General features: G+C 35.4%; 59 protein-coding genes and 1 other RNA gene (1 of these 60 running past the window's edge). 18 read left to right on the plus strand and 42 right to left on the minus strand.

From position 1 onward, the window contains the following. Positions 1 to 142: T9SS type B sorting domain-containing protein (locus tag VK161_RS05220; protein ID WP_324213805.1), on the plus strand; the 142-nt coding region annotated here is incomplete at its 5' end. A 73-nt stretch (positions 143 to 215) separates the two neighbouring features. Here VK161_RS05220 and VK161_RS05225 read toward each other — a convergent pair. Further along, positions 216 to 1,415, minus strand: a complete 1,200-nt coding sequence (locus tag VK161_RS05225; protein WP_324213707.1) for a pyridoxal phosphate-dependent aminotransferase — start codon at positions 1,413 to 1,415, stop codon at positions 216 to 218. 125 nt (positions 1,416 to 1,540) lie between these two features. On the opposite strand from VK161_RS05225, the gene VK161_RS05230 reads away from it, so the two are divergent. Further along, entirely contained in the window at positions 1,541 to 2,872 is a 1,332-nt protein-coding gene (locus tag VK161_RS05230; protein WP_324213708.1) for a PDZ domain-containing protein, read from the plus strand. Positions 2,873 to 2,902: 30 nt separating this feature from the next. Here the strand turns inward: VK161_RS05230 and VK161_RS05235 are convergent, their stop codons facing one another. Further along, positions 2,903 to 3,328, minus strand: coding sequence for a DUF1573 domain-containing protein (locus VK161_RS05235; protein WP_324213709.1), 426 nt, complete (start codon positions 3,326 to 3,328; stop codon positions 2,903 to 2,905). A gap of 383 nt (positions 3,329 to 3,711) precedes the next feature. Here VK161_RS05235 and VK161_RS05240 point away from each other — a divergent pair, with 383 nt between their 5' ends. After that, positions 3,712 to 6,342: a valine--tRNA ligase gene (locus VK161_RS05240; protein ID WP_324213806.1), complete on the plus strand. Its 2,631-nt coding sequence runs from the start codon at positions 3,712 to 3,714 to the stop codon at positions 6,340 to 6,342. 54 nt (positions 6,343 to 6,396) lie between these two features. On the opposite strand, the gene VK161_RS05245 is transcribed toward VK161_RS05240, so the two are convergent. Beyond that, positions 6,397 to 7,863, minus strand: coding sequence for a hypothetical protein (locus VK161_RS05245; protein WP_324213710.1), 1,467 nt, complete (start codon positions 7,861 to 7,863; stop codon positions 6,397 to 6,399). 272 nt (positions 7,864 to 8,135) lie between these two features. Here VK161_RS05245 and VK161_RS05250 point away from each other — a divergent pair, with 272 nt between their 5' ends. The 4 genes from VK161_RS05250 to yaaA all read left to right on the plus strand — a co-directional run bounded on the left by VK161_RS05250 (position 8,136) and on the right by yaaA (position 12,008). Next, positions 8,136 to 9,227: an efflux RND transporter periplasmic adaptor subunit gene (locus VK161_RS05250; protein ID WP_324213711.1), complete on the plus strand. Its 1,092-nt coding sequence runs from the start codon at positions 8,136 to 8,138 to the stop codon at positions 9,225 to 9,227. After that, positions 9,227 to 10,483 carry an ABC transporter permease gene (locus VK161_RS05255; protein ID WP_324213712.1) on the plus strand — a complete coding sequence of 419 codons (1,257 nt, stop codon included), beginning with the start codon at positions 9,227 to 9,229 and terminating at the stop codon, positions 10,481 to 10,483. Before VK161_RS05250 ends, VK161_RS05255 begins: the two co-directional genes overlap by 1 nt. A gap of 2 nt (positions 10,484 to 10,485) precedes the next feature. Then, the gene (locus VK161_RS05260; protein WP_324213713.1) at positions 10,486 to 11,160 is read left to right on the plus strand and encodes an ABC transporter ATP-binding protein; all 675 of its coding nucleotides are present in this window, start codon (positions 10,486 to 10,488) and stop codon (positions 11,158 to 11,160) included. An 89-nt stretch (positions 11,161 to 11,249) separates the two neighbouring features. Then, entirely contained in the window at positions 11,250 to 12,008 is a 759-nt protein-coding gene (yaaA, locus tag VK161_RS05265) for a peroxide stress protein YaaA (protein ID WP_324213714.1), read from the plus strand. Here the strand turns inward: yaaA and VK161_RS05270 are convergent. From VK161_RS05270 to VK161_RS05290, 5 genes are all read right to left on the minus strand, one after another. Continuing rightward, entirely contained in the window at positions 12,005 to 12,352 is a 348-nt protein-coding gene (locus tag VK161_RS05270; RefSeq protein WP_324213715.1) for a hypothetical protein, read from the minus strand. The two genes, yaaA and VK161_RS05270, sit on opposite strands and share 4 nt — an antisense overlap. Positions 12,353 to 12,566: 214 nt before the next feature. Beyond that, on the minus strand, positions 12,567 to 13,139 hold the full coding sequence (locus VK161_RS05275) for an aminodeoxychorismate/anthranilate synthase component II (protein WP_324213716.1): 573 nt from the start codon (positions 13,137 to 13,139) through the stop codon (positions 12,567 to 12,569). Between the two features lie 306 nt (positions 13,140 to 13,445). Further along, positions 13,446 to 14,021, minus strand: a complete 576-nt coding sequence (locus tag VK161_RS05280; RefSeq protein WP_324213717.1) for a YceI family protein — start codon at positions 14,019 to 14,021, stop codon at positions 13,446 to 13,448. A 22-nt stretch (positions 14,022 to 14,043) separates the two neighbouring features. Further along, a complete protein-coding gene (locus VK161_RS05285) occupies positions 14,044 to 14,676 on the minus strand; it encodes an NAD(P)H-dependent oxidoreductase (protein WP_324213718.1) in 633 nt (210 codons plus the stop codon). 8 nt (positions 14,677 to 14,684) lie between these two features. Further along, positions 14,685 to 15,143 carry a MarR family winged helix-turn-helix transcriptional regulator gene (locus tag VK161_RS05290; protein ID WP_324213719.1) on the minus strand — a complete coding sequence of 153 codons (459 nt, stop codon included), beginning with the start codon at positions 15,141 to 15,143 and terminating at the stop codon, positions 14,685 to 14,687. A gap of 286 nt (positions 15,144 to 15,429) precedes the next feature. Between VK161_RS05290 and VK161_RS05295 the strand changes: the two genes are divergently transcribed. Beyond that, entirely contained in the window at positions 15,430 to 15,750 is a 321-nt protein-coding gene (locus VK161_RS05295) for a rhodanese-like domain-containing protein (protein WP_324213720.1), read from the plus strand. Here VK161_RS05295 and VK161_RS05300 read toward each other — a convergent pair. The 10 genes from VK161_RS05300 to VK161_RS05345 form a co-directional block, all read right to left on the minus strand. Next, on the minus strand, positions 15,747 to 16,175 hold the full coding sequence (locus VK161_RS05300; protein ID WP_324213721.1) for a hypothetical protein: 429 nt from the start codon (positions 16,173 to 16,175) through the stop codon (positions 15,747 to 15,749). The genes VK161_RS05295 and VK161_RS05300 overlap by 4 nt on opposite strands. Positions 16,176 to 16,263: 88 nt before the next feature. Continuing rightward, positions 16,264 to 16,413, minus strand: coding sequence for a hypothetical protein (locus VK161_RS05305; protein ID WP_324213722.1), 150 nt, complete (start codon positions 16,411 to 16,413; stop codon positions 16,264 to 16,266). A 4-nt stretch (positions 16,414 to 16,417) separates the two neighbouring features. Next, a complete protein-coding gene (locus VK161_RS05310) occupies positions 16,418 to 16,738 on the minus strand; it encodes a hypothetical protein (RefSeq protein ID WP_324213723.1) in 321 nt (106 codons plus the stop codon). A gap of 220 nt (positions 16,739 to 16,958) precedes the next feature. Further along, complete coding sequence (locus VK161_RS05315; RefSeq protein ID WP_324213724.1) at positions 16,959 to 18,416, minus strand: OmpA family protein; 1,458 nt, start codon at positions 18,414 to 18,416, stop codon at positions 16,959 to 16,961. A gap of 274 nt (positions 18,417 to 18,690) precedes the next feature. Beyond that, positions 18,691 to 19,125, minus strand: a complete 435-nt coding sequence (locus VK161_RS05320; RefSeq protein WP_324213725.1) for a response regulator — start codon at positions 19,123 to 19,125, stop codon at positions 18,691 to 18,693. Next, positions 19,122 to 21,383 (minus strand): hybrid sensor histidine kinase/response regulator, encoded by a 2,262-nt coding sequence (locus tag VK161_RS05325; RefSeq protein WP_324213726.1) that lies wholly within the window; start codon positions 21,381 to 21,383, stop codon positions 19,122 to 19,124. Before VK161_RS05325 ends, VK161_RS05320 begins: the two co-directional genes overlap by 4 nt. Continuing rightward, positions 21,373 to 21,570 carry a hypothetical protein gene (locus tag VK161_RS05330; protein ID WP_324213727.1) on the minus strand — a complete coding sequence of 66 codons (198 nt, stop codon included), beginning with the start codon at positions 21,568 to 21,570 and terminating at the stop codon, positions 21,373 to 21,375. Before VK161_RS05330 ends, VK161_RS05325 begins: the two co-directional genes overlap by 11 nt. A gap of 11 nt (positions 21,571 to 21,581) precedes the next feature. Continuing rightward, positions 21,582 to 22,121 carry an AraC family transcriptional regulator gene (locus tag VK161_RS05335; protein WP_324213807.1) on the minus strand — a complete coding sequence of 180 codons (540 nt, stop codon included), beginning with the start codon at positions 22,119 to 22,121 and terminating at the stop codon, positions 21,582 to 21,584. 307 nt (positions 22,122 to 22,428) lie between these two features. Further along, positions 22,429 to 22,826: a transfer-messenger RNA gene (gene ssrA, locus VK161_RS05340) on the minus strand. Positions 22,827 to 23,218: 392 nt separating this feature from the next. Continuing rightward, positions 23,219 to 24,565, minus strand: coding sequence for a DEAD/DEAH box helicase (locus VK161_RS05345; protein WP_324213728.1), 1,347 nt, complete (start codon positions 24,563 to 24,565; stop codon positions 23,219 to 23,221). A gap of 142 nt (positions 24,566 to 24,707) precedes the next feature. Between VK161_RS05345 and VK161_RS05350 the strand changes: the two genes are divergently transcribed. Next, a complete protein-coding gene (locus VK161_RS05350; protein WP_324213729.1) occupies positions 24,708 to 26,837 on the plus strand; it encodes an elongation factor G in 2,130 nt (709 codons plus the stop codon). Positions 26,838 to 26,914: 77 nt separating this feature from the next. Here the strand turns inward: VK161_RS05350 and VK161_RS05355 are convergent, their stop codons facing one another. Both VK161_RS05355 and pyrE read right to left on the minus strand, forming a co-directional pair. Then, positions 26,915 to 27,307: an SRPBCC family protein gene (locus tag VK161_RS05355; protein ID WP_324213730.1), complete on the minus strand. Its 393-nt coding sequence runs from the start codon at positions 27,305 to 27,307 to the stop codon at positions 26,915 to 26,917. Positions 27,308 to 27,310: 3 nt separating this feature from the next. Then, positions 27,311 to 27,964 (minus strand): orotate phosphoribosyltransferase, encoded by a 654-nt coding sequence (pyrE, locus tag VK161_RS05360; protein WP_324213731.1) that lies wholly within the window; start codon positions 27,962 to 27,964, stop codon positions 27,311 to 27,313. Positions 27,965 to 27,971: 7 nt separating this feature from the next. On the opposite strand from pyrE, the gene VK161_RS05365 reads away from it, so the two are divergent. Next, positions 27,972 to 28,556 carry an NUDIX hydrolase gene (locus tag VK161_RS05365; RefSeq protein ID WP_324213732.1) on the plus strand — a complete coding sequence of 195 codons (585 nt, stop codon included), beginning with the start codon at positions 27,972 to 27,974 and terminating at the stop codon, positions 28,554 to 28,556. 342 nt (positions 28,557 to 28,898) lie between these two features. Here the strand turns inward: VK161_RS05365 and VK161_RS05370 are convergent, their stop codons facing one another. From VK161_RS05370 to VK161_RS05380, 3 genes are all read right to left on the minus strand, one after another. Further along, entirely contained in the window at positions 28,899 to 30,626 is a 1,728-nt protein-coding gene (locus tag VK161_RS05370) for a M14 family metallopeptidase (protein WP_324213733.1), read from the minus strand. Between the two features lie 63 nt (positions 30,627 to 30,689). After that, the gene (coaD, locus tag VK161_RS05375) at positions 30,690 to 31,145 is read right to left on the minus strand and encodes a pantetheine-phosphate adenylyltransferase (protein WP_324213734.1); all 456 of its coding nucleotides are present in this window, start codon (positions 31,143 to 31,145) and stop codon (positions 30,690 to 30,692) included. Between the two features lie 84 nt (positions 31,146 to 31,229). Next, the gene (locus VK161_RS05380) at positions 31,230 to 32,216 is read right to left on the minus strand and encodes a D-alanine--D-alanine ligase (RefSeq protein ID WP_324213735.1); all 987 of its coding nucleotides are present in this window, start codon (positions 32,214 to 32,216) and stop codon (positions 31,230 to 31,232) included. An 80-nt stretch (positions 32,217 to 32,296) separates the two neighbouring features. Here VK161_RS05380 and VK161_RS05385 point away from each other — a divergent pair, with 80 nt between their 5' ends. Together VK161_RS05385 and VK161_RS05390 are read left to right on the plus strand one after the other, a co-directional pair. Beyond that, positions 32,297 to 32,944 (plus strand): PASTA domain-containing protein, encoded by a 648-nt coding sequence (locus tag VK161_RS05385; RefSeq protein ID WP_324213736.1) that lies wholly within the window; start codon positions 32,297 to 32,299, stop codon positions 32,942 to 32,944. Beyond that, on the plus strand, positions 32,934 to 33,974 hold the full coding sequence (locus tag VK161_RS05390) for an RluA family pseudouridine synthase (RefSeq protein ID WP_324213737.1): 1,041 nt from the start codon (positions 32,934 to 32,936) through the stop codon (positions 33,972 to 33,974). The genes VK161_RS05385 and VK161_RS05390 overlap by 11 nt, the downstream gene beginning before the upstream one ends. Here VK161_RS05390 and VK161_RS05395 read toward each other — a convergent pair. From VK161_RS05395 to rsfS, 7 genes are all read right to left on the minus strand, one after another. After that, a complete protein-coding gene (locus tag VK161_RS05395; protein ID WP_324213738.1) occupies positions 33,971 to 34,735 on the minus strand; it encodes a superoxide dismutase in 765 nt (254 codons plus the stop codon). The genes VK161_RS05390 and VK161_RS05395 overlap by 4 nt on opposite strands. A gap of 9 nt (positions 34,736 to 34,744) precedes the next feature. After that, positions 34,745 to 35,017 carry an acyl-CoA-binding protein gene (locus VK161_RS05400; protein ID WP_324213739.1) on the minus strand — a complete coding sequence of 91 codons (273 nt, stop codon included), beginning with the start codon at positions 35,015 to 35,017 and terminating at the stop codon, positions 34,745 to 34,747. Then, a complete protein-coding gene (locus tag VK161_RS05405) occupies positions 35,010 to 35,669 on the minus strand; it encodes a phosphatidylserine decarboxylase family protein (protein WP_324213740.1) in 660 nt (219 codons plus the stop codon). The genes VK161_RS05400 and VK161_RS05405 overlap by 8 nt, the downstream gene beginning before the upstream one ends. Continuing rightward, entirely contained in the window at positions 35,659 to 36,483 is an 825-nt protein-coding gene (locus tag VK161_RS05410; protein WP_324213741.1) for a phosphatidate cytidylyltransferase, read from the minus strand. The genes VK161_RS05405 and VK161_RS05410 overlap by 11 nt, the downstream gene beginning before the upstream one ends. Position 36,484: 1 nt before the next feature. Beyond that, complete coding sequence (locus tag VK161_RS05415; RefSeq protein ID WP_324213742.1) at positions 36,485 to 37,084, minus strand: lactate utilization protein B/C; 600 nt, start codon at positions 37,082 to 37,084, stop codon at positions 36,485 to 36,487. A 115-nt stretch (positions 37,085 to 37,199) separates the two neighbouring features. Next, positions 37,200 to 39,116: an ATP-dependent zinc metalloprotease FtsH gene (gene ftsH, locus VK161_RS05420; protein ID WP_324213743.1), complete on the minus strand. Its 1,917-nt coding sequence runs from the start codon at positions 39,114 to 39,116 to the stop codon at positions 37,200 to 37,202. A 16-nt stretch (positions 39,117 to 39,132) separates the two neighbouring features. After that, a complete protein-coding gene (gene rsfS / locus VK161_RS05425; RefSeq protein ID WP_324213744.1) occupies positions 39,133 to 39,504 on the minus strand; it encodes a ribosome silencing factor in 372 nt (123 codons plus the stop codon). Between the two features lie 86 nt (positions 39,505 to 39,590). On the opposite strand from rsfS, the gene VK161_RS05430 reads away from it, so the two are divergent. After that, the gene (locus tag VK161_RS05430; protein ID WP_324213745.1) at positions 39,591 to 40,322 is read left to right on the plus strand and encodes a biotin--[acetyl-CoA-carboxylase] ligase; all 732 of its coding nucleotides are present in this window, start codon (positions 39,591 to 39,593) and stop codon (positions 40,320 to 40,322) included. A gap of 32 nt (positions 40,323 to 40,354) precedes the next feature. Here the strand turns inward: VK161_RS05430 and VK161_RS05435 are convergent, their stop codons facing one another. From VK161_RS05435 to VK161_RS05450, 4 genes are all read right to left on the minus strand, one after another. Further along, the gene (locus VK161_RS05435; protein WP_324213746.1) at positions 40,355 to 41,431 is read right to left on the minus strand and encodes an endonuclease; all 1,077 of its coding nucleotides are present in this window, start codon (positions 41,429 to 41,431) and stop codon (positions 40,355 to 40,357) included. 6 nt (positions 41,432 to 41,437) lie between these two features. Next, entirely contained in the window at positions 41,438 to 42,652 is a 1,215-nt protein-coding gene (locus VK161_RS05440; RefSeq protein ID WP_324213747.1) for an RsmB/NOP family class I SAM-dependent RNA methyltransferase, read from the minus strand. A 240-nt stretch (positions 42,653 to 42,892) separates the two neighbouring features. Continuing rightward, positions 42,893 to 44,875, minus strand: a complete 1,983-nt coding sequence (locus tag VK161_RS05445; RefSeq protein WP_324213748.1) for a KUP/HAK/KT family potassium transporter — start codon at positions 44,873 to 44,875, stop codon at positions 42,893 to 42,895. Between the two features lie 98 nt (positions 44,876 to 44,973). Further along, complete coding sequence (locus VK161_RS05450; RefSeq protein ID WP_324213749.1) at positions 44,974 to 46,431, minus strand: hypothetical protein; 1,458 nt, start codon at positions 46,429 to 46,431, stop codon at positions 44,974 to 44,976. A gap of 125 nt (positions 46,432 to 46,556) precedes the next feature. Between VK161_RS05450 and VK161_RS05455 the strand changes: the two genes are divergently transcribed. Next, entirely contained in the window at positions 46,557 to 47,609 is a 1,053-nt protein-coding gene (locus tag VK161_RS05455) for an oxidoreductase (RefSeq protein ID WP_324213750.1), read from the plus strand. Between the two features lies 1 nt (position 47,610). Here VK161_RS05455 and VK161_RS05460 read toward each other — a convergent pair whose 3' ends face one another. From VK161_RS05460 to VK161_RS05475, 4 genes are all read right to left on the minus strand, one after another. Next, positions 47,611 to 48,066, minus strand: a complete 456-nt coding sequence (locus VK161_RS05460) for a sensor of ECF-type sigma factor (protein WP_324213751.1) — start codon at positions 48,064 to 48,066, stop codon at positions 47,611 to 47,613. A 6-nt stretch (positions 48,067 to 48,072) separates the two neighbouring features. Next, entirely contained in the window at positions 48,073 to 48,486 is a 414-nt protein-coding gene (locus VK161_RS05465) for a hypothetical protein (protein WP_324213752.1), read from the minus strand. 30 nt (positions 48,487 to 48,516) lie between these two features. Beyond that, entirely contained in the window at positions 48,517 to 49,059 is a 543-nt protein-coding gene (locus VK161_RS05470; protein ID WP_324213753.1) for a sigma-70 family RNA polymerase sigma factor, read from the minus strand. A gap of 61 nt (positions 49,060 to 49,120) precedes the next feature. Further along, positions 49,121 to 50,185: an SRPBCC family protein gene (locus tag VK161_RS05475; protein ID WP_324213754.1), complete on the minus strand. Its 1,065-nt coding sequence runs from the start codon at positions 50,183 to 50,185 to the stop codon at positions 49,121 to 49,123. A gap of 439 nt (positions 50,186 to 50,624) precedes the next feature. Here VK161_RS05475 and VK161_RS05480 point away from each other — a divergent pair, with 439 nt between their 5' ends. Beyond that, positions 50,625 to 51,008 carry a nucleoside triphosphate pyrophosphohydrolase family protein gene (locus VK161_RS05480; protein WP_324213755.1) on the plus strand — a complete coding sequence of 128 codons (384 nt, stop codon included), beginning with the start codon at positions 50,625 to 50,627 and terminating at the stop codon, positions 51,006 to 51,008. 61 nt (positions 51,009 to 51,069) lie between these two features. Here VK161_RS05480 and VK161_RS05485 read toward each other — a convergent pair whose 3' ends face one another. Further along, entirely contained in the window at positions 51,070 to 52,137 is a 1,068-nt protein-coding gene (locus VK161_RS05485) for a branched-chain amino acid aminotransferase (RefSeq protein WP_324213756.1), read from the minus strand. Positions 52,138 to 52,408: 271 nt separating this feature from the next. On the opposite strand from VK161_RS05485, the gene VK161_RS05490 reads away from it, so the two are divergent. The 3 genes from VK161_RS05490 to VK161_RS05500 are packed head-to-tail and all read left to right on the plus strand — an operon-like array spanning position 52,409 to position 53,879. Next, positions 52,409 to 52,900 (plus strand): DUF4920 domain-containing protein, encoded by a 492-nt coding sequence (locus VK161_RS05490; protein ID WP_324213757.1) that lies wholly within the window; start codon positions 52,409 to 52,411, stop codon positions 52,898 to 52,900. A gap of 13 nt (positions 52,901 to 52,913) precedes the next feature. After that, positions 52,914 to 53,417 carry a DUF4920 domain-containing protein gene (locus tag VK161_RS05495; RefSeq protein ID WP_324213758.1) on the plus strand — a complete coding sequence of 168 codons (504 nt, stop codon included), beginning with the start codon at positions 52,914 to 52,916 and terminating at the stop codon, positions 53,415 to 53,417. A 6-nt stretch (positions 53,418 to 53,423) separates the two neighbouring features. After that, on the plus strand, positions 53,424 to 53,879 hold the full coding sequence (locus tag VK161_RS05500) for a hypothetical protein (protein ID WP_324213759.1): 456 nt from the start codon (positions 53,424 to 53,426) through the stop codon (positions 53,877 to 53,879). Between the two features lie 197 nt (positions 53,880 to 54,076). On the opposite strand, the gene VK161_RS05505 is transcribed toward VK161_RS05500, so the two are convergent. The 3 genes from VK161_RS05505 to secA all read right to left on the minus strand — a co-directional run. Continuing rightward, positions 54,077 to 55,690 carry an XAC2610-related protein gene (locus VK161_RS05505; protein WP_324213760.1) on the minus strand — a complete coding sequence of 538 codons (1,614 nt, stop codon included), beginning with the start codon at positions 55,688 to 55,690 and terminating at the stop codon, positions 54,077 to 54,079. A 92-nt stretch (positions 55,691 to 55,782) separates the two neighbouring features. Continuing rightward, positions 55,783 to 56,364 (minus strand): hypothetical protein, encoded by a 582-nt coding sequence (locus VK161_RS05510; protein ID WP_324213761.1) that lies wholly within the window; start codon positions 56,362 to 56,364, stop codon positions 55,783 to 55,785. A 52-nt stretch (positions 56,365 to 56,416) separates the two neighbouring features. Further along, on the minus strand, positions 56,417 to 57,671 hold the 3' portion of the coding sequence (gene secA / locus VK161_RS05515) for a preprotein translocase subunit SecA (RefSeq protein WP_324213762.1). 2,090 nt of this gene lie beyond the right edge of the window; the window shows 1,255 of its 3,345 coding nt (coding positions 2,091–3,345); its start codon lies beyond the right edge, outside the window; the stop codon is at positions 56,417 to 56,419.

Consider the following 57,671-nt stretch of genomic DNA (forward strand, 5'->3'; position numbering starts at 1 on the left):
ACAACTCAGTTCACAAAGTGAGGGTTGGAACGGTACCTACAATGGTCAACAGATGCCAGCGACCGATTACTGGTTTACGGTAGACTATACAGAACAGAATGCAGAGAAACAATTTAGAGCCCATTTTTCATTAAAACGATAGGTTCAAAAAGTACTTAAAATATAAAAGCTTCCTAAAATTTTAGGAAGCTTTTTTAATGTATAAAATAATAAGATTAATTAATCTTTGAATAAGTATCTAATGCAGCTTTCAATATTTGAACCGATTTAATTAAATCTTCTTTCTTTAAAACATAGGCAATTCTAACTTCGTCCAAACCAACATTGGGAGAAGAATAAAACCCAGCAGCTGGAGCAACCATTACTGTTTCACCATTGTAGTCGTAGGATTCTAAAAGCCATTGAGCAAAATCATCTGCATTCTTAACAGGTAATCGGGCTATACAATAAAAAGCTCCTTTTGGTGTGGCGACTTTAACACCATCAATTTTATTAAGTTCCAAAATAAGTGTATCTCTTCGATCTTTGTATTCATCAATAACTTCATCAAAATAGCTTTGAGGAGTATCTAAAGCTGCTTCACTGGCAATTTGAGCGAAAGTTGGCGGACTTAAACGGGCTTGAGCAAACTTCATGGCTGTAGCCATTACTTCTTTGTTTTTGGAAACTATACAACCAATTCGTGCTCCACACATACTATATCGTTTGGATACAGAATCAATCATTATTGCATGCTCTTCCAGTCCAGGAACATTCATCACTGAAAAGTGTTTGTCATTTTCATCATAAACAAATTCTCTATATACTTCGTCAGCAATCAAAAATAAATCATGTTTTTTAACAATTTCCGCTAATTGTAGAATTTCAGATTCAGAATACAAATATCCGGTTGGATTTCCTGGGTTACAAATCAAAATAGCTTTAGTCTTTGAAGTAATCAATTTTTCAAAAGCAGAAATTGGTGGTAAAGCAAATCCCTCGTCAATAGTAGATATCACAGGAACAACTGTTACTCCTGATGCTGTAGAAAATCCATTGTAATTGGCATAAAAAGGTTCCGGGATAATAATTTCGTCTCCCGAATCCATTGTGCTTCCCATGGCAAATAGCAATGCCTCTGAACCACCTGTAGTTATTATTATATCAGCCGTTTCAATTGGTAATCCATGATTTTTATAATAATTAGATAATTTTGTTCTGTAGCTCTCAAAACCAGCTGAGTGACTGTATTCAAGGACTTTGATATCTACATTCTTAACGGCATTTAATGCTACCTCTGGAGTTTTAATGTCGGGTTGACCAATGTTTAAATGGTATACTTTTACTCCTTTTTTCTTTGCTTTTTCAGCATAAGGAACTAATTTACGTATTGGAGATTCAGGCATTTGCTTGCCTTTATTAGAAATTGATGGCATATGGAAAAATTTAGTAGTGCAAATTTGCAATTTTTATTTTGATTTCGATTTTATTTTGATTTATAAATTGTTAAATTAAATATAAATGAAATTTTTTTTGATAATTTTATAAAAAAAATACTCCAATGCTAAACAAAGTTGTTCAGCTGCTTTTGTTGTTTTTTTTATCGACGAGTTGGTCCCAAAACGGGTTTGACATTGTAAACAAAAAAACAAAAGTATCTATACCTTTTAAATTTATAAATAATCTTATCATAATTCCAGTTGAAGTAAATGGAACCAAACTGAATTTTTTATTGGATACTGGTGTTAGTGAAACACTACTTTTTAGTTTAGACGAAACAGAACAAGTAAAGTTTGAAAATATTGAAAAGGTTTTTTTTACCGGTTTTGGCAACAAAGAACCGTTTGAAGGCCTCAAATCTTCTAATAATAAATTGGTAGTTAAAGAATATGTTGATAGTAATCATACTATATATATAGTTTTAGATCAAGAAATTAATATATCTTCTCAAGTGGGCTTTCCAATAAATGGTATTATTGGAAGTCATTTTTTTAAAAATCATCCCATCGAGATAGTATACAAGAAAAACAAAATTATTGTTTATGATTCACTATCAAGTGTTCTAAAAAAGCAAAGAAGTAAATACACTAAATTGCCAATTTCAATCGAAGAAGGCAAACCCTATATTTATGCTAAAGTAGCCTTAGAGAGTAAAAGTGAAGAGTTAGATGCTAAACTTTTGATTGACACGGGGAATAGTGATGCGATTTGGTTGTTTAAAGAAAAAAATACTTCAATAGTAATCCCTGAAAATAATTATTTGGATTTTTTAGGCAAAGGATTTAGTGGAAATATTTATGGTAAAAGAGCAAGACTCGAATTGTTTAGATTAGGTGATTTCAAGTTTAAAAAGCCATTAATATCATTTCCTGATTCTACTGCTTCTGGAGGAATTCAAATGGTTAAAGATAGGATAGGCTCGATTGGTTCTGAGGTAATGAAACGATTTAATGCTATCTATGATTATTCCAATAACACAATTTACCTAAAAAAGAACAGTAATTTCATATTGCCTTTTAATTTTAATATGAGCGGATTAGACGTTCAGCATGAAGGATTACAATGGGTTAAAGAAAATTATGAGGAAAACGCCGCAAGTGCTCAAGTCTCTTTTGAATCCGAGGGAAACACCATCACTAGAAGTTTAAAATACCGTTTTGAGTTAAAACCTAGTTATTCAATATTGAGCATTCAAAAAGGTTCTCCCGCTGATCTGGCCGGTTTGAAAGAAGGTGATATTATTGTCAAATTAAACTCAAATTACGTATATAATTATACACTTCAAGAAATAAAAGATATTTTACGCTCCGAGGAAGGACGAACCATTACAATAGAAGTAGAGCGTAAAGGAGTAATCATCAAAACCAAGTTTCAACTCAAAAGCATCATATAAAAAAAGCCCCGAATAATCAGGGCTTTTTTTTTATTGCATCGGTCCGGTTTTCTTTTTTTCCAGTGGATTAACCTCTTTCGGTACAATCACTTCACCTTTTATTTTTAACGAAATCCTTCCACCTTCATAATTAGAAGCATTACTTTCTACTGTAATGGTTTTTCTAATCGGTCCTGGATTCATATTGTATTTCACTTCAATTTTACCCGTTTTACCTGGCATAATTGGTTCAGTAGGCTTAGTTGGTACTGTACAGCCACAAGTCGATTGAACGTTTTTAATAACCAAAGGTTCATTACCCGTATTAGTAAACTCAAAAGCCCTCACTCCACTATCCGTATCTTTCGAAACAGTTCCGTAGTCAATTGTATTATCAGTAGCTTTAAACTCAATTTTCGCTTGAGAAAAACCTACAGCACTCATCAAAACAGCCGTAAATAGTATTATTTTTTTCATTTCTTTTAAATTTGGTTAGCGTAAAAATAGCTACTTTAAATTAATACACAAAAATTTAATTCTTAATTTTTTATAAAAGCAGTTATTACTTACTTTTGCATCAAGTAGTACAAAAAACATACCAATTTTTGGTTTTGCGAGTTTCGAAGCAATCAGGAGCAAATAGCTTGGTTTGTGTCAGCAATCCATTTTCCTGCTTTCGCCTTTATCTTTTTTAGGATAGCCTTCGTAACTCTTCAGACAATCCTAAAAAAAAGGATGTAGGCTCATACTAGCAAAGCGAACTGGCGAAGCATTAGGGCTGAATGAGAAACTATTGGGTTTTTTGTAACCTAGTTCGTAACAACTTTAAACTAAAGTAAACGATAAACAATTTAAACTATATAATGATTCCAGCTCAATTCAACGCACAAGAAGTAGAACAGAAATGGTACGACTACTGGATGAAAAACAATTATTTTTCTTCCAAACCCGACCATAGAACGCCGTATACCATCGTAATTCCTCCACCTAATGTCACAGGAGTATTGCACATGGGACACATGCTGAATAATACAATTCAAGACGTATTGATTCGACGTGCGCGTTTAAAAGGTTTCAACGCTTGTTGGGTGCCAGGAACCGATCATGCTTCTATTGCAACTGAAGCAAAAGTTGTGGCTAAATTAAAAAGTGAAGGAATCAATAAAAACGATTTAACTCGCGAAGAATTCCTAAAACACGCTTGGGATTGGACCGACAAATACGGCGGAACCATACTTGAACAGCTCAAACAATTGGGGTGCTCGTGCGATTGGAATCGCACTAAATTCACCATGGACGACGACATGTCTGCGTCTGTAATTCACTCATTTGTTGATTTGTACAACAAAGGATTGATTTACCGTGGCTATCGTATGGTAAATTGGGATCCAGAAGCCAAAACGACTTTGTCGGATGAAGAAGTTAATTTTGAAGAGCGTCAAGGGAAACTGTATTTTATTAAATACAAAATTGAAGGTTCTGAAGAGTTCTTAACAGTTGCAACCACACGTCCGGAAACTATTTTTGGTGATACTGCAATTTGTATCAACCCTAATGATGAGCGATTCACTCATTTGAAAGGGAAAAAAGCCATTATTCCCATTGCAGGAAGAGTCATTCCAATCATCGAAGACGATTACGTTGATGTTGAATTCGGAACGGGTTGTCTTAAGGTAACTCCAGCACACGACGTAAACGATAAAACGTTAGGCGATAAACACAATCTAGAAATCATTGATATTTTCAATGATGATGCTTCGTTGAATTCGTATGGTTTGCATTATCAAGGGAAAGATCGTTTTGTAGTTCGTACCGAAATTGAAGCCGAATTGCAACAAATCGGTGCCTTACTAAAAACAGAAAATTACACCAATAATGTCGGAACTTCTGAAAGAACCAAAGCAGTAATCGAACCTCGTTTGTCCGATCAATGGTTTTTGAAAATGGACGACTTGGTAAAACCTGCCATTAAAGCCGTTTTGGAAAGTGATGAAGTAAAACTATATCCTTCGCGTTTCAACAATACTTACCGTCACTGGTTGGAAAACATTCGCGATTGGAACATTTCCCGTCAATTGTGGTGGGGACAACAAATTCCGGCGTACTATTATGGCGATGGAAAAGAAGATTTTGTAGTTGCTGAGAATAAAGAAAAAGCGCTTGAGTTAGCAAAAGTTAAAATGGGTAACACAGCATTAACCTTTGATCAGTTAACTCAAGATGCGGATGCATTGGATACTTGGTTTTCGTCATGGTTATGGCCAATGGCCGTTTTTGGCGGAATTTTAGATCCAGAAAACGAAGATTATAAATATTATTATCCAACGAATGATTTAGTAACTGGTCCGGATATTTTGTTCTTCTGGGTAGCACGTATGATCATTGCAGGTTATGAATATGCTCATGAAAAACCATTTACCAATGTTTATTTAACTGGTTTAGTTCGAGACAATCAAGGGCGAAAAATGTCAAAACAACTTGGTAATTCTCCAGATCCGCTTGGTTTAATTCATAAATATGGTGCCGATGGTGTCCGTGTGGGATTGCTCTTGAGTGCTTCCGCTGGAAATGATATTTTATTTGATGAAGAATTATGCAACCAAGGCAAATCGTTCAGTACCAAAATATGGAACGCTTTCAAACTCATTAAAGGTTGGGAAGTAGCCGATATTGCTCAACCCGAATCATCTAAAGTAGCCATTGAATGGTACGAAGCGAAGTTGCAACAAACGCTAATCGAAATTGAAGATAGTTTTGATAAATACCGAATTTCAGATGCTTTAATGTCGATTTATAAATTGGTTTGGGACGATTTCTGTTCTTGGTTTTTAGAAATGATTAAACCCGCTTATCAACAACCAATTGATAAAGTTACTTTCGAAAAAGCCATCGAAATGTTGGAAAATAACTTGAAGTTATTGCATCCGTTCATGCCTTTTTTAACAGAAGAAATTTGGCAACGCATTACAGATCGATCTCCAGAACAAGCGTTAATCATTGCTGAATGGCCAAAATCAAAAGTATTCGATGCCAAACTAATCGCTGATTTTGATTTTACAACTGAAGTTATTTCAGGCATCAGAACCATTCGCAAAGACAAAAACATACCGTTTAAAGATACCATCGAACTAAAAGTAGTAAATACAGAAAAAGCTTCTACTTATTTTGATAGTGTAATTACTAAATTAGGTAACATTTCGGCATTAGAATATGTTACTGATAAAGTAAACGGCGCATTATCGTATCGTATAAAATCCAACGAATATTTTATTCCAATTACCGGAAACGTTGATGTTGACGCAGAGATAGCCAAATTGACTGAAGAATTAAATTATACCAAAGGCTTTTTAAAATCAGTGCAAGGCAAATTATCCAATGAGAAGTTCGTGGCTGGTGCGCCCGAGCAAGTCATCGCGAATGAACGCAAAAAAGAAGCCGATGCTTTGGCTAAAATTGCTACAATTGAACAAAGTTTGGCTGGTTTGAAATAAAGTTGCAATCCATTTATAATGCAAAATCCCGAGCTACAACTCGGGATTTTTTATTTAATCTTTTATTTTTTTCTTCAATTTTTTTAGTTCTTCTTCTGTAAAACCTATTTCTTTTGCATAGGTTATTATTTTTTGCTGATTCATTTTTTTCAAAGGAGAGTAGAAAATGAAATTACCAAAACTAAACATTGAATTCGAATTAGTATCTTCTTCGCTTAATAATTGTTTAATTACTTTAAGAACTTCTTTAGTGCCTCTTTCTTCATCAAATTTAATTATTTTTTCTGGGACATTAGGAGGAATTAGTGTGGATGGCATAGAGGTCATGTATCCTAAAAAATTAACCAATAATTCCCATGAACTTTCATCTTTAATAGTCGACATTATTTGTGCTAAATTTGACATAGTGCATGTCGAAATATTCGTTTGTAGTAGTTGATGGGTCTTTTCTAGAGAAGGCTTCCCGATTTTTTCTAAGATATCTGTGGCTTCATCTTCTAAACCATTTCCATGATTTGCATGCATTTTCAAAATGCTCAAGCAAATATCAATTACATAATTTTCGTTCTCTGTGTTTTTAATTTCCTTTAAACGAGTGAACTTTTCGGAGGAACTATTTTCACCAGAACTAAAGAAAACTATATTCTCGAAATTTTTTTCATTATAATCAAAATCAAAGCTATTAATCGCCATTTCATAGAAAAGTACTTTTTTTTGGTACTCTTTTTCTTTGACTTCGTTTCCAATTGTTTTGTATAATTCTTGAAGCTTGCCCAATAAATTAGGTTCTTTAGGATACATTGACGATAATGCCAATAGCCTTTTTTCGCCTTCTGAATAATTTTTATCTTGTATGTAGTTTTCTGCAATATTGAATAAACTATTGTCTCTGTATTCATCTATTGATGTCAATCGTTCAAAGTTAGTTGTTGATAGTTTAAAATTACCTTGAATCTGCTGAATTTTAGCAAGAATAAAAACATCCTCATAGCGTTCAGGGAATTTTGTAGTTAGGTATTCTAAGTCCAATAATGCCGATTTTAAATTTTCTTCTTTAAAATGTTCATCATCATAAGGAAGTTGATTGGCTCCAGATGTAAAAATTGAATTTCCATCTACATTGCGTTGCCCAACTCCAACCTGATACAGTTCCAAACTCATTTCTACTCTAGATTTTATTAATTCAGGAACACTTCCAAATTTTTCGATTGCTTCATCAATAGTATTAATTCCTTCAATTAATTTTCCATTACGAAATAAACTCATTGCATAAACATTATGAGCTTCATAACAATCGGGATTTGCTACTACTATTTTTTTGGAAGAAGCTACAGCAGCATCACTATTATTCATTTTAATAAAATTAACTGAATTCTCTAATTCTGAGACTGTTTTTTCATCACATAAAGTAATCTCTTTTTCGATTTGATTGTAATTGAAAGTTTTTCGAATGAAATTTTGTGATTGTATATTCAGAGAAAAAGAAAAAAATAAAACAATTGTATAGAGTACTGTTTTCATAGTTTAATCGGAATTAATGATGCTAATATCTAGTAAACGAATATAAGTTATTTTCAGTATCAATTTTCAAAAAATATAATAGCAATGACTAAAATTGCCACTATTGAACAAAGTTTGGCTGGTTTGAAATAAAGTTACAATCCATTTGTAATTAAAAATCCCGAGCGACAACTCGGGATTTTTAGTTGCAATTTATTAGCCAAAAATTAAGAATCATTCGTATTTTTTTTGTAAATTTAGGTGTTGTTTTCATCGTTTTAAAATACAATCTAATGCGGTATTCTTTTCCCATCCTTGTTCTCACTTTTTCTTTGTTGATGTCGTGTTCTAAAAAAGAAACTGACGAAATTCGACCTAAAGTAGGTACTATTACCGAGAGTGTTTATGCTTCGGGTGTAGTCAAAGCCGAAAATCAATACACTGTTTTTTCTACTGTAAATGGCGTGCTTCAAAAAATCAACGTTACCGTTGGGCAATCCATAACTCAAGGTCAGTCGTTGTTTCAAATCGAAAGTGAGAAAGCCGCACTCAACACCGAAAATGCACGATTGGCCTATCAGCTAAGTCAAGAAGACAACCGCTATATTCAAGACAAAATTTCGGATATGGAAACCAAAGTCCAAATGGCTAAAGATCGATTGGAATTGGATCAATCGGTATACAATCGTAATAAAAAAATAAAAGAATACAAAGTCATTTCGGAAGTCGAATACGAACGTGTAGAATTAGCCTATAAGAACTCTAAATCCAATTACGAGTCGGCTGTAAAGCAATTATCGCAATTGCGTTCCCAACTCAAAAACGAGCAAAGCCGCAACAACATCAATCTTAAAATCAGTGAAAAATCGCAAAGTGATTTCACTATTAAAAGCGCTTTTTCGGGCGAACTATTTGATGTCTTAGTAAAAGAAGGAACAGTAATTACCTCACAAACTCCTTTGGCAATAATTGGTAAGAAAAACGCATATGTTCTCGAATTGGATGTCGATGAAAACGATATGGTGCGCGTTACAGTCGGGCAAAAGTTAGTTGTAACCTTAGACAGTTACAAAGGAAAAGTGTTTGACGCAACCGTCGATAAAATTTATCCCATTATGGACGAACGCTCACGTACGTTTAAAATTGAAGCGCATTTTGATGTTCCGCCAGCCAAATTGTATCCGAATCTTACCGCAGAGGCCAATATTATCATAACTACTAAGAAAAATGTAATTACTATTCCTAAAAGTTATTTGATTGACGATGAATACGTTTTGGTCAATGAAGACGAGAAACGAAAAGTAAAAATTGGGTTGAGCGATTACCAAAATGTTGAAATCATAGAAGGATTATCGGCTACCGAAACCATTTACAAACCCCAATAATGAACTTCAAACTCATATTCAATATTGCAATTCATTTGCTTCGCGCACGACTCAAACAAACCGTTGTTGCTGCTGTTGGAGTGACTTTCGGTATTGCAATGTTCATTTCACTGGTGAGTTTTATGAACGGGTTAAACGATTTACTCGATGGATTGATGCTCAACAGAACGCCACACGTTCGATTGTACAACGAAATTAAACCTTCCGAAAATCAACCTATCAATTTATCTGAGAAGTATAAAAATGATGTCAATTTTGTCAACTCTGTTAAACCGAAAGATAGGGGAAAAGCCATTTACAACAGCAAAGCGATTATTCATAATTTAAAGAATGATGAACGCATCATTGATGTGGCGCCGAAAATAACAACGCCTGTTTTTTTTAATTCGGGAACTATCGAAATATCAGGTGTGGTAAACGGAATTGACGTTCAAGCCGAAGAAAAACTATTTACTCTTAGTGATTACATCATCGAAGGTAAAATAGCTGATTTAGCACAAAACAACAGTATAATTATCGGAAAAGGCTTGGCCGATAAAATGCTTTTAACCAAAGGCGATATTATTAAAATTACTACAGCCAAAGGTAATTTGTCTTCGATGAAGGTAGTTGGGATTTCACAGATAGGTATAGCCGAATTAGACGACACCATGAGTTATACTTCACTCGATATGGCTCAGAAATTGTTGGGCGAATCGACCAATTACATCACTGATATTCAAGTGAAATTGTACGATATTACTACTGCTCCTGAAGTGGCAAAAGAATTCAAAGCTAAGTTTGATTTGGACACGATTGATTATCAAACTTCCAATTCACAATTCGAAACCGGAAGTACCATACGAAGCATCATCTCGTATGCAGTGGGAATCGTATTGCTTATTGTGGCTGGATTCGGAATTTACAATATCTTGAACATGATGATTTTTGAAAAAATGGACAGCATTGCAATCCTCAAAGCTACCGGATTTTCTGGTAATGATGTAAAATGGATTTTTATTGCACTATCAATGATTATTGGTTTTACTGGTGGGATTTTCGGACTATTGTTTGGATTTGTTTTTACCAACATTATTGATAATATTCCGTTCAATACGGCTGCTTTACCCACAGTAACCACGTATCCAATTAATTTTAATCCGATGTTTTATGTAATTGGAATTTCATTTGCATTGATCACAACATTGATTGCAGGTTTATTTCCAGCGATAAAAGCCAGTAAAGTTGATCCGGTAGAAATAATTAGAGGAAAATAGTAATGAGCAACAAAGTATTAGAAACCAAAAAGTTAACCAAGTATTTCTACGACCCAATTAAGTTTCAGGTCTTAAAAGAAATTGATATGAGTATTGATCATGGTGAATTTGTTTCCATTGTAGGGAAATCGGGTTGCGGAAAATCGACTCTCTTGTACTTGCTTTCTACTATGGATACTGATTATGAAGGCGAATTGTATATTCACGAAGAATTGGTTACCGGAAAACCCGACAAGGATTTGGCTCAAATTAGAAATGAAAACATTGGCTTTGTATTTCAGTTTCATTATTTGCTTTCAGAATACAATGTTTTGAAAAATGTAATGTTACCAGGAATGAAACTCGGACAACTTTCGGAACAAGAAATCGAACACAATGCAATGGAACATTTACGCACATTAGACATGCAAGAACAGGCGTTAAAAATGCCCAATCAATTGAGTGGCGGACAAAAACAACGGGTTGCGATTGCTCGTGCATTGATTAATAATCCATTGATCATTATGGGAGATGAACCTACAGGAAACTTAGACAAAAAAAACAGTGATTTAGTGTTTGATATTTTCCAGAAATTAACTTTAGAAAAAAAGCAAACCTTGTTAATCGTAACGCATGATCCTGATTTTGCTTCGCGCACCAACCGAATCATTACGATGGAAGATGGTCGAATACTATAATTTTTACTGATGCGAGCATCAAAACTATTCATTTCTTCACTTCATCATATGATTTTCATTTCGTATTTTTGGAACACTAAAAATAAGTTATGAAGATTGTAATTTCTCCTGCCAAGTCATTGAATTTCGAAAAAGAACTGCCTACTCAAAGGCATTCAGAGCCGCAATTTTTAAAGCAAGCCGAAACCATTCAGAAAACACTGAAGAAGAAAAAGCCAAAAGTATTGGCACAATTGATGGATATTTCGGATAAGTTAGCCGAACTCAATTGGCAGCGAAATCAAGATTGGAAAATTCCATTTACGAATGAAAATGCGCGTCCGGCTGTATATGCGTTTGATGGAGATGTGTACGTTGGTTTGGATGTGTACACCTTGCCAGAGGAGAAATTAGACGTTTTACAGAGCAAACTCCGAATTTTATCAGGATTATACGGTTTGTTGCAGCCACTCGATTTAATACAGCCGTATCGCTTGGAGATGGGAACTTCAATAGCGATTGGTAAAAACAAAAACTTATACGAGTTTTGGAAGAAAACCATCACTAAAACATTAAATAGTGAATTACAAAAAGGCGAACTGTTTGTCAATTTGGCAAGCAATGAATACTTCAGTGCTGTTGATGTCAAAACGCTAAAAGTTCCAGTAATCACTCCCGAATTCAAAGACTACAAAGACGGTCAACTCAAAATGATCAGCTTTTTTGCGAAAAAGGCAAGAGGAATGATGGTACGTTATATTTTAGACACCAATGCTGAAACCATAGACGATCTAAAAGGATTCAACTACGAAGGTTATGCTTTTGATGCCAATTTAAGTAGCGGCAATAAATTGGTGTTTACCCGTTAAACGTACAAATATTCTTGGTATTCACGAAGGGTTTCACGAGTAGCTTTGCGTTGGTCACGCGAGAGTTCACGCATGGCTTCAACGCCTTTTTTGGCACATCGTTTTACTTTGGTTAGTTTGGAGGTAAACTCTTCTAATTTAGAAGCGTCTTCTGGGTCGAGTTTGGATTTGATTTCGTGAACAAAATCATTAAACTCTTTTACCACTTTTCGGTTTTCGTCATAATCTGATTTTAATTCATCTAATAACTCATCAATTTCATTTGAGATGTCTTTGCTGATGTCTTCACTTTTTTTGCGAAGATCTTCGATGATTTTTTTCTCGGTGTTTCCAAAAAGTCCCATAATTGAAAGTTTTAAATTAGTAAATTATTCACAGTCAATCAAATTTAACAAAAAAACAATTAAAGATTACTGGCTTGTTAATAAGTTGTTAAGTTTTGAGCAAAAAAACACGATAGATAAAATTTATAACAACATTCTATTTGGCTTTTAATCAGGCTTTTAATTGACTTTATGTAAATAATATTTTCGATTGTTAAGAATTTGTTTGTAGCAACTATTTTGCTTTAATCCAGTTAATTAAAATGGTTTTTCCTAACGGAGTAAGTATACTTTCGGGGTGGAATTGTACGGCGCACACATCAAACGTTTGGTGTTGTAATGCCATAATTTGATTGTCTTGATCGATGGCGGTGACAATAAAGTTTTCGGGTAGATCGAAAGGATTGATTACCCACGAGTGGTAGCGACCGACTTCTATTGTTGAGGGGAAATTGGCAAATAATCCTTTAGTGTTTTCTAAAATAGTGATTTTGGAAGCGACACCATGGTATACTTTTTCTAAATTAATTAAACTACCGCCAAATACTTCAGCAATGGCTTGTTGGCCGAGGCAAACTCCGAGTATCGATTTAGTTGGAGCGAATTCTTTGATGATTTCGTTTAGGATTCCGGCGTCTTTGGGTAAACCTGGTCCGGGAGAAAGAACAATTTTATTAAACGGTCGTACATCGTCGAGTTCGATTTCATCGTTGCGGAAAACGGTTACTTTGCAATTTAAGTCTTCAAAATAGTGGACTAAATTGTAAGTAAAACTATCGTAATTGTCTATGATTAGTACCTTGGTCATGGTGCAAATATAGTTCTATTTACTACAGATTTGCAAAAAGGACCTGCCTGCCGGCAGGCAGGTGGAAGTGGAAAGCCCACAGCGACGTAGGAGCGAGGACTTGAAGCGAACAGCCTGACCCGAAGAGGCGAGGCACGAAGCAAACGAAGGGATTTGCCCTGAAAAAATTACCGCAGACCTGTCTATCGGTAGACAGGTTCACAGATTTTTCTATTAATAGAATACAAGAATCTGTGAATCTGTGGCATATAATAAAAAAGCCCCAGAAAATCTGAGGCTAATATTGTAAAACAAACAACAAGTAAATTAGTATACTAAGTTTACTGTTAATTCGAATTCGTCGCTGATGGCTTTATCACCTAATCCGTCGAAGAAACTTCCAGAACCGTATTTGATTCCGAATTTAGTACGATCCACTTTTAAAGTAGCGGTTGCAGTTGATCGGCTAGTTGATTTTAGTACAAAAGTTACTGGATTTGTTTGGTCTTTGATCGTTAAATTAGCGCTAACATTAAAAGTACCATCTCCATTGTCAGAGATTAATTTGATTTCTAATTTAGCTGTTGGGTATTTATCTACACCAAAGAAATCGTCTGCTTTTAAGTGACCATCTAATTTTTCTTTTCCTTTACCTGCTTCTAAATCAGTTGTGTTTATGGATGTCATGTCTACTACAAACGAACCACCTCTGATTGATTTTCCGTTTACAGCGATTGTTCCGTCAGAGAAATTAATAGTTCCAGAGTGTTGACCTGTTACTTTTTTACCAACCCAAGTAATGGTACTTTTCTTTACATCGATTTTTTTGTTGGTTTGTGCTGTAGCAGTTAATGATCCTAAAGCTACGATTAGTGCTAATGCAATTGTTTTTAAATTTTTCATTGTTTTGAATTTTAATTAGTAATTATAGATTGATAAATAATTCTTCTGTTGATTTACGTACTTTAGCGTAGTGTTGAGTAGCGTCTTCTTCATGACGATACCCAATAGTTGCCACCACTGAGGCGTTTAAACCTTTCTCGGTTAAACCTAAAATTTCGTTGTATTTATCAGCTTCGAAACCTTCCATTGGTGTTACGTCAATTTTAAGTTCGGCTGCAGCATTCAATAAATTTCCTAATGCTAAATAGGTTTGTTTGGCTGTCCAATTTGATTTAGCCTCAGCTGAAAGAGCATTGATTTTTGATTTCATAAAATCTTTGTAACCTTGAACAGTCTCAATCGAAATTCCTCTAGTAGAAGTCATGTTATCAAAATAAGCATTGATTTCGTCATCACCAAATTGAGTCATGTTGGCAAATACAATCACTTGAGATGCATCTACAATTTGAGATTGTCCCCAAGATGCGGGTTGCAATTGTGCTCTTAATTCTGGGTTTTCAATGATGAATACTTTGTACGGCTGCAAACCATACGATGAAGCCGATAAACGAATGGCTTCTTTTAAGGTTTCTAAATCTTCGGCTGATACTTTTTTAGAAGCGTCGAATTTTTTGGTTGCGTAGCGCCAGTTGGCGTCTTTTATAAATTGTGTCATGGTATAAATTAATTTAAGTTTCTATATTTTTCTAACAATGTATTGAGTTGTAGTAATTCTTCTTGAGTGAGATTGTTGGCAAACAAACGTTCATTTTCGAGTACTTTCGGATCGAGTTCGGTCAATAAATCGAGTCCTTTTTGAGTGATGAGTACTTCTATTTTACGACGATTTTCCGGACACACTTCACGAGTAACTAAGTCTTTTAAAAGCAGTTTGTCAATCAATCGAGTAGTGTTACTGTTTTTGGCAATCATGCGCTCTTGAATGACACACATATTAGCTGGATTTCCTTTTTGGCCTCTTAAAATGCGCAGAACATTGTATTGTTCACCCGATAAGTCATAAGGCTTTAAGACGTCGTTGAATTTCTCAGCAATTACGTTTTGAGTGTACATAATGTTAAGTACAACTTTTTTGGCGTCGTCAATACTAACAGTTGATTTTATGATTTCTTCAATTCGCATAATTGTAATTACATAATTTGTAGGTACAAATGTAGAAGTATTTTTATTTGTATATACAAGTGTTGTGTTATTTTTTTGTTAATGTTTTTTTGATAGGTTTATGGTTTGTTGTTAAAGATGTCTGAGTTCTGCTACTGCATTCTGTGTTCTTTCTGCTGTTTATGGTTTGTTGTTTATGGTTTGTTGTTTATGGTTTATAGTTAAAGACTTCTGCTTTCTTTTAAGAAATTGTTTTTGTTTTTGGAATTTCAACTCTCTATTTACTATTTTTGAAAAAAATACAACAATGGATTTATCACAAAACGATTGGGCAGCACAATTAGAAAACGACAGCAATGCAGTAATTTTAGATGTTCGTACAGAAGACGAATGGAGTGAAGGAATTATTCCGGGTGCTTTGATGAACGACATATACAAAGGTCAGGCGTTCATTTACAAACTCGACGAATTGGATAAAAATAAAAACTACTATGTTTATTGTAAAGCAGGCGGAAGAAGTGCCCAAGCATGCAATATTATGAATCAAATGGGATTCAAAAATACCTACAACTTAGTCGGTGGTTTTATGAATTGGGAAGGTGACGTAAGTGTTCCAAACGAAGACTAACTACTTCTTTTACGAGTCCTTTTAGAAATTTTAAAATAAAACTCCTTGATGTTGTTTCGGTCCGCTTGAGAGGCTCTAAGTTTGTGTACTTTTTCGTTTTTCTCTTTTATAATCATAGTATAATTATAGAATTTGACATAAAACGAATACAGAAGAGTAGAAGCTCCTAAAATAAACAATACCGATGCTACAACCGATTGTTTATGATAAAAATGATAGGTGAGATAAAAACTAATGCAACTCCCGACTACCAATAATAAATTAAAGTAAAACACGCGTTGCTTTACTAATTTCACATTATTAACGGATTGTAAATCAATTTTTTCGTGTTGATCTTTTTTGTATATGATGACTTGATTGTTGGTAATTAAACCCAATTTTTTATCAAAATAGTCAATTTTGATGTCGTTTTCTGTCGATTCCATAGCAAATATTTCCCCAATATACGAATAACGGAATAAATTTGGTTTTATTTCAACAAAAAAAATTTAATTTTTTATTTACAAATGAGAATTAAATGGCGTCATTATCACCAAACTCATTCCGCTTCTTTTTGGTGCTTTGTTTTGAATTTGTAGATTTGGTTTTGGAATTAGTGGCTTCCATTTTTTTCTTTCCGTCGCTTTTTTTAGGAGCGAAAGTGTGTATTTTTTTGATTGCCATGTGTTTATAGAAGTAGAATTAAAAGTAAAACGATTATGATAATGGCGCCAACTGAAAGATACAATCCATTGCCTGATGCTCTCAATCCTTTTTTGATTCCTTTCACTTCTTCGCGGAGTTCTTTTTTTTCCACTCGAGTTAAGCCGGATTTATCTAGATTTTTAATTTCTTCCAAACGTTCAATCATTTTGTCGGCATTGATTTTGTCCATCTGAATTTGAGTTGGAACCGGAATGGTATCATTCGAAGCACTCACTATACTTGGCGCTATCATAGCCATAGTGAATACCAAAAAAGCGGTTTGTAATCGTGTTGTGATTTTCATAATTTGGATTGTTTAGGATTTGTTCTTACCTATTTGTAAAAATTAAATTTCGCACTATTTCGATGAAAATGAATTGTATAATTTTATTAATAATTTGTATAATTCATAGGTTGAAATTGAATGCATTTTGCGTTAAAAAACGTGTCATTATAAAAAAGTAGAGCTGCCATTAAAATAATGACAGCTCATAACCATAACCAAAACAAAACTAACCTAAATTTTAATACATAGTTTTTAATTCTACTCTTCTATTTTTTGCTCTTCCTAATGAAGTCGTATTGGTAGCAACGGGTTTGCTTTCTCCCATTCCAATTCCAGTCAATCGCGAGCTTGCTATTCCTTTTTCAATCAAATACGCTCTTACCGATTCGGTACGTTTTTGAGATAATGCGGTATTGAATTCGTCGCTACCATTACTGTCAGTATGACCTTCAATTACCAAATTAGCTCCTTCGTATTTGTTCAATATTTTAGTCAATTCATCCAATTGTGATAACGAAGCTACTTTTAATTTGTCACTATTGTTTTCAAAAAACAATTTGCTTCCAATGTAAGTAATACGCACCGCATCTTGTTTTGAAATTTCAGGACAACCTTTGTTGGCAATATTTCCTTTTAAATTCGGGCAACGATCATCAATATCAGCTACACCATCACCATCGCTATCAGGACAACCTTTAAGGCTTTCTGTTCCGGCTAAAGTTGGGCAACGATCTACGTCATCCATTACACCATCACCATCGCCATCAAGTACACAACCTTTTGCATCTACTTTACTACCGGCTTTGGTATTTGGGCAATTGTCATCACCATCTCTAACACCATCATTATCACTATCAGGACAACCGTTCAAATTAACTTTACCCGCTGCATCAGGGCAATTGTCGTTTATATCAGCCACACCATCATTATCTCTATCTGGACAACCGTTCATTAAAGCAGTTCCAGCTACATCTGGACAACCGTCTAAATAATCGGCAATTCCGTCTTTGTCTTTATCCACTGGGCAACCCATTTTGTCAACTGCTACACCCGATGGTGTATCTGGACATTTGTCTTTTGCATCGGAAACACCATCTAAATCGGCGTCTTTACTAGAGCCAAAGTTGAAGGTTAAACCTGCGGTATGGTACAGAAAATCGTCGTTTTTGCCTTCAGAAACACCATCTCTGGTATCGCCATCAGTAAAATTGAACGTTTCTTGAATGTTGAATACCAAATCAGGAGTCAATCTGAAGTTCAAACCAGCACCAGCCGTTGGCAGCGCATAATCAATTTTTTCGTCGTGAAAATTCAACTGATTGTCAAATAGTAATGCACCAACACCTCCAAAAACATAAGGTCTGACGATGTATTCTGGACCTATAAAATTGAAACGCAAGTTGAACGAAGCCGAACTAAAGTCGCTTTTGAAACCCGTTGTTTCTCCGTTGTTGTAACCCAGTGTTCCTCTGGCAAAGAAGAAATTGGCATCAAGGTATTTTCCTAAATATTTAGAGATTGATAATCCACCCAAACCATACACGGTATTGTTAGTTTCGTAAAAATCATGACCTAAATCGCCGTGGTATTGCACTACACCGCCATGAACACCAATGTTCCATTTTTTATCTTCTGTTTGTGCATTAGCAACTAATACAGTTAAAAAAAAGCTACATAAGAATAATAATTTTTTCATTTGTTTTTATATTTAATTATTGGTACAAAGGTGGTTCAATAGTAGAAGGAATGTGTTACACAACTCTTAGTATAGTTTGTGATATTCACAGTTAAGAGATCATTAGTACTGATGATTTTCTAATTAATTGAGGGTTGCGTGAGGGATAGAAGTGGAAAGCCCGCATCCCGATTTCATCGGGAGCGGACTTGTAACGGATAGCCCGACGCCGCTAAAAAAATTAAGTTTGCAAAACTTGATTTTTTTAGTGGGGACACGCCCAAAAACAATTGAATTACATTCGTTCCATGTACCAATTGAGTTCTTTCTTCATTCGTTTGTAAAGAAAAAGTGTTGTTAGTAATTTTCGAAGCCGTACAAAAGCCGTTTCACTTTTAACTACATAATCAAAAGCATCGTGGTGTATGCACTGAACAGCAATATCGATTTGGTCTTGAGACGACAGCATGATGATGGGAATAGAAGAATCTATTTTTTTTATTTGATCTAAAGTGGTTAAGCCGTTCATAGCACTTTTGTCAATTCCATCCAAGTGATAATCGAGTATAATGACATCGGGTTTTTTATTTAGATTTTTGACGCACAATTCTCCAGTAGGATAGGTTTCTACATCAAAATCGCCTTCGTATAAAAACTCAATTTCCAATGCTTTTAGGAAAACTGCGTCGTCATCAACCAGGAATAGTTTTACTTTATTTTCTTTTTTCATGATTCCTTATTTAGTTGGTTGAGCTCATTTTTTAATTCGACGTACGATTGCGAACACACCTTTTCAAGTTTAGAAACCAATTCGTTCAACTCTTCTGAATGTTCTAAGGTTTTGGCATACTGTTGTACGCGTTTGGCAATTTCAATCACATCGGGACTAATGCCCATAATGGAAAACGAAGGAATGATTTTGTGAATGGTGGCGTCGAGTAAACTCCAGTTTTTTTCATTCAGGCTTTGCTTCATGACCGTAATGAGTGGCGGAGTTTGTTTAAGATAGACGTTAATCATTTGTTCAATCATTTTCGGATTGGACTTGGTCAAATTGGTGAGGTATTGCATGTTGACGAATTTCATTTTTTCGGTCGTATTTCCTTGATTGTCTTTTTCGATGATGAGTATGGGTTTCTGAATGTAAGCAATCAATTTGCTGTACAAAAGGCGTTCGTCTACGGGTTTTGAAATGTAATCGTTCATACCCACTTCTTTGCATTTGGCTACATCAACGGTAGTTACATCGGCTGTTAGCGCTATGATTGGGATGGATAAATTCATCTCTTTTCGAATGTATTTCGTGGCATCAAAACCATCCATTTCGGGCATTTGTAAATCCATCAAAATAATATCGTACGATTTGTCTTTTAGTTTCTCAATGGCAATTTTACCATTCGAAGCAATTTCGCATTCAAAACCAAAATCATCCAACAAGGTTTTCATTAGTAATTGGTTCAGTTCCATGTCTTCGACCACCAAAATTTTAGTGTTTTTGATGTCTGAATTCAATTCCATTATTTCAGGTTCGTGCACTTTTTCTGTTGTTTGTTCGAAATCCAAAATAAAACTAAAAGTAGAACCCACATTGGGAATACTTTTTACGGTAATCGAACCTTTTTGAGCTTCAACCAATTGTTTTACAATGGCCAAGCCTAGGCCTGTTCCACCAAAAATCCGCGAAGTTCCGCTCGTAGCTTGTTGAAAATTCTCGAATATTTTTTCCATTTTTTCTTCTTTAATTCCTATTCCAGTGTCGGATACCTCAAACGAAACCGTTACTTTTTCTTCATCGGATGCTACCAACTGTATGTTCAGACTAATACTGCCTTCGTTGGTAAACTTGACCGAATTGCTGACTAAATTGAGTATGATTTGATGCAAACGTGCCGGATCACCCAATAATACTTCGGGAATTGCATCATCGTAATGGGTAATTAATTTTAAATTTTTCTCTTGTATTTTTGATGCAAACAGATGCAACATGGCATCGATGGACGAGTTGAGTTTGAACGGCACTTTTTCAAACGACATTTTTCCGGCATCTACTTTCGCCAAATCGAGTATGTCATTAATGAGTGCAATGAGCGAATCACCGCTGATTTTTATTGCAGTTAAATATTCTCTTTGTTTCGCCGACAAATCGGTTTTTAAAATCACTTTGGTAAACCCAATGATGGCGTTCATGGGCGTTCTGATTTCGTGACTCATATTCGATAGAAACTGCTGTTTTGATTTTACCGCGTCTTCGGCATTTTTGCTGGACGTTTCTGCAACAATTCTAGCATCTTCAGCAAGTGATCTGGCTTGTTCGGCAACTATCCGAGCTTCAATCAATTCGGTTTCGATTTTCTTTTGTTCGGTGATGTCACGTGCCACTACAACCGCACCAATGATTTTTTCTTCTTCGTCTTTGTACACCGAACCATTAAAAAGTACGTCGGTCAAAGTGTGGTCTTTAATAGTCAGCGGATAATCGACTACAAATCCTTTCGAAAAGACTTCTTCATAGCCTTTTTTAGCTTTTTCGGGTTCGGTAAAATACGTTATAAAATCCGATCCAATTAAATTCTCTTTGGATACATCGGTTACTCTAACCGAAGCCTGATTGGTATCGGTGATTTTGCCTTCTGCACTTATGGTAAATAGCGGATCGCGACTGGCTTCAATCAAACTAAGTGAATACTGAGAAGCCAATTTCAGCGAGTTGCTGTATTCTTCTAATTCTTTGTTTTTGATTTCGCGTTTTTCGTTTTCTTCGTCTTGAAAAGCCAATTCCAGTAGTGAGTTGTCAGTAGTAGTTTTGCACGATGAAATCATCAGTATGGGAACAATAGTCGCCGTATAAATAGTTAAAATCAACGCCAATCCCATCCAATCGAAAGACAATGAGGTAGTATTTAAAACAAAATACAAAACAAACGATGACATTCCCGTTCCGATGATGATGAGAGCAATGATTTGAGATTTATTTTGTTTAGGATTCATCTTTAGTAGCGCGAACCAAACTGATTCCGGTTGCGAAAAACAGTAAGCCTAATACTCCGTAAGTAATCAGCATTTTTGTATTCTGATTGCCACCTGAAGTAGTGGTTAAAAATAAATTGGCAGCATAAAATAAAGCTGCTATTCCGAGTACAGTAAGTACAGCGCCGAAAATTCGTTTAATGTTCATAATGATTTGATTTAGAGTTCTTCAATGGAATTTCTTCTTTTGACTTTGAGTTGGCGAAAGTGCGATGGTGAAAGACCGGTTACTTTTTTAAATTGACTGGATAAATGAGCGACACTGCTGTAATTCATTTTCCATGCGATTTCGGTAATGTTCAATTCGTCGTAAATCATCAGTTCTTTGATGCGTTCTATTTTATTAGAGATGATGAATTGTTCTATGGTTGAACCTTGAACTTCCGAAAACAAATTGGCGAGGTACGTATAATTATGGTTTAGCTTTTCACTGAGAAAGTCGGAGAAATTGATTTTGATTGCTTCTTCCGAATGGTGGATCATTTCGATGATGATGGTTTTGATTTTTTCGATCAGGATGGCTTTTTTGTCCTCCATGAGTTCTAAACCCGATGCGAGTAGGCCAATTTTGAGGAGTTCTCTTTTTTCGTGCGTAATGTTTTCCATAATCTCAACTTCACCCAAATCGACCACAATAAAATGCAGCCCAAGTTTTTTTAGCTCATCTCGAACAGCTATTTTACAACGATTACTGACCATGTACTTGATGAAAAGTTTCAATGCAATGTAGTTTAATAAGTTGCGTCAAAGGTCAGTCCAAATACTTTAGAACCCGTTGTAGTATGTTTGGAAAGGTTTACATAATTCTTTGATTTGGTTAAAGGAGTAGCAGAAAGCAGAATGCAGAAGCAGAAGCAGAAGCAGAAGTTTTTAACTATAAACGATAAACAAACAACAAACCATGAACAATAATAAGAATGCAGTAACAGAACGTAGTAACAGAACGCAGACATCTTCAGATATAAACCTAAAACAAAAAAAGACCCGCAATTACGAGTCTTTTTTTCTGTGGAGTCGCCGAGAATCGAACTCGGGTCCAAACAAGCAATCAAATAGCTTTCTACACGCTTATTCCTTGATTGAGTTTTCGACAAAAAGCAAGGCCAAGAACAGCCACTTTTTGCTTAGCTTTATGAGTGTCAGAAAGGATTTAAAGCATTACCTTTCTTAGGTTTACTTTTACGGTTCACCTGTACCAACCGCCATAAACCAAGGCTTTTGAGGTGAATCTAGCTTCCCGACCTTGTCGGGACTAGGCAAATCGTACTATAATTCGGATTAAGCAGCTAAAGCGTAATTATTTTCGCCGTTTATAAGTTCGTACCTTTGGATTTACGAGCAAAAAGTACAATGCTCGACGTGCTTACTAATCAATTCCACTCGCTGTCAAAACCAGTCGACCCCATTTTCAATTAACAATTAACAATTGATAATTAACAATTAACAATTATCCATTATCCATTATCAATTATCCATTATCCATTATCAATTATCAATTATCAATTATCAATTATCAATTATCAATTATCAATTATCAATTATCAATTCTAAAATCATGCCACAAAGATACATTTGGAAATCCCAAAAAACAAGTTCCAACTGTCAAAAGAATGTAGAATGCAGTTGCAGAATGCAGAAGTCTTTGACAATGAACCATAATCAATAAACTATAAACTAAAAACGGAATGAGATGCTTCTTGCGTCAGCATGACAAGCGTAAAGTAGCGCTACTATCATAACAATAATAATTCCGTTATCTTTTATTTGATTTCTGCCTTCTGCGTTCTTTTGTCTGATTACTTGCCTTTCCTCTTCGCCGCGCGTTTCTTCTCCACGCCACGGTTCGTTGGCTTTGTCTTTCTTGGTTTTACTTTTCCAGGTCCACCTAAATTGACTTGTTTATTTTTGGCCGATTTCTCGTGAAAAGCCGCTCCGCCTTCCAACTTCGGTTTTTTGAGTAAAAATTTAATCTTCTTTTTATCTTTTTCAAATTCCAATAGGCGAGTAGCTACTTCAATTCCTTCAGGAAAATCCAACATTTTGACTTCTTTTTCCATCAAAATTTCGGCTTGAATCAGCACTTCTTCTTCACCCGGACTGATAAAACTAATCGCAATACCCGATTTGTCAGCACGACCCGTACGCCCAATTCTATGAATGTATTGTTCTTCTACTTCCGGAAATTCTACATTAATAACGTGTGTTACATCCGAAATATCCAATCCACGAGCCATTACGTCAGTGGTAATAATTCCTTTTATTTCGCCTCTATGAAACGACGCCATCGTATTCAAACGGTAATTCTGTGATTTGTTTGAGTGAATGATTCCGAATTGCTCAGGAAAATCTTCTTCGATGCTATTCGCCACCAAATCGGCTGTTTTTTTGTTGTTCACAAAAATCAACACGCGACCCATGCTTTCGTCTTGTTGTAACAATCCTTTTAGTAGATTGATTTTGGTCAAAAAGTTGGGAGTACGATACGCCAATTGCTCAATTTTCTCCAACGGTGTTCCCGATGGAGCTAACGTGATTTCTTCAGGCAGTTCGAAGTAATCGTCCAACATTTCATCCACATCGTCGGTCATCGTGGCCGAAAATAGAATGTTCTGACGTTTGTTTTTCAACATTGCCAATATCGAAGTAACCTGAAATCGGAAACCTAAATTCAGTATTTCATCAAATTCGTCAATTACTAATTTTTGAGTCGAATCAAATCGGATGACATTATCCAAAGCCAAATCCATCGTTCTACCTGGAGTTCCCACTAAAATATCAACACCTTCACGAACAGCTGTTTTTTGTGTATTGATGTTTACACCACCATAAACGCCCAATGTGCGAACCGACATGTATTTGGTCACACTTTCCACCACATCAACGGTTTGTACGACCAATTCGCGTGTGGGTACGATGATTACAATTCGAGGTGAATCGGTGGCAATGAATTTCCATTGTTTCAATAACGGAAGTAAATACGCTAAGGTTTTCCCCGTTCCGGTTTGGGCAATTCCCATTACATCGCGTCCCGACATAATAGGCGAGAACGACTTTTCCTGAATCGGAGTTGGTGTGGTTAATCCTAATTCGTCAATCGCTTTTTGTAACGATTTAGGCAAATTGAACTGTTCGAAAGTACTCATTGTAGTGCTAATTTGCCGCAAAGGTAAGCATTTCTTTTTTGTGGTTTATTTTGTGGTTTTTTACCCCAAAATATGACTTATATCATTTCTCAACACCTTGATTCTTACGAAATTTGATACACTAATACTAAACCAAGTTATTATGGCAAATTTTGATAGTAAACACATTAAAAATGTTGTTTTAGTTGGACACACGGGAAGTGGTAAAACCACACTCATCGAGTCAATGCTTTTTGAAGCAGGATTACTTTCACGTAGAGGTTCGGTTACTGATAAAAATACAGTAGCTGATTATACAGATATCGAGCACGAAAAAGGAAAAACGTTTTTCTCTAAATTGGTAAATACCAAATGGAAAGGTTATAAAATCAACGTTTTAGATACTCCAGGTTATGATGATTTTGTAGGCGAGATAATTGGAGCGATGCGCGTTGCTGATTGCGGAATCATGGTACTTAATTCGGCTATGGGCGTTGAGGTCGGAACCGATATTATTTGGGAATACACCGATGAATATAAATTCCCAATGTTACTAGCAGTCAATCATTTGGATAATGAAAAATCCGACTTTGATCGAACTGTTGCTGAAGCCAAATCGCATTTTGGAAACAATGTGGTCATTGTGCAATATCCGGTGAATCAAGGTGAACAATTTGATGGCATTATTGATGTTTTGAATATGGTATTGTACCAGTATCCAAAAGAAGGCGGAAAACCTCAAAAACTTCCGATACCGGATAGCGAAAAAGAAAAAGCCAATCGGTTGCACCAAGAATTAATCGAAACCATTGCAGGAAATGATGAAACGTTGATGGAACGTTATTTTGATAAAGGTGAACTCGACGAAGACGAGATGAAATTAGGATTGCATCATTCACTAATTAAACACGAACTATTTCCTGTTTTCTGCGTTTCTGCAAAAAATAATATGGGTTGTGGTCGCATCATGAGTTTTATTGATAATGTGTGTCCGTTTGCCTTTGAAATGCCCAAACAAAAAACGGTTGATGGTAAAGAAATTGAATATAGCGAAAAAGATTCAACAGCTATCTTTGTTTACAAAACCTTATCCGAGCCACACGTTGGCGATTTGAGTTTCTTTAAAGTACTTTCGGGCGTGATTAAAATAGGCGATGAGTTGACCAACGAAACTACGGGTCAAGTGGAGAAAATCAACCAATTGTATGAAGTAGAAGGCAACAAACGAACTCCAGTCAACGAATTAGTAGCGGGTGATATTGGAGCGACATTAAAATTAAAAAACACACATACTAATAATACCTTACACGAAAAAGGAAAACACATCGAAGTTGTTCCAATTGCATTTCCGACTCCAACACTCACCGTTGCCGTAGAAGGAACTAAAAAAGGTGAAGAAGAAAAACTATCAATGGCGTTGCATCAATTAGTAGAAGAAGATCCAACGATAAAAGTGGAGGTTTCGCCCGAGTTGAAGCAAACGTTGATTCATTGTCATGGCGATTTGCATCTAACGGTTATCAAGTGGAAATTAGAAAATGCGTATAAATTGTCAGTTGATTTTAAAACACCTAAAATTCCGTACCGCGAAACCATTCGCAAAAGCTCAGAAACCATTTACCGTCACAAAAAACAATCAGGTGGAGCAGGACAATTTGCTGAAGTAGCCATGAAAATTGAACCTTGGTACGACGGAATGGAAGAACCAACAGGTTATAACATTCGCGGAAAAGAAGAAATTGATTTGCCTTGGGGCGGAAAATTAGTGTACTACAATTGCATTGTAGGTGGCGCAATTGACACGCGTTTTCATCCTTCCATTTTAAAAGGAATAATGGAAAAAATGCATGAAGGTCCGCTTACTGGTTCGTATGTTAGAGACGTCAGAGTCATTGTATTCGACGGAAAAATGCACTCCGTTGACAGCAACGATTTAGCTTTCAAAACCGCTGGTATGATGGCATTCAAAGAAAACTTTCACAATGCCGATCCGCAATTGCTAGAACCTTTTTACCATATTGAAGTCCACGCGCCAGAAGAATTAACAGGAGCAATCATGAGTTCGATTCAAACACACCGAGCTGTGGTAGAAGGAATGGATGCTGAAGGACAATTTTCAATTATAAAAGCACATATTCCGTATGCAGAAATGCATCAATTTGGAAGCGATTTACGTTCGTTAACGCAAGGAAGAGCACGATTTAAAATGAAATTCGACCATTACGAACCCGTACCGTTTGATCTACAAAAAATAGTTATTTCAGAATGTAAGCAACAAGAAGAATTGGTTTAGTTTTAGAGTAGATTAATGAAAAACCCTGCAATCACAATTGACGCAGGGTTTTTCTATTTATTTAAAAGAGCTAACTATTATAGTTTTCCCATATTGGCTGCTAACGTTTCTAAAAACTTGCTGATCGGACCTTTGATCATCATCGCCATCATAGGGTTGAATTCGCCTTCAAAATCCAATTTCACAGCACAACTATTATCTGAAATCGCATCGATATTGGCAATTAATAAAAACGGAAGTTTATCGCTTGCTGCCGAAAGCACCACTTTTGAATGAGGTGTTTTGTCTTTCATTCTCAATTTGATTTCAGGCATTCCTTTCAAACCAAAATTAAAAATATCATCGCCTAACACTTCAAATTTAGCAATGTTTTCAGGCATTAGCTTTTCGAAATTCTTTACGTCGGATAACGCGTTAAAAATATATTCAGTCGATTGTTCTACGGTAACTTTTGGACTTTCTAAATTCATTTTTTAATTTTCAATATTGATATTCCACTCCGATGGATTTTTTCTCCATTCTTTCAGTGTTTCTTGTTCTTCTTCGGTAATGTATTGCTTAGCTACGGCTAAATTCAATAAATTCTCATAATTGCTTAACGTATACAATTCAACGTTAGCGTTTTTGAAATTGGATTCCGCTACATCAAATCCGTACGAGAAAATTGCAACCATTCCTTTCACATTCGCACCCGCTTCTTTTAAAGCTTCAACGGCCAATAAACTGCTGTTTCCAGTGCTGATTAAATCTTCTACCACTACTACATTTTGTCCTTTCTGTAGAAAACCTTCCACTTGGTTTTGTCTTCCGTGCTTTTTTGGCTCGGGTCTGACGTACACAAAAGGAAGTCCTAGCTCTTCTGCAACAAGTATGCCAATGCCAATTGCACCAGTGGCTACACCAGCAATTACATCGGGTTTGCCATATTTGTCTTCAATTTGCTTCGAAAATTCATCACGGATGTAATTTCGAATCGCTGGAAATGAAAGTGTTAAACGGTTGTCACAGTAAATAGGAGAATTCCAACCAGAAGCCCATAAAAAAGGTTTTGATGGATTCAATTTAATTGCATTTATTTGTAAAAGCAATTCGGCTGTTTTTTCGGCTGTATCTTTATTAAAAATCATACTGCAAATGTATAAAGTTTTTGTGAACGATAAACCACTTTTTTTGACAAATGAAATCGCAAAAGAAACCGATTTTCAATTGTTTTTACTTGAAAGCGTTGATATTGAGCAGCTTATTGTAAAAATGTTCAATAATAAGATTAAGAAAGCCTATTTGTATTATCCCGATGAGAAAGAGATACTGAAGAAAGTGAAAGAGAAAATTCCAGTGTGCAAAGCCGGTGGTGGATTGGTCTACAACAAAAAAGGCGAGGTGTTATTCATTTACAGAAACGGAAAATGGGATTTACCCAAAGGTGGAAAAGAAAAAGGCGAAGAAATTGATCTAACTGCCATGCGCGAAGTAGAAGAGGAAACAGGTGTTGATAAACTCAAAATCAAAAACAAATTGCAGAAAACCTATCACGTTTTCAAACGCAACGGCAAATACAAACTAAAAATCACGCATTGGTATTCAATGACTACCACTTTTGATGGCGTTTTGATTCCGCAAGCCAACGAAGGTATCGAAAAAGTAGCGTGGCTCAACCCAGAGCAAGTTCAAGAAGCGTTGAAGAATTCGTATGAGAATATAAAGTTGCTTTTTGAGTAGTGAAGTGGCAAAGTTCCAAAGTGGCAAAGTTTCAGAGTTTTTTTAAAATTTTGGAAGCAGGCGAGAGGCGTTTTTAACGACCTTTTGTCCCGCTTTCCGCTCTATCTCCGATTGGCAAAAAACTACAGGCAAAGCCTTTGTTTTTGTCCATCGGAGGATGCCGCTACAATCGGGGCTAATCAAGAAGTGTTGTTTTTCAAAAGACCATTTTCCAGTCTTATTTCTTTCCAATATATCTGGAAACTTAAACACTTCTGTCTTTTTTATTTTTCAAACTTTGAAACTTTGGAACTTTGCAACTTTACAACTTTGCCACTTTGTAACTCTGCCACTTTGCAACTTCTAATCCACAACCCTGTAAACCGGATATCTCAAATGTGCTTTTTCGTAATAAGGCGAATTTTTATACACCCAATCTAATTGGGCTTCAGGATTTTCGGCAAATTTTTTATCGGTTTTTTTCTTATCTTCTAAAGTGACTCTGAGTTGCGGATTTTCATTCAGATACTCATTCGCCAAATCTTCAAAAACATAACTCGAATAGCCTTCTTTTTGTTGTAAAATGGCATCAAAATAGTTCCAATTGAAATAGCTGTCAATGGCTTCGGGTTCGAGTGTTTCCAACAAAAATTTCACGCCTTTTTGATTCGTAGAAATTAAATAATCACCTTTCTTGAACATTACTTTTTGCAAGGTCGTATTTACTTTGGTGTTGTAATGCGGATAATGTCCTTCGTACGCATTTTTATACGTTTGGTAATCGGCAATCGCATAACTTTCTACTTCAATTAAAGTGTCGTTTTTCAATTGAGAGAGTTCTATTTTGTTGGCTTTCAGTTGCTCAATAATCGTCCATTGCCCTTTTGGAATCACATAGTACTTCGGAATAGTGATTTCTCTTTCGGATTTGTATTCACCTAAAAACGGAATGTATTTGGTAAACGGAATTTTTCGATCGTAAAACAAACGTTCGCCCGACGTCACATCACTTTTTTTATAACTGCCTTTGAACCCCATAAACGAAATCTGACTGACTTTAGTCGAATCAATTTTCCATTGCAACGTATACTTTTTTCCCGCTTGAAATTGGGTTTGATTCGCCAATTGCTTTTGTTGGATGAGTTCTGCTTTTTTGCTCGTAATCTCCATCGCCGAAACCATAAAATCATACGTCACTTTTACACGAGATTTGTAGTCTTTGAGCATGTGTGTTTCCACAACGTAACCCAAGCAATTGAAAAGCGAAGTATAGCCTGTGGCATACCGCGGACTTTCGAAAAATTGTTGGAAACCATTATCGGGCGTTCCGTGCCAAACATTGACGTATGGCGTGGTTTCGGTCTTTTTCTTTTTTAAATCGGATACTAATGCAATGTTGAAATCGTCTTTTAAAAACGCTCCTAATTCGCTTCCTAATTTCTTAGGTTCAGTCATGATGTACGTTAATGTATATTGATAGTCAGCGCCATTACTTACGTGATTGTCGATGAACAAAACGGGTTGTACCAAATGAAAGATTTCGGCAAAACTTTTAGTGTTTCGAGTGTCCGATTTGATGAAATCACGATTCAAATCAAAGTTGCGCGCGTTGCCACGAAAACCGTATTGTTCAGGACCATTTTGGTTGGCTCTAGAAGTCGAATTCCGATTCAAAGCACCACCAATATTGTACACTGGGATCGTAACCAAAACTACATTTTTTGGAATTTTAATTTTACCTACTGCCAAATCGCGGTACAATAGCATAGTAGCGTCAATTCCGTCGGGTTCGCCAGCGTGGATGCCGTTATTGATGAGAATAATTGATTTGGTTTTGCGGATTTCTTCAAAGTTAAAATTACCATCTGCATTGAACGTTACAATGTGCAAAGGTTCACCGCTATCGGTCAAACCCATTTCTTGCATTTTGATGGTTTCGAATGAAGTATCTAAAGTGTTGAAATAAGTTATGGTTTCTTGATAAGTTGCCGACTGATTGCCGTTTCCTTTTTCAAAAAAAGTGAGAAAAGAATCGTTCTTTTGAGCCCAAAGAGTAGAAGTAAAGCATAATAGAAAGAAGATACTTTTCATTAACGAAATGGATTAAAGATGATTATAATGTGCTAACCTGTGGAAATTTGTGTAATCTGTGTTTTATTTTGTGCGCACCGAATCGGGGACCAAAACCGTGTAATCACCGCCATTTCGAATCACGTCTCTCACTATACTCGATGAAATATAGGATGTTTTGGATGCTGTTAAGAGAAACACCGTTTCAATTTTGGATAATTTTCTGTTGGTGTGTGCAATGGCTTTTTCAAACTCGAAATCGGCTGGATTTCGCAAACCACGTAAGATGAATTCGGCTTTTTCTTTTTTGCACAAATCGATGGTCAAACCTTCATAAGTAATCACACGAACTTTGGGTTCATCGGCAAATGCTTCTTCGATAAAACGCTTACGGTCTTCGAGCGAAAACATGTATTTTTTTTCTGCATTCACACCAATAGCAACAATCACTTCGTCAAAAAGTGAAATACCACGTTTGATAATGTCGTAATGTCCGTTAGTTATTGGGTCAAATGAACCTGGGAATATTGCTTTTTTCATTTTGCTAAGTTTGTGGTTTAGAATTTATGGTTTGTAGTTGAGTTTAGAACTATAAACAACAAACTATGAACTATAAACAGTTTATTATTTCTTCCAAATCGGTTTTCTTTTCATCGCCAATTCAATTTCATTATCAATTAGATTTGAAAACGGAATGTTGGCGTGTGCAGCTTGTTGCGGAAAAATACTTTGTGGTGATAAACCCGGATTGGTATTGATTTCAATGAAATGCGGAACATCATTCATGACAATAAAATCAGCTCTCGAAAAACCACTCATTCCCAATGCCTCATACACTTTTTTGGCCGTTTCAATTACTTTTTCTTCTACTTCTTTTGAGAGTCGGGCAGGAGTAATCTCAGTTGATTTCCCTGAGTACTTGGCTTCGTAATCAAAGAATTCGTTTTCTGGAACAATTTCGGTAATTCCTAAGACGGTTGTTGTTCCTAGGTAATTCAATACACCCACCGAAATTTCAGTTCCGTTCAAGAACGATTCAATTAAAATATCGTTGTCTTCCGCGAAAGCGAAATCCAAAGCTTTAGGCAAATCCTCTAGCGAATTTACTCTTGAAACTCCCAAAGAACTTCCGGATTGGTTGGGTTTTACGAAAAAAGGCAACCCTAATTCGGATGCGATTTTTTCACCGTCAATGACATCGCCTTTGCTCAAATAAATTGAATTGGCTTTTGGAATGTTGAATTTGGAAAGTACCGATAAAGTATCTCGTTTATTAAAGGTCAACGCCGATTGATAAAAATTACAACCTGAATAGGGTAAATCGACTAATTCCCAGTACGATTGCATGTGTCCGTCTTCGCCTGGAGTTCCGTGAATTGTATTCACAATGACATCAAAAGTAGTGGTTTGATTGTCTTTGGTGAACGTAAAATCGGCTTTGTTGATCGGATATTTTACACCATCAATCAAACAATACCAGTCGTTTAACAAAATGTGTACTTCAAAGGCTTTATATTTTACTTTGTCAATGTGATTGAGTATCAATTGACCACTTCGTAATGATATTACTGATTCGTCAGAATATCCTCCCATAACGACTGCTACGTTCATCAGAATTTATTTTAAATACTATACAAAAATAGCACAATTGTTGGAACTAAAAATTATATATTTGCGGTAAATCTTTTTTTATGAGTTTGCGGAAATACCTCACCAGTAAAGTTTTTTTTGCTCAACTACTTGCGGCAACAGCTATCGTGGCTTTGTTGGCTTTTTTCTTTTTTCACTGGATTACTTTTGTGACCAAACACAGTGAAGAAATTTTAGTACCCAATTTAAAGCGATTGACTCCTGACCAAGTAGAAGATAAACTCGATGAATTAGGTTTAGAATACGAAATTTTAGATACCTTGGATTACGTTCCCAATTATCCAAAGTTAGCAGTAATGATACAAGAGCCAGAGTCGGGTTCGAAAGTAAAAGGAGGAAGAACAATTTACATTAAAATCAACGCCGACGCTTATAAAAAAGTTCAAGTTCCCGATTTAATTGACAAAACCTATCGTCAAGCGGTTCCCACCTTAAAATCGATTGGTTTGTCTGAAGGTACAATTACCTACGCACCACATATTGGAAAAGATATGGTTTTAGAAATGCGAATTAACGGTAAGAAAGTAAAACCGGGAACTCGTGTGTTTAAAGCGACCAAAATAGATTTAGTTTTAGGTGATGGCGAAGTAGTTTTTGACGAATCAGATGCCGATAGTTTATTGCGAATTTTACCAGAACCCGAAGTACTTCCTGAAGATAATTTAGACTCCATCACAAATGGTCAATAACGAATTGAATGAAATTGAAGACGAGCTTTTTGAACACCATCGATTTGAAGTTCCGAAAGGTCAAGCCATGTTGCGAATTGACAAGTATTTGATGCATTTGATTCCGAATGCAACACGTAACAAAATTCAGAATGCTGCCACTTCGGGCGATATTTACGTGAATGATATTCCAGTAAAATCAAATTATAAAGTCAAGCCTTTTGATGTGATTCGGATTTTGCTTTCGCATCCACCATTTGAAAATCGTATTGACCCAGAAGATATTCCACTGGATATTGTTTACGAAGATGACGCGCTTTTGGTCATCAATAAACCACCCGGATTAGTAGTGCATCCCGGACACGGAAATTACACCGGAACTTTGGTCAACGGATTGGCTTTTCATTTTGATAATTTACCATTGAATAGTAGCGAACGTCCAGGTTTGGTGCATCGAATTGATAAAAATACATCCGGTTTGTTAGTGGTTGCCAAAACTGAAGCTGCCATGACGCATCTGGCTAAGCAATTTGAAGATAAAACTACCGAAAGAGAATACATCGCTATTGTTTGGGGAAATGTAAAAGAAGATGAAGGAACAATAGTAGGAAACATCGATCGTCATTTGAAAGACCGAATGCAAATGGCTGTTTTTCCTGATGGTGAACGTGGAAAACACGCTGTAACTCATTATAAAGTGTTGGAGCGATTGGGTTATGTTACTTTGGTTTCATGTCGATTGGAAACGGGAAGAACACATCAAATTCGCGTGCACATGAAATACATTGGGCATACTTTGTTTAATGATGAACGTTACGGCGGAAATTTGATTTTGAAAGGAACGACTTTTACCAAATACAAACAGTTTATAGATAATTGTTTTAAGACGTTACCACGACAAGCGTTGCATGCTAAAACACTTGGTTTTGAACATCCAACCACTAAAGAATACATGCGTTTTGATACTGAAATTCCACAGGATATGGTAGATTGTATTGAAAAATGGCGCAATTACACCAAAACAAACACTTTAGTTGAAGAAGAAGATTAATTTAAAGTCGCTTTGTATTTTTCTTCCACTTTTCTCCAATTGATTACATTGAAAAACGCGTTGATATAGTCTTTGCGTTTGTATTGGTAGCTCAAGTAATAGGCGTGTTCCCAAACATCAATAGCTAAAATCGGAGTTCCCGAAATAGTTTGTCTCGGCATCAATGGATTATCTTGATTAGGAGTAGAAGTCACTTGCAATGTGCCCGTTTTGTCCACAACCAACCAAGCCCAACCCGAACCAAATTGCTTTGCCGCTTCATCTGAAAATCGGGTTTTGAAATTTTCAAACGAACCAAAATCACGGTTGATGGTACTTGCTAACGTGTCTTTTGGTTTTCCTCCTGCTTTCGGACCCATAATTTCCCAGAAAAAAGTATGATTGTAGTAACCTCCGGCGTTGTTACGCAATTCGGTATTGCTTAAATCGAGTTTTTTGAGAATGTCTTCAATAGGAAGTGATTCTTTGTTAGTTCCTTTTAAAATACGGTTTAAATTGTTGGTATACGATAAATAGTGCTTAGAATAATGCATTTCCATCGTCATTGCGTCGATGTGTGGTGCTAAATCGTCAAATTTATAGGGAAGCTTGTATAAATCGAATGCACCTTCATTGGCTTTATAATCATCAGGTTGACCAATGGTTAATTTACTTTCATTGTTGGGAAGCGGTACTTCGACAACTTCTCTTAATTTATTTTTTTTACATGAAACAGTACTAATCAATAAGCAAGCTAGTAGTAATTTGAAAGTAGTTTTCATGATACAAATTTATTTTTTGATTATCGAATTAATGATGTTGATGTATTCTTCTTTGGCTTCTTCTGGAGTAAGATGACTGATTTGCATCCAAGCATTGGTTTTAAAAGCATTTCGTAAATCGAAGCTAGAAGAAGACATCCGAGTATCAATGGTTCCGTAGGTAGCTTGTTTGTAATGTGCATACAAACGCAACTGAACATCTTGCGGTAATTCAGATTGTGTCATTTGATCGGCTATGGCTACAGCTTCAAGAAATCGAGTTTCTAAATCGTTGTTATGCATTTTTGGTTGCAACTATTGTTTTATTACCAATGGCTTTTTCTCCAATTTTTACATTTACGGTGGTTCCGAGCGGTAAATAAATATCTACTCTTGATCCAAACTTTATAAATCCAGCATCATCACCTTGACGTACCTGCATGCCTTCTTCTGCGTAGTTTACAATCCGTTTGGCCAAAGCACCCGCAATTTGTCGGTACATGATTTCTCCAAAAATTCGGTTGTCAATTACAACAGTCGTGCGTTCATTTTCGGTACTTGCTTTCGGATGCCATGCAACAAGGTATTTTCCTGGATGGTATTTGCTGTAACGGATTTTTCCACTTGCTGCGTAACGCGTTACGTGAACGTTGATGGGCGACATGAATATTGAAACCTGTAATCGTTTGTCTTTAAAATATTCGGGTTCAAATACTTCTTCAATAACGACCACTTTTCCGTCTACAGGAGCAACTAAGTTGTAATCGTTGACTTCGATGTGTCGGTCTGGGTTTCTAAAAAACTGAAGTATTAAAATTAAAAACACTAAAGCTATAATTTGTACCGTTTTTTCTAACCAAAGTGTATTTGGAAAAATATAATGCGACGATAAAATAATTACCGTTGCTAAAAATGTACTGATTAAAATGATTTTTCCGCCTTCTTTATGAAACATAATATAAAATTTGATAGAACAAAAATACAAAAGGTGCGACAAATATAATACTATCCAGTCGATCTAAAATTCCGCCATGACCAGGCATGATAGTTCCGCTGTCTTTTACGCCAGCAATACGCTTGAATTTGGATTCGATTAAATCGCCTAATGTGCTAAAAATACTAATGATTACAGCTGTTACAGACCAAATGAATAGTGACTTCATGCTGTGTTGTTCGGATGGATTAAAATAAAACTTCGAGATTAGAATTCCAGCTACTACTGAGAAAAATAATCCACCTAAGAAACCTTCAATGGTTTTTTTAGGCGAAATTTTTTCAAATAATTTTCGTTTCCCTACAGATTTTCCTACAATATAAGCGAAAGTGTCATTGGTCCAAATCAATATAAAAATACTAATGATGATTTTGGGTCTGAAGTCGATTCCAGAAAAAGGAATTTTTGCGATTATTATGAAAGGAAAAATCACATAACCTAAAACGTAGGCATATTTTGCAACGGATGAAAGTTCGTTTTTGGTAGTATTGAAAAGCAACCGAACCAACGAAAAAGAGGTAATCAGAGTGAAACCTAAAATAAATAAATCAAATGATTTGAAGGTGTAGTATTTAGCTGCAAGAAAGTAAGAAACACAGGCAATCACTATTGGCAAATAAAAATTGACTTTTAAAATCCGGCAAAATTCAAAAAGAGTGATAATGAGAAAAATTCCGAAAAGAACATAAAAACTTTGAGCGGAGTAGGCAGTAGCGACAATTAACAAAGTTACATATACTAGACCTGATAAGAATCTCGTTAACGTTTCATTCATTTTATAAGTCTTCTAGTAGCAGTAAATAGAGGTTCTTTGCACAACTACCATAGGTTAAGAAATCTTCGTCTTGTACTTTTTCAAAGTATTTTATTGTAGTGATATTGGTAGGATAATCTTTGTCGTATTTCTTTTTGATTACTCTTAAGCCATCGCTTTTAGACTCTAAAATTTGACTTGTAGTAGCCAAAATCACAATGTTATCAGGAAGTTCATTTGGTTTATAATGTTTGATTTGATTGGAAGAAAATAAAACAGAACCTTCATCTCCAATTAGATTTTCACAGCTAGCCAATAAAAATTTAGGCTCAGTTGGATTGTTGTAGTTTAATTTATTTTCATCTAACAATGAAAACAAATTGGGTTCAAAACACATGGCTTCAGATTCGAACCAGTCGTTTTCTTCCAAAATATTTTCAAACTGCTCTTTTACTTCATCCAAATTTTCACAATATAAAAACTTACCTCCGTTTTTTTTGAAATTGTAAGTGAATTGCTCGTCTATAGGCAAAGAAGATGGCTTTGGAGCATTGTATTCACTGCGAGTATCATCGTCAGAAGCATCTTTGTTTGAACCAAATATTTTTTTAAAAAGACTCATATTAATCTGTAAAACTATGCTGTGTGCGTTTTGAAAACATTCAAAGATAAAAAAATCTTAATTCAAAAGCATTTTTTGAATTAAGATTTTATATTTTATTTATTAATAACCGATTTTAACTACTAAATTCTTCTTTATCAAAAGGTCTTTTCCCGAAAATGGCTTCTAGGTCGTCTTTGAAAATCACCTCTTTTTCAATTAAAATGGCAGAGAGTTCCAAAAGTTTGTCTTTATTTTCTTGTAGAATTTTAATAGCTCTTTGGTACTGACTTTCAATCAAATCTGAGATTTCTTTGTCGATTACCTGAGCCGTTTCTTCAGAATACGGTTTTGAAAAATTGTATTCACTTTGTCCTGAAGAATCGTAATACGTTACATTTCCTAGTTTTTCGTTCAAACCATAAATAGTAATCATGGCACGAGCTTGTTTAGTAACTTTTTCTAAATCACTTAACGCACCAGTAGAAATAGTGTCAAAAATTACTTTTTCAGCTGCTCTTCCTCCCATGGTGGCGCACATTTCGTCCAGCATTTGATTAGGTCTTACAATAAGTCGCTCTTCGGGTAAATACCAAGCAGCACCTAAACTTTGACCTCTCGGAACAATAGTTACTTTCACTAATGGTGCAGCGTGTTCTAGCATCCAACTTACTGTTGCGTGACCTGCTTCGTGAATCGCAATAGCTTTTTTCTCGTCGGGAGTAACAATTTTATTTTTCTTTTCTAAACCACCCACAATACGGTCAACAGCATCTAGAAAATCCTGTTTGTCAACCGCTTTTTTGTTGTTTCGAGCGGCAATTAAAGCGGCTTCATTACATACATTGGCAATATCTGCACCTGAAAAACCAGGAGTTTGTTTGGCTAAGAAATCGACATCCAAATCGGCTACTTTTTTCAAAGGAGTTAAGTGTACTTCAAAAATTTCTTTGCGTTCTCTGATGTCTGGTAAATCAACATAAATTTGTCGATCAAAACGACCAGCTCGCATTAAAGCTTTGTCCAAAACATCGGCTCTATTGGTAGCAGCTAAGACTATTACATGAGTATTTGTGCCGAAACCATCCATTTCAGTTAATAACTGATTTAGCGTGTTTTCGCGTTCATCATTTGAACCTGAAAAATTATTTTTCCCTCTGGCTCTACCTACAGCATCAATTTCGTCAATGAAGATAATGGCTGGCGCTTTGTCTTTGGCTTGTTTGAATAAATCACGTACTCTTGAAGCACCAACTCCAACAAACATTTCAACAAAATCTGAACCTGATAAAGAGAAAAAAGGAACCTTGGCTTCGCCTGCAACAGCTTTTGCCAGTAATGTTTTTCCAGTACCTGGAGGACCAACTAAAAGCGCACCTTTTGGTATTTTCCCTCCCAAAGTAGTATATTTATCAGGGTTTCTTAAAAATTCAACTATTTCTTGAACTTCTTCTTTTGCTCCTTCTAAACCTGCAACATCTTTAAAGCTGATTTTTACATCCGTTTTTTCGTCGAATAGCTTTGCTTTTGATTTACCAATATTAAAGATTTGACCTCCACCGCTACCACCAGCACCACCGCCAGACATTCTTTTCATAATGAAAATCCATATGGCAATGATTACAATGATTGGGAGTAAACTAAAGAATAACTCTGCCCAATCACTCTTTACTTGATGATCAAATTCTTTTAGTTTTTTATTCTTTACAGCAAGTTCTAACTTTTTATCAAATTCTTGTGTGTCACCTGTATTAAATACGTAATGAGGACCTTTGTTTGGGCGATTCATAAAGTCTTTTGCAACTTTTGAATGCGCTTTATCCTTTAAGGCATCTTTGGTTAAAAAGGCTTCAGCTTGAGTTTTGTTGTAAATAATTACTTTTTCAATTTGTCCCTTGGCTAATAAATCATCAAATTTAGAAGTTGATATTACTGAAGGGTCTTTGAAATTTCCTCCATTGAAAAAACTCAAACCTATGAATAGCGCAATTGCAATTCCATATAGCCAAAAAGGACTAAATTTAAAATTATTCTGCTTTTTTTCTGTAGACATATTTTTTTATGTGCTTTTAATATTTGTTTTGTATGCTTGTAATTTTTGCATCACCCCAAAGGCCTTCAATGTTGTAGTATTCTCTAATTTCTTTTTGAAAAACGTGTACTACAATACTCACATAATCCATCAAAACCCACTCGGCATTGTCTGTACCTTCAACATGCCATGGCTTGTCTTTAAGTTCTTTTGAAACAATTTTTTGAACAGAGTTAACGATAGCGTTTACTTGAGTGTTTGAATTACCATTGCAGACTACAAAATAATCACAAACTGCGGTATCGATTTCGCGTAAATCTAAGATTTCAATGTCATTACCTTTTACTTCTTCTATTCCTTTTATGATGCAGGATAACAAAACATCATTACTAACTATTTTTTTTGTCATTTAGTATTTTTCTATAATTTGCAAAGGTATCAAAATTTGTGATTAAATTTGACGCTTAACAGAAGTTTAAAACTTTAAAACTTTTTATGTCAATAATCAAACTCAATGCCATAGATTCTACGAATGATTTTTTAAAGGACTTGATTAGGAATCAGCTGGTGGAAAATTTTACTACTGTTGTTGCTAATTCGCAGACAAAGGGTAGAGGTCAAATGGGAACACAATGGCAATCTGAAGACGGTAAAAATTTGATAATGAGTTCTTTAGTCAAAGAGGTGCCTTTTTCTGTTGATGATATTTTTGTGCTCAATTGTTTGGTTTCTGTAGCAATTGTAAGAGCTTTGAATGAATTTGAAGTTCCTAAACTAAGCATAAAATGGCCAAACGACATTATGTCAGATACAAAAAAAATTGCAGGTGTTTTGATAGAAAATTTGATTAAACCTGACAGTACTTTTGTATCCGTAGTGGGAATAGGGTTGAATGTCAACCAAAAGCATTTCATTGAATTACCCAATGCTTCTTCCATGGTCATTCAAGCAGGTAAACAATTTGATTTAGATGATGTTCTTGAAATAGTTTTATCTCAACTCAATTATTATTATAATGTTGTTAAAGAGGGTAAAGTAGATCAGCTTTGGGATTTGTATCACCAGCATTTATTCAAAAAAAAGGTTCCAGCTGTGTTTGAAGATGCAAGAGGTAAACGATTTATGGGAATAATTAATCAAGTCAATCGGCAAGGAAAGTTGGAAGTTCAGCTTGAAGACGATTCAATACAACAGTACACCATTAAAGAAATTAAAATGATTTATTAAAAAAAAACTCTCCAATTACGGAGAGTTTTTAGTTAGTTGATGAAAACTTTTTTTGTAACGGTACTACTTTCAGTACTAATTTTTACAAAATAAAATCCGTCAGGTAAATTTTCTATAGTATAGGTGTTGTATATTTTAGTTGGGTTTTTAACTTCCATCATCAATTGGCCATTGATATTGATTAATTGGATGTTCTCAACTTCTGCTTCAGTTTCAATATTGATTTTTTGATCAGTTGATGGGTTAGGATAGATGCTTACATCTGATAAAGCTTCAAAAGTATCGTTGGCTAAGAATATGCCAGGCCAACGGTTTTGTGCTACTGGTCCGCCCCAAATTACAGTTGCTAAATAAGGATTATCAATAAATGGGTTTCTGTTTCCTTGACCAAAGGTATTTCCTGAGTTTCCTAAATAAGTATTTCTATTGTCTTCGTATTGTGATACTGGATCCTCAGCATTCCACTGCAGCATTAAATCTAACATATTAGAATCACTAGCTACAGGAGAGCCTGTAAATACGTATGTTGGCAAACATTGACTACCATAACGTAAATACATGTACATAATAATTCTGGCACAATCACCTTTCCATTCATCACCAGGATACCAATTGGCACCTACAGTATGAGAATTTCCAGTTCCTGCGGCGAATTTTCTGTTTCCTCTTTCTCCATTTCTCTGAACATCACATGATCTTAGCATTTGGGCATCAGCTCCTGGTCCTGTCGAACCTAAATCAGGATTTCCTAATGATTGTGCAAAAACGTGTTCTCTGTTCCAGTCACCAACTGCACCGCCATTAGAATCTTTATTTCTCGAGTGATCATTGGTTACATCAGCATCTGAACCATTTTCCCATCCGTACATTAACAAGACTTCACTTGTATTATTTGGGTCTAAATCAACAATTTTTAATGCATTCCACACCTGAGAATAGGATAATTCGTTGATGTGAGTAGTTGTGATTTTGGTAGCCAATGCATTTTTTAAAGCTGAACCTGTTTGTGTCCAATTGAATCCATTGTAATATGGACTGGCTGGCGCGCCATTTTGCGCAAATGATAAGGTTAAACTTAAGAGAGTAATAAATGAGTAAATTTTTTTCATTGTAGGTTATATTTTTCGTTCTAATAATGCCATATAAAATCCATCAAAACCTGATTCTGAGGCAAGTACCTTTGAATCTTTGACAAAGGTAAAATTTTTACCAATATCAGTAGTTAAGAATTGCTTAATTTGTTCTTGATTTTCAGAAGGTAATACCGAGCAGGTTGCGTACACTAATTTTCCGCCTGGTTTTACAATTTTTGAATAGCTTTCTAATACTTCAGCTTGTACTTTTCTGATGTTATCGATGAATTCTGGTTGCAGTTTCCATTTGGCATCAGGATTTCTTTTTAAAACTCCCAATCCGCTACAGGGAGCATCGATTAAAACTCTATCGGCTTTTTCATGTAGTTTTTTGATGACTTTGGTCGAGTCGATGATTCGATATTCAATATTAAAAGCACCATTTCTTTTGGCTCTCAACTTCAATTGCTTGAGTTTACTTTCGTACAAATCCATTGCAATTAATTGCCCTTTGTTTTGCATTAGTGACGCCATATGTAAGGTTTTGCCACCTGCTCCAGCACAAGTGTCCACCACTCGCATTCCGGGTTGCACATCTAAAAAAGCAGCCACTAATTGCGAAGAAGCGTCTTGCACTTCAAACATTCCTTCCTTAAAAGCATCGGTCAAAAATACGTTGGCGCGTTCTTTTAAAACTAAAGCATCGGGTTGATCTTTTAAATAATCAGTATCGATGTTCAAATCCATTAAAACAGCACGTAATTTTTCTTTAGTAGTTTTTAACGTATTTACTCTCAGAATTACTTGAGCTTGTTGGTTTTGAGCAGCAATTTCTTTGGTCCAAAGTGATTCTCCTAATTCTTTTACACCTAAATCGTCCATCCAATCCGGAATCGATTCACGCATTTTTCTGATTTTGGATAATTCGTCAAATCGACCTTTGATTTTGCGTTCGGGTGTTCCTTCTAATTGTCTCCAATCCGGAATTGGATAACCACGCAATACAGCCCAAACTGCAAATATTCTCCATAAATCATCGCGATCAAAGGGTTCTTTTACGTTTGCAATTTCAGCATACAAGCGCTTCCATCGTACAATTTCGTAGATGGTTTCGGCCACAAATTTACGATCGGAACTTCCCCAACGTTTGTCTTTTTTCAGGGCACGAGCCACTACTTTATCAGCGTATTCACCTTCATTGAAGATGGCGTTTAGCGAGTCTATAGTGGTGTAAACTAAATTTCTGTGTAATCTCATTTTTTTAAATCAGCGTGCAAAGGTATTACATTTTTTATGTAAAAAATTAAAAAAAGCTAAAGAATCTAAAAAAAGAATTAGAGCACTATTGTTTGTTGTAAAGTATTGTTTGCGTGAGGGATAGAAGTGGATCCCGATTTTTTCGGGAGAAACGGATAGCCCGACCCCGATGGACAAAAACAAGTTTGAAAAACGTAGCTTTTTGCCAATCGGGGGCACGCCAAAGAAATTCTAGTGATTTTAATGTTCGTGGTGATCGATTCGACGCATTTCGATATTTTCTGGAGCGTGAAGTACTAATGGGAATTGTTCTACTTTTACTGAACTACTGTCTAATCCGAAACCTTTTTCTTCTGATAAACTCAGTTTTTTTAGTAAGAAGTAAGTGTTCATGACGATTTTTTCAAAGAAAGTCAAATCACTATCATTGGACAAGAATTTTTCGGAAAGTACAAATTTGAAATCACCCAAAATTTGATTTTTGCTCAATGATTCGTAGCGACTGGTGATGTCCACTTCGCCACGTTGTACCATTTCTTTAATCACTTGTTTGAACATCAAATTGATTTTGGTTGGTTCTCTGAATCCGAGGTAAAAATCGATGCGGTAAATATCATCTTTTACGATTTCGGTTACGCGGTATTCTTTTTTATACGGTTCGCTTAGAATGTTTACGTGAATGAACCAATACAAATCGGCTCTTTTTGGACGTTTTTGTAAAATGGAATACATCACTTTCTCTTCAATCTCGTCACTGCGATTGGAATTGGTCATGTAAACCAAGTGAGTAGCATATTTTGGAATGGATAAATCCACGCTTAGGTCGGCAAGCACTTTTTTATAATCGTTGATTTTGACGATTTTGGTGTAGCTTTTGCTAATTTTCTTCGCCAAATACCATGTAGACATGATTCCTATTAGAATAATTGCAATCAGCAAGGTGACATAACCGCCATCAAGGAATTTAACAATATTTGCCGATAAGAAACTGAATTCTATGATGATGTAAACCAATATCAAAGGGGCAATAAAATACCATTTTACTCTTTTCATGATCAAATAGAAATTGAGTAAAATTGTGGTCATAATCATGCACAGAACAATAGCCAAACCGTAGGCGTGTTCCATATTGCTTGATTCTTCAAAATGAATCACAATTCCGACACAACCTAAAAACAATAACCAGTTGATGGATGGAATGTACAACTGACCTTTCAAATCGGTGGGGAAATTGATTTTCACTTTAGGCCAGAAATTCAAACGCATGGCTTCGTTAATTAAGGTAAATGAACCACTAATTAAAGCTTGAGAAGCAATTACTGCTGCCATAGTTGCTACCACAATTCCTACGGGTTGAAACCAATCGGGCATTATTAAATAAAATGGATTCGGATTGGAACTACCTAATTCTTGAAGTGTTTTTCCTTCGTGAGCAATTAAATACGCTCCTTGACCAAAATAATTTAAAATAAGTGTAGTCTTAACAAAGATCCAGCTGATTCGAATGTTTTTTCTACCACAGTGTCCCATATCTGAATACAATGCTTCTGCTCCAGTGGTACAAAGGAAAACAGCACCTAATATAAAGAAGCCTTGTTCACTAACATCACTGGTCAGTAAATGATAAGCGTAATACGGATTTAAAGCGTTGAACACTTCCAGATTGGTAACCATTTGAACGGCACCTAATACGGCCAACATCGAGAACCAAATTAACATCATTGGAGCAAAAAACTTACCTACAAGTTTGGTTCCGAATTGTTGAATGGTAAACAATACGAATAAAATAGAGATAACAATAGGTACGGTAGGAATATCCGGTTTCCAAATACGCAGACCTTCAACAGCGGAAGAAACTGAAATAGGAGGCGTGATAATTCCGTCGGCTAACAAAGCACTACCACCAATTATTGCGGGTACGATAAGCCACTGAATTTTAGTTCTTTTTACTAAAGCATACAAGGCAAAAATTCCACCTTCGCCGTGGTTATCTGCACTGAGTGTAATGATTACATACTTTAAAGTAGTTTGTAGGGTTAATGTCCAAAATATACACGACAATCCTCCTAAAATTAAGTCTTTGCTGATTGCACTATCGCCAATTATGGCTTTCATTACATACAAAGGTGAAGTTCCAATATCTCCGTAAATTATTCCTAAAGTAACTAATAAACCGGCTGCTGATAGCTTTCCGTGGAGATTCTGATGGCTGTGTGAGCTCATAATGTTAAATAAAAAGAAAGCAAAGGTATTTAAATTACCAATTTGAAATAAAAAAAGCACCGATTTTTTTCAGTGCTTTCGTATTTTGTTATTTTGAACTATCTTCTTGAGCCGCCGCCTCTTGATGAACCTCCGCCTCCAGAGTTACCTCTCGGAGCAGATGTCATACCAGAACTTCCAGAACTTCTAGGTGTCGACATTTCGCTTCCTCCACTTCTTGGAGTTGATCTCGGAGCAGAAGATGTTGAAGTTTCATTTCTTCCACCACCATTTGTATTTACTCTTGGACCGCCATAATTCGTAGAAGTTGAAGTTTCGCTTCTTCCTCCACCGTTAGTGTTTACTCTTGGTCCGCCATACGTTGTAGAAGTTGAAGTTTCATTTCTTCCTCCACCGTTAGTGTTTACTCTTGGTCCACCATACGTTGTAGAAGTTGAAGTTTCGCTTCTTCCTCCACCGTTAGTGTTTACTTTTGGTCCGCCATAGGTTGTAGAAGTTGAAGTTTCGTTTCTTCCTCCGCCATTAGTATTAACTCTTGGTCCTCCATAGGTTGTAGAAGTAGAAGTTTCGTTTCTTCCTCCGCCGTTAGTGTTAACTCTTGGTCCTCCATAGGTTGTAGAACTAGAAGTTTCGTTTCTTCCGCCACCATTGGTATTCACTCTTGGTCCGCCAGTTGTAGTAGATTCAAGCGAACCTTTGGTACGTGGATTTGGATTCACTCTTGGGCCACCGTAGTTGGTGTTTGTTGTAGCTTCATTTCTACCACCACTTCTGGGGTTTGCAGAAGCTACTTCGTTACGAGTTCCAACGGTTCTGATGTTTCTAGTTCGGTCCAGTTCGTAACGGTTAGTGTATCCCGAATGTCTTTGAGTAAAGGAACGGTTTGGATATTGTCTTTCGTAACCGTTGGCTCTTCTACCATAATAATTTGTATAAGCAACATGACATCTTCTGTAATTCACGTAATTGTAATGGTGATTGAAGTTGATGTACAATCCGATATGACTTCTGTAACGGAAAATTGGACAAGGACTCCAAGCGTAGTAGTACGAAGGATAATATCCCCAATACCAACTTGAACAATACGGTCTGTAATTAGGTGTCCAGAAATAAGTATAAATTACTGGAGTAGTTACATAAACAGGTTCGTAAATATAATTGGTTCCATACATATAAACATCTCCAACTACTTGAACCTGAACTCTATTATTGCTGTCTCTTTCCACTTCTACTGTTGCTACATCTTGAAATAAATCTTTTCCTAAAATCGATTGAATTACAATGATGTGAGTGCGTCCTTCGGTAGTTTCAATAACACGTAAATAATCCACTTGATTATCGTTGTTTAAATCCAAATTGGATATTTGATTTTTAGGATCATTCAAACGATATTCAAAATCTTCAAGGTCTTTCGAATCTCCAAATATAGAAGCAACCGCACGCAAATCGAGGTTGTCACTGATTTCAGAATTCATTGCATTGACAGTGGTTCTGTCTTGAGCAAACGCGTTCGCCAAGAATAAACTCAGTGCCGCGGTTAATAATTTTGCTTTCATAATCTGTATATTTATGGTTCATAATAGTTTCGGTTGAGATTATCCAATTACTGTGCCATTCGACCGCATTTACAAATCATTAACAAATTATTATCGTAACTTAGCACCACTTTTTATTGATTATTATGAAGAAAATAACCTTAGTTTCTTTTGTCTGTTTAGTATTGACGAGTTGTACTTCTGTAAAAAAAGCCTCAGCTCAAATTCCGGTGATTTCTAAAATGGATACTTTATTATCCGATAAAATTAGTATCAGAGCGATAGCTGTTTCTGGAGATAAGGTTTATTATGGTGCTGATAAATCGCGAGTAGGTTATAAAAGTGTAGTGGATGCTTCTAAGTTTGAACGCGCTATCAAATACGATTCATTGTACTTTGAATTCAGAAGCTGTGCAGTAACCGATAATCATATTTTCTTTTTGAATGTTGGAAATCCAGCTGTGTTGTACCGATTTTCTAAAAATTTGGTTACTAAAGAGGTTGTTTACACCGAAAAAAACGAAAAAGTCTTTTACGACAGTATGCAATTTTGGAACAATCAAGAAGGAATTGCCATTGGCGATCCAACGGAAAATTGTTTATCGGTAATTATTACTAGAGATGGAGGAAAAACTTGGGAAAAAATTCCGTGTGAAAAATTGCCTAAAGTAATTGATGGTGAAGCTGCTTTTGCCGCTAGTAATACCAATGTGATAGTAAAAGGAAATTCGACGTGGATTGTTTCAGGTGGAAAACAATCACGTGTTTTTTATTCGCCCGATAAAGGAAAAACTTGGAACGTTTACACTACACCGATAGTACAAGGAGAAGCGATGACCGGAATATTTACCGCCGATTTCTACGATGAAAAAATTGGATGTATTGCGGGTGGAAATTACGAAAAGCAATCGCAAAACTTTCAGAATAAAGCCATCACTTTTGATGGTGGAAAAACGTGGAAATTAATAGGTGAAAATACAGGTTTTGGATACGCTTCGTGTATACAGTTTTTTCCCGAAAGTAAAGGTGAAAAATTATTGAGTGTAGGCGGAACTGGAATTTATGCATCAATAGATAAAGGAACTACCTGGACGCAATTGAGTCCTGATAATTCCTTTTATACGATTCGTTTTATAGATGCAAAAACGGCTGTTTTAGCAGGAAAAAATAAAATAGTTAAAGTAACTTTTTCCCAATAAATTAGCGTTTGTCTCGGTATTGCTGTAGTAATTTTTTACTGAATTCTTCCTCGGCTTTTTTCAATTTTAAAATTTTAGTTGCCGGTAAAACGCCTTTCAAATTGGCAACAAATTTCTTGCGCAACTGATGCAATTCTTCCTCAGCGGTTTCCATTTGATTAAGTAAGTTCTGAGCTTCTTTTTCGGTTAATTTATCTGAACCTTGTGAGCGATCAATGTAGTTTTTGATTTTATCCTGACGAATGGCTTTTTGCTTTTCTTCAAATTCATTAAATAATGGCCAGAATTTGGTTGCTTCATCGGGTGTTAAGTTCAATTCAGAAGTGATAAAGGCAATTTTCATCGCTTTGACTTGATCTCTTTTTTGCTGAAATTTCTCTCGTAATTTTCCGCCTTGTGCAAAAGTGGTAATCGATAGAAAAAGTAACAGTACAGTAATGATTTTAGTATTTTTCATGAGGGTTTAGTTTGTTATTTGATGTTCTAAATCTACTTCATCGTACAGAACTTGTTCGATGGTTTCGGTCTCCAGAGTTGATTCAATGTCAATATTATTAATGTCGGATTCATCCAAATATTCAGCAATTTCTTCATCGGTCAAATTGGAGTGGTACGTGATGTAGTTCTCAATTTCGACTGCTTTTGCATCCTCAGAGTTTGAGTGTATTAAATTCATCATCGGAATACTTAAACTAACTACGAGAATTGCTACTGCTGCATACATCCAATTTTTATTCCTTGCCCAAAACGAAATCACTTTTGGTTCTTCCTTAGGTAATTGTTCGAGTATTTTTTTAGAAAAATCCTCAAAATAGAAGTCGGGCGTAGTAAAACCTGCTTCAATTTTTTTGCGAGTATCTAATTTAAAATTCTTCATATCGTTTAGATTGTTTTTCTTGTAAAAGGTTTAATCTTCATTAAAATATTCTTCAATTTTTTTTACTGCGTGATGGTACGATGCTTTCAAAGCGCCAACCGATGTTCCTAAAATTTCCGAGATTTCCTCGTACTTCAATTCTTCAAAATACTTCATTTTAAAGACCAATTGTTGCTTTTCGGGCAATAGATGAATGGCTTTTTGCAATTTCAATTGAATTTCATTTCCGTCAAAATACACATCCGATGGCAAGTTTTCAACTAGTTTACTCTGCATAGCTTCACTCGTAGTTCCGTTGCGTTTGGCTTTCTGATTGATGAACGTAATGGCTTCGTTGGTAGCTATTCGGTACATCCACGAAAACAACTTCGAATCGCCTTTGAAATCCTTTAAATAATTAAATACTTTGATGAAAGTGTTTTGTAAAACGTCATCGGCATCATCATGATTTAAAACGATGTTTCGAATGTGATGATACAAAGGTTTTTGGTACAAACGCAAGAGTTGCTCAAACGCTTTTTGTTGCGTTTGCGGATGCAATAATTCGCTTATGAATGCCTTTTCGTCTTGCAAGTGGAATGTTTATCTGTTAGAATAAAGATAATAGAAAAGGTTTAATCAAATGCTAAAAAAATTACTGATTTTCAACAACAGTTGGAGTGGAAACGGCTGGTTTTGGCACAACAGGTGGATAAATCGGATAATACAATTCGGTTTTCCATTTGGATGGTTTTTTCTCATCTACAAAACTCAAAACATAGACTTGATAAGGTAAAATGGCGAAATTGCGTTTCAATTTATTTTCAAATAAATAATCCAATACTTTTTGATTGGCCTTGGGAAGGTGCGAATAATCACCCGTTAAAGTTGTTTTTACAGCCGAAAATCCTTCTATTTTTCCTGAGGAAACATCGCTGACAGGATCAATGTAAACCGAATCTTTTATGGGCATACACACTGAAAAATTAGAGATTTGTTTGGCATCATCAACTGAATTAAAAATTACAAAAGGTTTTCCGTGCATGACCATATCATTTTTCTCAAAAAAAGCAATCATCTTCGGAATCATGATTTTGATGTTTTTTAGAACTTTATCATTTTTACTGTTGATGGTTTGCGCGATGTAAAATTGTTTGGGTTTGGCTACAATTCCGTTTACTTTTATATCGAAAGTGTTGAGTTCGTAATCTAAAGTGCGATCGAGTTGTGCTAATGTCTTTTCATACAGACTACCAATGGTATTTCCGATTCCGCCATTCACAAAGGCCTTGATTTTCATCATGACATCCATCGTTCCTTTGGTTTTCCATGTTACTTTGGTTTTTCCGAGTGTGTCTTTGAAGGTCCAATAACTTTCAGTTTCAGTTTCGTTGTACGTCATCTTTTGTTTGATGAACAGATTTTCTTTTATTTCAAGTGTTTTGATGGTTCCAGTTGTAGTTCCATTCCAAGAAAATGAAGCATTTTTACCGATGGTGTTTTTGGGATATACAAATTGTGTTTTTCCTTTTTCATCCGACCAAGAAGCAAATGTTTCCCAATTTTTGTAATCGTTTACGAAGTTGTAAACCGTTGCTCGAGGTGTTTTGATTATTTTAGAGCGAGTGATGCTGTAATCGCCTTTCTGAGTGATGATAAAGACCGTTAGGCCAATTAAAAATAATAGGAATAATAATAAGATATATTTTAGTATTCTCATGATAGTAGTAGAAGTAGAGTAGTTTGTTGACGTAAAAGTAGTAAAATTATCTTTTACTTGAACAATTCTTAAAAACAGAACAGTTTATCTTTTGCCGACAATTTTAATCACAAATAGTAACAAAATAAAGACAATAAACCCTATCAATATTTTGTAACTTCCTTTATAAAATTTTTGGTGAAGTAATTTGTCGCCCTTGTAAGCATAAGTTGTAGCGATTACAAATGCAATAAAAAATAAAGCCGCAAAAATAAGTTGACCTGTACTGAACATGTTTTTTTTCAACAAAAATAGTTAATTGTTTTTGATGGTAAGTTTAAAAAGGAAAAAGAAAAGGGTTTATTTTTGGGTTTTAACCACATGGAATCTTAAAATTATTTTATCTATGTCTCTATGTGGTAGTAAAGAACAAACATAAGAGAAATAAAAAAAACAAACTATGCAAAAACAACTCAACGCAGTTAAAGAATTCCACACTTCATTCGGATTAGGTGTAAGCGAAACCATTCAAGGTGATTTAGGTGAACAAAAAAACCTGCTTCGTTTTAATTTAATGAAAGAAGAAAACGAAGAATACCTCGAAGCCGTTCAGAATAATGACGTAATTGAAATTGCCGATGCCTTGGGCGATATGTTGTATATTTTATGCGGAACCATTTTAGAGCACGGTTTGCAGCATAAAATTGAAGAAGTTTTTGACGAAATCCAACGCAGTAATATGAGCAAATTGGGTGAAGACGGAAAACCGATTTACCGCGAAGACGGAAAAGTGATGAAAGGTCCGAATTATTTCAAACCGAGTTTTGAGGCTATTTTAAAATAGAACGCAGAATTTAGAAGGCAGACTTCAGATTTACTCTTGTAAAAAATCTGCCTTCTGAAATCTAAACTTTAACCGTCCAACCAAACGTGTCTTCAGCCAATTTATACTGAATTTTGGTTAGTTTATCTTTCAATTGCAAAGCAAATGAGTCTTCAATTTTTGGTAATTGATATTCGTTGTTTTGGTAGCTAAAACTTACAATCGGACTGATTACTGCTGCAGTTCCAGCACCAAAAATTTCTTTTAAAGTTCCATTGGTAGCAGCATCGACTAATTCTTGAACCAAAATCGAGCGTACTTCAACAGCAAAACCTTCTTTTTTAGCCAATTCAATGATGCTCTTACGGGTAATTCCGTCTAAAATTCGCTCACTAGTTGGCGCTGTATATAAAGTGTCGTTGATTCTGAAAAACACATTCATAGTTCCAGCTTCTTCCAATTTGGTATGTGTGGCATCGTCGGTCCAAATGATTTGCTGATAGCCTTTTTCGTTGGCCAATTTGGTTGGATAAAATTGCGCCGAGTAATTTCCGGCGGCTTTTGCAGCTCCAATTCCGCCATTGGCAGCGCGACTATAATGTTCTGCAATGATTACTTTTACTTCACCCGAATAATACGATTTGGCAGGAGAAAGTATGATCATAAAACGATATTCATTGGATGGTTGAGCAATTACACCATGACCCGTTGCAATCATAAAAGGTCTTAGGTACAACGTATTTCCGAGTCCTTTTTTAACCCAATTACGTTCTAAATCCAAAAGAATTTTTAAACCTTGAATGAAGATTTCTTCCGGAACTTCGGGCATTGCCATACGAAGTGCCGATTTATTAAAACGCTTTAAATTTTCATCCGGGCGAAACAACCAAACATCATCGTTTTCGTCTTTATAAGCTTTCATTCCTTCAAAAATAGCTTGTCCGTAGTGAAACACTTTGGATGATGGATCAATTAAAAAAGGTTCATAAGGTTTGATGATGGGTTTTTCCCAAGCACCATCTTTGTAATCACAAATTAGCATGTGATCAGTGAAAACAGTTCCGAAAGTTAAATGATCAAAATCTACTGCATCAATGTGAGAAGAATTAGCTTTAACGATGTCAATTTCGAGTGTGTTTTGTAAGCTCATTGTTTGCCTCAAGTTAGAACTTATAGATGTAACTTCTTGGTTGTTAGTTTTTTAACTTTGGAAGGTAAATTTCTAAAAGTTGAAATTATTTTTTTGCTAAACTAATAAAAAATTACGATTCTTTGACACGATTATTCCTAATTGTTTTCAGTAAAAAATGTTGAAAAGTAATGGTGATTTTATTAAGGAATAGAGTGAAAATTGATTAAAAAAATACAATTCAATTCCGAATATATCATTACTTTTGTGAGATATTTTAATGAAAAATCAAATGAAAAAAATAGTTTGTGCAGCGTTAGTGATTGTAGCATTAGCAAGTTGCAAAAAAGCAGAAACAGAAGTTTCAAAAGAACGAGCGGTGGCATACAAATCCTTTGGAGACAGCATTTCGGCCGATGGAGCCATTACCAAAGAAGAACTTTTTGCTAAATATAAAGATTTAAAAGAAGGTGACACTTTAGAAGTGAAATTTGCTTCAACCATCAAAGAAGTTTGTCAGAAAAAAGGCTGTTGGATGCAACTAGAATTACCTGAAGAAAATAGTGCATTTGTAAAATTCAAAGATTACGGATTTTTCATGCCATTGAATTCGGCTAAAAGCAATGTAATTGTAAACGGAAAAGCATTTGTGAGTGTAGAGAGTGTTGATGAATTAAAACATTACGCCAAAGATGCAGGAAAATCACAAGCCGAAATTGATAGTATTGTTAACCCAGAAACTACCTATTCATTTTTGGCTGATGGTGTTTTATTACAAAAATAATCAATTATAAATCATGAAAAATAGTACGTACTTATTGATGTTACTGTTCGTTTTTACGACTTTCACTACTCAATCTCAAACGAAAAAATCAACTGCATCAGCTTATAATGCAAGTAATTATACTTCTTTCGGAGCCAAATTTCAACCCAATAAAGTTTTGACCGAAAAACAAATGCTAAAGAAATACAAATCACTCAAAAAAGGTGACTCTGTTAAAGTGCAGTTCAAATCAATAATCAAATCGGTTTGTAAGAAAAAAGGATGTTGGATGAATATGGATTTATCTGATGGACAAAAATCATTTGTAAAATTCAAGGATTACGCGTTTTTTGTTCCGTTGAATGCTGATAATTCCGAAGCTATAATTAGCGGAACGGCTTTTGTAACAGTTGTCAGTGTTGATGAATTGCGTCATTATGCCAAAGATGCCGGAAAACCTCAAGCTGAAATTAACAAAATTACCAAACCTGAAGTCACGTATTCGTTTATGGCTGATGGAGTGTTGATTAAAAACTAACCTCGGATGAATCGATTATTTATTTTACTTCTCGTTGTAAGTCTGTCTTCGTGCCAGAAAAACGATAAGAAAGAAGCCAAAACAGAAGTGGAAGCTTGTGCTACCGATTCGACCAAAGGGAAAAAGTTTGAAATGTACGAAATGTCGGAAATGGCCGCATTAATGGAGCAAATGTATGTTGATAACCAACGTTTGAAAGAGCGCATTAAAAAAGGTGATACGATTGGTAAATTTCCGAATCACTTTTTGAAAATTCATAAAGCAGTAATGACCGATGAGAGCGATAACGATGCTTTTTTTAAAGAGCAAGCTGCCAAATTCATCAAAGCCCAAGAGTTGATCTACGAAGACCCGAAAAACGCCAAAGAACATTTTAATAACGGAATTGACGCTTGTATTGCTTGCCACCAACAAAAGTGCGGCGGACCGATACCGAAAATTAAAAAATTATACATCAAATAATTATAAAGCCAACTTCATGAGTTGGCTTTTTTATTTTAATCTCTTTTTGGAGTATTCTTCTTTTGTCTCTTTTCCTCTTTTTTTTCTTTTGCTGTTTTAAGAGGTTCTTTTTTTAAGGTTTTCTTTGCGTCTTGACTTTTTGCCATGGTTTTGGTTTTACGGTTGAGGTAAATGTAGGCATTTAAAGTGAGCAAAAGCTACTCTTTGGTTATTGTTTTTTCAATTACTTTCCCGTTTTTGATTTTGGTGTAGGTTTTTTTAATGTACCATTCATTCGATTTTTTATCAAGCGCATCTTCTGTTTTTAGGTTTTCTTCGTAAAGAACTTTTCCATTTTCGTTATAATAAATGGTTTTGCTAAGATGATTGTTGATTCCACTTTTGTAGAAAAAATGAGCGGTTCGCAGTTTCTTATCAATTGTAATCTCGCCTCCAGATAGTTTTTCGCTGTACTCAAATTGCTTGGTTTTAGGATTGAAAAGAAAGTTGTCGTAAAACGAATTACTCGCTCCCGATTTGTTGTAATTATAGATTGAAAAATCCAAGTAGCCATCAAAATTAAAATCGATGAAGTTTTCCGTTAAAGAATCAAATCCGTTAGAAATATTACCTACAATTGCATCTTTGTCAGTATTGAGTAGTGCTTTTTTAGTAATTGAATTGACCAATCTTCGGTTTAGGTTTTTTGCTTTTTGAACTTGTTTTTTATTATCAAAGTAAAGTTCAAATTCGGTTATCCAATGACAAGTTATGCTGTTAATTTTAAAAGGATTGCTGTAAAATCTCTGTTTTTCTTTTCGTTGATTAAATTCAGAATAATATTCTTTCTCGAATTTAAAAGTGTCTTGCTCGATCAGTTGTAACTCAATGAATTGATTGTAGTTGTGTTTTTTGATGATGGAATCGTAGGCATACACCATTCGTTCGTTATCATCTACTATTGTTTCGCCATTAACTTGTGTTGTAATGAAAATCGAATCGTTGATAAACTCTGAACTTAATTCATAACTATCCGAATCACCTCCAATCATCGCTAAAATAATCTCTCGCGTGGTGTCGTTATGTGTAATTTGAACTACTTTTTGAATTTCATCTCCAAATTGTGTTTTGTAGTACAGTTGAGTAGAAAAGTTAACACCATTTCGTTCCATAAACTGTTCCTCGGGATAATAATTTCCGCTAAAAATGCCTGACGTACTATCATTTGGATGGTAGTTTGAATCAGGTTTCGGAAATAAATCGTGAATGTTCTTCGGAAAATTATTCGGAGATTCTTTGTGATTATTAATTAAATAAAAAGCGTAATTGGCATGTTTGTCGGTTTCATTTATTTGTAAGCTATCCTTGGAAAAAATGACTTCATATACATTTATGTTGCTTCCCAAACGCCAAAAATTATCGACATAAAAAAGATAGGTAGAGTCGTTTTTTTTATCCACTCGAAAGGTTTCTCCAGCAATGGACTGCTTTTTGATTTTCGCGTTATGAAAAATATGGCTTTCAGCAAAAGGATTGTAGGTGGCACCACCAGAATATTCACCCAATAAATTTAGTACTTTGAAAGGGGTGTTTTTTTGATAGAATATTCTAACGTCATAATAATTGGCACCAGCCGAATCAATTTTGGAAAGTTGATTTTGATAGGCAAGAAATTCAGTAATTAAACTACTATCAGAATTTATTTTACTGTAATCAAGAGTTGGAATTAATAAAGAATCAGTTGCAGTAGTAATACTATTTGTTTTTTTTGAACAACAAATCACTATCGGAACGCACATTAATGCCAAAAGAAAATGGCTGCCTCTTTTCATGAATTTTAGTGATTAGTTTACATCAAATATAGAAAAATCCCCAACTGATTGAACAATTGGGGATTCTTTTATTTTATTAAAACAAAATCGAATTATAATCCTAATGCTTCAATTACTTCTTCACTGAACATTTTCTTAAACAATACGTTTTTTTCGTCCTTATTAATGTATCTCCACTCATTTTTGGTATATTCATCCGAAATAGCAATCATAGTTGCAACCTTGTTTATGGTAAATGAACGTCCTTTTTTATCGTAGGTGACATCGTCGGTTTTCATTCCTGCTTTGAATAGTTCTACCATCATTTCTGCTTCATCTTTGTCCATTTTTTCTTTTATAGTGAGTGTCATGGATAGATTGTGGTTAATGAAACAGAATTTTTGATTGTTTAGTGTGAAAATTTCACCGTATTTAAAATCAGGTGGCACATTATTTATCTTTATTTTCATTTCATCACTACCTTCAAACGCAGCTTTTAAAGCTAGTTTCATCTGTTCTTTTGTGAAAATTTCAAATACTCTAGGATAGGTGTAGTCTAAAAAAATATCCAAATCGTTAGTGTTAATTCCAGTGTAAATTTTTTCTACACCAGCTTTCATGGATTCTAATGTTTGACCAAAAGAATTTTGAATGGACACCACTCCAAAAAGCAAAATAAATAGAAACTTTTTCATTGTAAAATTGGTATAAAGAAGCCTCACTTTCGATGAGGCTTTAAGTTGATTATTATTCATTCACCAAAACCCATTCACCACTTGCAATCATGCTTTCGGCTTTTTTGTATTTCATACTTTCGGTTTTGCCACTCATAACGTGTTTAATCGTAACAGTATCGTTTCGGTTGATTTTTGGCATTTCACGAACGATAGTTTCTTTCACATGTTTCTGTTGTGTTTGTCCCGCTTCGCGATTCGCTTCTTCACTGCTTTGAATTTCGTCTCTCGATTCGGTATAATTCTCTTTTTGACGAACTTGTTTTGCCTCTTGAATGTTATTTTGTTGTTGTTGAGGTAAATCACCTTTGAACAAGAACGAAATTACTTCTTTGTTTACACCATCCAACATTGCTCGGAACAAATTAAAAGCTTCGAATTTGTAAATCAACAACGGATCTTTTTGCTCGTGAACCGCCAACTGAACCGATTGTTTCAATTCGTCCATTTTGCGCAAGTGTTTTTTCCACGCTTCGTCAACAATAGCCAAAGTGATGTTTTTCTCAAAATCGGCTACTAATTGTGCACCTTGACTTTCATAGGCTTTTTTCAAATCGGTAACCACGTTTAAGCTTTTGATTCCATCCGAAAAAGGAACGATGATACGCTCAAATTTATTACCTTCTTGTTCGTATACATTGGCAATGATTGGAAACGCTTCACGTGCACTACGAGCTGTTTTTTCGGTGTAATATTCCATCGCCGCTTTGTACGTTTTTCCAGTCAATTCCATTTCAGAAATTTTATCGAATTCCGATTCTTTGATAGGCGATGTAATGGAGAAGTAACGAATCAATTCGAATTCAAAATTCTTATAATCGTTCTTCGCTTTATTTTCACTCACAATTACTTCACAAGTGTCGTACATCATATTGGCGATGTCGAGTTTCAAACGTTCACCGTGTAATGCATGACGACGACGTTTGTACACTACTTCACGTTGGGCATTCATTACGTCATCGTATTCTAACAAACGTTTACGAGTACCAAAATTGTTTTCTTCTACACGTTTTTGCGCTCTTTCGATGGATTTGGTCATCATTGAATGCTGAATCACTTCACCTTCTTTCAATCCCATTCTGTCCATGATTTTGGCTACTCGTTCCGAACCAAACAAACGCATCAAGTTATCTTCTAACGAAACATAAAATTGCGAACTTCCTGGATCACCTTGACGACCTGCACGACCACGTAACTGGCGGTCTACACGACGCGAATCGTGACGTTCTGTACCGATAATCGCCAAACCACCAGCTGCTTTTACCTCG

It is taken from the genome of Flavobacterium sp. (assembly GCF_035299245.1).
Taxonomy (GTDB): Bacteria; Bacteroidota; Bacteroidia; order Flavobacteriales; family Flavobacteriaceae; genus Flavobacterium.

Bases quoted from the DNA above. Each gene is read 5' to 3' on its own strand.
- VK161_RS05365 (WP_324213732.1), top strand. From the start codon at position 27,972: ATGTATAAAGTTTTTGTGAACGATAAACCACTTTTTTTGACAAATGAA.
- VK161_RS05355 (WP_324213730.1), bottom strand. From the start codon at position 27,307: ATGAATTTAGAAAGTCCAAAAGTTACCGTAGAACAATCGACTGAATAT.
- VK161_RS05295 (WP_324213720.1), top strand. From the start codon at position 15,430: ATGGATTTATCACAAAACGATTGGGCAGCACAATTAGAAAACGACAGC.
- VK161_RS05395 (WP_324213738.1), bottom strand. From the start codon at position 34,735: ATGAAAACTACTTTCAAATTACTACTAGCTTGCTTATTGATTAGTACT.
- VK161_RS05480 (WP_324213755.1), top strand. From the start codon at position 50,625: ATGCAAAAACAACTCAACGCAGTTAAAGAATTCCACACTTCATTCGGA.
- pyrE (WP_324213731.1), bottom strand. From the start codon at position 27,964: ATGATTTTTAATAAAGATACAGCCGAAAAAACAGCCGAATTGCTTTTA.
- VK161_RS05330 (WP_324213727.1), bottom strand. From the start codon at position 21,570: ATGAACATTAAACGAATTTTCGGCGCTGTACTTACTGTACTCGGAATA.
- VK161_RS05320 (WP_324213725.1), bottom strand. From the start codon at position 19,125: ATGAAAAAAGAAAATAAAGTAAAACTATTCCTGGTTGATGACGACGCA.
- VK161_RS05230 (WP_324213708.1), top strand. From the start codon at position 1,541: ATGCTAAACAAAGTTGTTCAGCTGCTTTTGTTGTTTTTTTTATCGACG.
- VK161_RS05370 (WP_324213733.1), bottom strand. From the start codon at position 30,626: ATGAAAAGTATCTTCTTTCTATTATGCTTTACTTCTACTCTTTGGGCT.
- VK161_RS05350 (WP_324213729.1), top strand. From the start codon at position 24,708: ATGGCAAATTTTGATAGTAAACACATTAAAAATGTTGTTTTAGTTGGA.
- VK161_RS05245 (WP_324213710.1), bottom strand. From the start codon at position 7,863: ATGAAAACAGTACTCTATACAATTGTTTTATTTTTTTCTTTTTCTCTG.
- VK161_RS05225 (WP_324213707.1), bottom strand. From the start codon at position 1,415: ATGCCATCAATTTCTAATAAAGGCAAGCAAATGCCTGAATCTCCAATA.
- VK161_RS05250 (WP_324213711.1), top strand. From the start codon at position 8,136: ATGCGGTATTCTTTTCCCATCCTTGTTCTCACTTTTTCTTTGTTGATG.
- VK161_RS05345 (WP_324213728.1), bottom strand. From the start codon at position 24,565: ATGAGTACTTTCGAACAGTTCAATTTGCCTAAATCGTTACAAAAAGCG.
- VK161_RS05450 (WP_324213749.1), bottom strand. From the start codon at position 46,431: ATGAAAGCAAAATTATTAACCGCGGCACTGAGTTTATTCTTGGCGAAC.
- VK161_RS05275 (WP_324213716.1), bottom strand. From the start codon at position 13,139: ATGACCAAGGTACTAATCATAGACAATTACGATAGTTTTACTTACAAT.
- VK161_RS05280 (WP_324213717.1), bottom strand. From the start codon at position 14,021: ATGAAAAATTTAAAAACAATTGCATTAGCACTAATCGTAGCTTTAGGA.
- VK161_RS05335 (WP_324213807.1), bottom strand. From the start codon at position 22,121: ATGGTCAGTAATCGTTGTAAAATAGCTGTTCGAGATGAGCTAAAAAAA.
- VK161_RS05435 (WP_324213746.1), bottom strand. From the start codon at position 41,431: ATGAAAAAAATTTACTCATTTATTACTCTCTTAAGTTTAACCTTATCA.
- VK161_RS05300 (WP_324213721.1), bottom strand. From the start codon at position 16,175: ATGGAATCGACAGAAAACGACATCAAAATTGACTATTTTGATAAAAAA.
- VK161_RS05315 (WP_324213724.1), bottom strand. From the start codon at position 18,416: ATGAAAAAATTATTATTCTTATGTAGCTTTTTTTTAACTGTATTAGTT.
- VK161_RS05445 (WP_324213748.1), bottom strand. From the start codon at position 44,875: ATGAGCTCACACAGCCATCAGAATCTCCACGGAAAGCTATCAGCAGCC.
- VK161_RS05405 (WP_324213740.1), bottom strand. From the start codon at position 35,669: ATGTTTCATAAAGAAGGCGGAAAAATCATTTTAATCAGTACATTTTTA.
- VK161_RS05440 (WP_324213747.1), bottom strand. From the start codon at position 42,652: ATGAGATTACACAGAAATTTAGTTTACACCACTATAGACTCGCTAAAC.
- VK161_RS05505 (WP_324213760.1), bottom strand. From the start codon at position 55,690: ATGAAAAGAGGCAGCCATTTTCTTTTGGCATTAATGTGCGTTCCGATA.
- VK161_RS05510 (WP_324213761.1), bottom strand. From the start codon at position 56,364: ATGAAAAAGTTTCTATTTATTTTGCTTTTTGGAGTGGTGTCCATTCAA.
- VK161_RS05430 (WP_324213745.1), top strand. From the start codon at position 39,591: ATGTCAATAATCAAACTCAATGCCATAGATTCTACGAATGATTTTTTA.
- VK161_RS05475 (WP_324213754.1), bottom strand. From the start codon at position 50,185: ATGAGAATACTAAAATATATCTTATTATTATTCCTATTATTTTTAATT.
- VK161_RS05270 (WP_324213715.1), bottom strand. From the start codon at position 12,352: ATGGGACTTTTTGGAAACACCGAGAAAAAAATCATCGAAGATCTTCGC.
- VK161_RS05255 (WP_324213712.1), top strand. From the start codon at position 9,227: ATGAACTTCAAACTCATATTCAATATTGCAATTCATTTGCTTCGCGCA.
- VK161_RS05500 (WP_324213759.1), top strand. From the start codon at position 53,424: ATGAATCGATTATTTATTTTACTTCTCGTTGTAAGTCTGTCTTCGTGC.
- ftsH (WP_324213743.1), bottom strand. From the start codon at position 39,116: ATGTCTACAGAAAAAAAGCAGAATAATTTTAAATTTAGTCCTTTTTGG.
- VK161_RS05460 (WP_324213751.1), bottom strand. From the start codon at position 48,066: ATGAAAAATACTAAAATCATTACTGTACTGTTACTTTTTCTATCGATT.
- VK161_RS05490 (WP_324213757.1), top strand. From the start codon at position 52,409: ATGAAAAAAATAGTTTGTGCAGCGTTAGTGATTGTAGCATTAGCAAGT.
- yaaA (WP_324213714.1), top strand. From the start codon at position 11,250: ATGAAGATTGTAATTTCTCCTGCCAAGTCATTGAATTTCGAAAAAGAA.
- VK161_RS05485 (WP_324213756.1), bottom strand. From the start codon at position 52,137: ATGAGCTTACAAAACACACTCGAAATTGACATCGTTAAAGCTAATTCT.
- VK161_RS05455 (WP_324213750.1), top strand. From the start codon at position 46,557: ATGAAGAAAATAACCTTAGTTTCTTTTGTCTGTTTAGTATTGACGAGT.
- VK161_RS05400 (WP_324213739.1), bottom strand. From the start codon at position 35,017: ATGCATAACAACGATTTAGAAACTCGATTTCTTGAAGCTGTAGCCATA.
- VK161_RS05385 (WP_324213736.1), top strand. From the start codon at position 32,297: ATGAGTTTGCGGAAATACCTCACCAGTAAAGTTTTTTTTGCTCAACTA.
- VK161_RS05390 (WP_324213737.1), top strand. From the start codon at position 32,934: ATGGTCAATAACGAATTGAATGAAATTGAAGACGAGCTTTTTGAACAC.
- VK161_RS05260 (WP_324213713.1), top strand. From the start codon at position 10,486: ATGAGCAACAAAGTATTAGAAACCAAAAAGTTAACCAAGTATTTCTAC.
- VK161_RS05290 (WP_324213719.1), bottom strand. From the start codon at position 15,143: ATGCGAATTGAAGAAATCATAAAATCAACTGTTAGTATTGACGACGCC.
- coaD (WP_324213734.1), bottom strand. From the start codon at position 31,145: ATGAAAAAAGCAATATTCCCAGGTTCATTTGACCCAATAACTAACGGA.
- VK161_RS05410 (WP_324213741.1), bottom strand. From the start codon at position 36,483: ATGAATGAAACGTTAACGAGATTCTTATCAGGTCTAGTATATGTAACT.
- VK161_RS05495 (WP_324213758.1), top strand. From the start codon at position 52,914: ATGAAAAATAGTACGTACTTATTGATGTTACTGTTCGTTTTTACGACT.
- VK161_RS05235 (WP_324213709.1), bottom strand. From the start codon at position 3,328: ATGAAAAAAATAATACTATTTACGGCTGTTTTGATGAGTGCTGTAGGT.
- VK161_RS05465 (WP_324213752.1), bottom strand. From the start codon at position 48,486: ATGAAGAATTTTAAATTAGATACTCGCAAAAAAATTGAAGCAGGTTTT.
- VK161_RS05305 (WP_324213722.1), bottom strand. From the start codon at position 16,413: ATGGCAATCAAAAAAATACACACTTTCGCTCCTAAAAAAAGCGACGGA.
- VK161_RS05325 (WP_324213726.1), bottom strand. From the start codon at position 21,383: ATGAATCCTAAACAAAATAAATCTCAAATCATTGCTCTCATCATCATC.
- rsfS (WP_324213744.1), bottom strand. From the start codon at position 39,504: ATGACAAAAAAAATAGTTAGTAATGATGTTTTGTTATCCTGCATCATA.
- VK161_RS05415 (WP_324213742.1), bottom strand. From the start codon at position 37,084: ATGAGTCTTTTTAAAAAAATATTTGGTTCAAACAAAGATGCTTCTGAC.
- VK161_RS05285 (WP_324213718.1), bottom strand. From the start codon at position 14,676: ATGACACAATTTATAAAAGACGCCAACTGGCGCTACGCAACCAAAAAA.
- VK161_RS05310 (WP_324213723.1), bottom strand. From the start codon at position 16,738: ATGAAAATCACAACACGATTACAAACCGCTTTTTTGGTATTCACTATG.
- VK161_RS05380 (WP_324213735.1), bottom strand. From the start codon at position 32,216: ATGAACGTAGCAGTCGTTATGGGAGGATATTCTGACGAATCAGTAATA.